General features: G+C 34.2%; 53 protein-coding genes (2 of these 53 running past the window's edge). 26 read left to right on the top strand and 27 right to left on the bottom strand.

Annotation, left to right across the window (positions count from 1 at the left end; all coding sequences use genetic code 11):
• Together FVB9532_RS06765 and FVB9532_RS06760 are read left to right on the top strand one after the other, a co-directional pair.
• Positions 1–882, top strand: partial view of a carbon starvation CstA family protein gene (locus tag FVB9532_RS06765; protein ID WP_150544446.1) — the 3' portion only. 534 nt of this gene lie to the left of the window's left edge; the window shows 882 of its 1,416 coding nt (coding positions 535–1,416); its start codon lies off the left edge, out of view; it ends in the stop codon at positions 880–882.
• A gap of 126 nt (positions 883–1,008) precedes the next feature.
• Positions 1,009–2,277, top strand: a complete 1,269-nt coding sequence (locus tag FVB9532_RS06760; RefSeq protein ID WP_150544445.1) for an acetyl-CoA hydrolase/transferase family protein — start codon at positions 1,009–1,011, stop codon at positions 2,275–2,277.
• Between the two features lie 270 nt (positions 2,278–2,547).
• Here FVB9532_RS06760 and FVB9532_RS06755 read toward each other — a convergent pair whose 3' ends face one another.
• The 6 genes from FVB9532_RS06755 to FVB9532_RS06730 all read right to left on the bottom strand — a co-directional run bounded on the left by FVB9532_RS06755 (position 2,548) and on the right by FVB9532_RS06730 (position 7,117).
• Complete coding sequence (locus FVB9532_RS06755; protein ID WP_150544444.1) at positions 2,548–3,273, bottom strand: Bax inhibitor-1/YccA family protein; 726 nt, start codon at positions 3,271–3,273, stop codon at positions 2,548–2,550.
• Positions 3,274–3,324: 51 nt separating this feature from the next.
• Positions 3,325–3,969: a spermidine synthase gene (locus tag FVB9532_RS06750; RefSeq protein WP_150544443.1), complete on the bottom strand. Its 645-nt coding sequence runs from the start codon at positions 3,967–3,969 to the stop codon at positions 3,325–3,327.
• A complete protein-coding gene (gene ygiD, locus FVB9532_RS06745; RefSeq protein WP_150544442.1) occupies positions 3,966–4,802 on the bottom strand; it encodes a 4,5-DOPA-extradiol-dioxygenase in 837 nt (278 codons plus the stop codon). Before ygiD ends, FVB9532_RS06750 begins: the two co-directional genes overlap by 4 nt.
• Positions 4,803–4,870: 68 nt before the next feature.
• Complete coding sequence (locus FVB9532_RS06740) at positions 4,871–6,256, bottom strand: alpha/beta hydrolase family protein (RefSeq protein WP_150544441.1); 1,386 nt, start codon at positions 6,254–6,256, stop codon at positions 4,871–4,873.
• 5 nt (positions 6,257–6,261) lie between these two features.
• On the bottom strand, positions 6,262–6,846 hold the full coding sequence (locus FVB9532_RS06735) for a hypothetical protein (RefSeq protein WP_150544440.1): 585 nt from the start codon (positions 6,844–6,846) through the stop codon (positions 6,262–6,264).
• A 7-nt stretch (positions 6,847–6,853) separates the two neighbouring features.
• Positions 6,854–7,117 (bottom strand): DUF2089 family protein, encoded by a 264-nt coding sequence (locus FVB9532_RS06730; RefSeq protein WP_150544439.1) that lies wholly within the window; start codon positions 7,115–7,117, stop codon positions 6,854–6,856.
• Between the two features lie 170 nt (positions 7,118–7,287).
• Here FVB9532_RS06730 and FVB9532_RS06725 point away from each other — a divergent pair, with 170 nt between their 5' ends.
• Both FVB9532_RS06725 and FVB9532_RS06720 read left to right on the top strand, forming a co-directional pair.
• Positions 7,288–7,581 carry a hypothetical protein gene (locus tag FVB9532_RS06725; protein ID WP_150544438.1) on the top strand — a complete coding sequence of 98 codons (294 nt, stop codon included), beginning with the start codon at positions 7,288–7,290 and terminating at the stop codon, positions 7,579–7,581.
• 6 nt (positions 7,582–7,587) lie between these two features.
• On the top strand, positions 7,588–7,971 hold the full coding sequence (locus FVB9532_RS06720; RefSeq protein WP_150544437.1) for a group III truncated hemoglobin: 384 nt from the start codon (positions 7,588–7,590) through the stop codon (positions 7,969–7,971).
• 116 nt (positions 7,972–8,087) lie between these two features.
• On the opposite strand, the gene hemN is transcribed toward FVB9532_RS06720, so the two are convergent.
• From hemN to FVB9532_RS06695, 5 genes are all read right to left on the bottom strand, one after another.
• Positions 8,088–9,449 (bottom strand): oxygen-independent coproporphyrinogen III oxidase, encoded by a 1,362-nt coding sequence (hemN, locus tag FVB9532_RS06715; RefSeq protein ID WP_150544436.1) that lies wholly within the window; start codon positions 9,447–9,449, stop codon positions 8,088–8,090.
• A gap of 11 nt (positions 9,450–9,460) precedes the next feature.
• Entirely contained in the window at positions 9,461–10,279 is an 819-nt protein-coding gene (locus tag FVB9532_RS06710) for a universal stress protein (RefSeq protein ID WP_150544435.1), read from the bottom strand.
• Positions 10,280–10,437: 158 nt separating this feature from the next.
• Complete coding sequence (locus FVB9532_RS06705; protein WP_150544434.1) at positions 10,438–11,523, bottom strand: serine hydrolase domain-containing protein; 1,086 nt, start codon at positions 11,521–11,523, stop codon at positions 10,438–10,440.
• A 140-nt stretch (positions 11,524–11,663) separates the two neighbouring features.
• Positions 11,664–12,716: a response regulator gene (locus tag FVB9532_RS06700; RefSeq protein ID WP_150544433.1), complete on the bottom strand. Its 1,053-nt coding sequence runs from the start codon at positions 12,714–12,716 to the stop codon at positions 11,664–11,666.
• An 11-nt stretch (positions 12,717–12,727) separates the two neighbouring features.
• Positions 12,728–13,960 (bottom strand): sensor histidine kinase, encoded by a 1,233-nt coding sequence (locus tag FVB9532_RS06695; protein WP_150544432.1) that lies wholly within the window; start codon positions 13,958–13,960, stop codon positions 12,728–12,730.
• 131 nt (positions 13,961–14,091) lie between these two features.
• Here FVB9532_RS06695 and trxA point away from each other — a divergent pair, with 131 nt between their 5' ends.
• From trxA to FVB9532_RS06670, 5 genes are all read left to right on the top strand, one after another.
• Positions 14,092–14,391, top strand: coding sequence for a thioredoxin (gene trxA, locus FVB9532_RS06690; protein ID WP_150544431.1), 300 nt, complete (start codon positions 14,092–14,094; stop codon positions 14,389–14,391).
• Positions 14,391–15,035 carry a deoxyribose-phosphate aldolase gene (gene deoC, locus FVB9532_RS06685; protein ID WP_150544430.1) on the top strand — a complete coding sequence of 215 codons (645 nt, stop codon included), beginning with the start codon at positions 14,391–14,393 and terminating at the stop codon, positions 15,033–15,035. The genes trxA and deoC overlap by 1 nt, the downstream gene beginning before the upstream one ends.
• A 35-nt stretch (positions 15,036–15,070) precedes the next feature.
• Positions 15,071–15,871: a TIGR00266 family protein gene (locus FVB9532_RS06680; protein ID WP_150544429.1), complete on the top strand. Its 801-nt coding sequence runs from the start codon at positions 15,071–15,073 to the stop codon at positions 15,869–15,871.
• 173 nt (positions 15,872–16,044) lie between these two features.
• The gene (locus FVB9532_RS06675; RefSeq protein ID WP_150544428.1) at positions 16,045–19,497 is read left to right on the top strand and encodes a pyruvate carboxylase; all 3,453 of its coding nucleotides are present in this window, start codon (positions 16,045–16,047) and stop codon (positions 19,495–19,497) included.
• A 151-nt stretch (positions 19,498–19,648) separates the two neighbouring features.
• The gene (locus FVB9532_RS06670) at positions 19,649–20,311 is read left to right on the top strand and encodes a uracil-DNA glycosylase family protein (RefSeq protein ID WP_150544427.1); all 663 of its coding nucleotides are present in this window, start codon (positions 19,649–19,651) and stop codon (positions 20,309–20,311) included.
• A gap of 53 nt (positions 20,312–20,364) precedes the next feature.
• Here the strand turns inward: FVB9532_RS06670 and FVB9532_RS06665 are convergent, their stop codons facing one another.
• From FVB9532_RS06665 to FVB9532_RS06655, 3 genes are all read right to left on the bottom strand, one after another.
• Complete coding sequence (locus FVB9532_RS06665; protein WP_150544498.1) at positions 20,365–21,213, bottom strand: OmpA/MotB family protein; 849 nt, start codon at positions 21,211–21,213, stop codon at positions 20,365–20,367.
• A gap of 89 nt (positions 21,214–21,302) precedes the next feature.
• A complete protein-coding gene (locus tag FVB9532_RS06660; RefSeq protein ID WP_150544426.1) occupies positions 21,303–22,295 on the bottom strand; it encodes a glycosyltransferase family 2 protein in 993 nt (330 codons plus the stop codon).
• Between the two features lie 9 nt (positions 22,296–22,304).
• Entirely contained in the window at positions 22,305–22,751 is a 447-nt protein-coding gene (locus tag FVB9532_RS06655) for a type I restriction enzyme HsdR N-terminal domain-containing protein (RefSeq protein ID WP_150544425.1), read from the bottom strand.
• 32 nt (positions 22,752–22,783) lie between these two features.
• Here FVB9532_RS06655 and holA point away from each other — a divergent pair, with 32 nt between their 5' ends.
• Positions 22,784–23,794 (top strand): DNA polymerase III subunit delta, encoded by a 1,011-nt coding sequence (holA, locus tag FVB9532_RS06650; RefSeq protein WP_150544424.1) that lies wholly within the window; start codon positions 22,784–22,786, stop codon positions 23,792–23,794.
• Positions 23,795–24,697, top strand: coding sequence for a 1,4-dihydroxy-2-naphthoate octaprenyltransferase (gene menA, locus FVB9532_RS06645; RefSeq protein ID WP_150544423.1), 903 nt, complete (start codon positions 23,795–23,797; stop codon positions 24,695–24,697).
• 55 nt (positions 24,698–24,752) lie between these two features.
• On the opposite strand, the gene FVB9532_RS06640 is transcribed toward menA, so the two are convergent.
• The 3 genes from FVB9532_RS06640 to FVB9532_RS06630 form a co-directional block, all read right to left on the bottom strand.
• Entirely contained in the window at positions 24,753–26,069 is a 1,317-nt protein-coding gene (locus FVB9532_RS06640; RefSeq protein WP_150544422.1) for an Omp28-related outer membrane protein, read from the bottom strand.
• Positions 26,070–26,144: 75 nt separating this feature from the next.
• Positions 26,145–26,867, bottom strand: coding sequence for a T9SS type A sorting domain-containing protein (locus tag FVB9532_RS06635; RefSeq protein WP_150544421.1), 723 nt, complete (start codon positions 26,865–26,867; stop codon positions 26,145–26,147).
• 36 nt (positions 26,868–26,903) lie between these two features.
• On the bottom strand, positions 26,904–28,733 hold the full coding sequence (locus FVB9532_RS06630) for a T9SS-dependent choice-of-anchor J family protein (protein WP_150544420.1): 1,830 nt from the start codon (positions 28,731–28,733) through the stop codon (positions 26,904–26,906).
• Positions 28,734–28,943: 210 nt separating this feature from the next.
• Between FVB9532_RS06630 and FVB9532_RS06625 the strand changes: the two genes are divergently transcribed.
• From FVB9532_RS06625 to FVB9532_RS06600, 6 genes are all read left to right on the top strand, one after another.
• Positions 28,944–29,426: a TlpA family protein disulfide reductase gene (locus FVB9532_RS06625; protein ID WP_150544419.1), complete on the top strand. Its 483-nt coding sequence runs from the start codon at positions 28,944–28,946 to the stop codon at positions 29,424–29,426.
• A 15-nt stretch (positions 29,427–29,441) separates the two neighbouring features.
• Positions 29,442–31,097, top strand: a complete 1,656-nt coding sequence (locus tag FVB9532_RS06620; RefSeq protein WP_150544418.1) for a DUF6029 family protein — start codon at positions 29,442–29,444, stop codon at positions 31,095–31,097.
• Positions 31,098–31,278: 181 nt separating this feature from the next.
• On the top strand, positions 31,279–31,959 hold the full coding sequence (locus FVB9532_RS06615) for a metal-dependent hydrolase (protein ID WP_150544417.1): 681 nt from the start codon (positions 31,279–31,281) through the stop codon (positions 31,957–31,959).
• Positions 31,959–32,999 carry an o-succinylbenzoate synthase gene (locus FVB9532_RS06610; protein ID WP_150544416.1) on the top strand — a complete coding sequence of 347 codons (1,041 nt, stop codon included), beginning with the start codon at positions 31,959–31,961 and terminating at the stop codon, positions 32,997–32,999. Before FVB9532_RS06615 ends, FVB9532_RS06610 begins: the two co-directional genes overlap by 1 nt.
• 1 nt (position 33,000) lies before the next feature.
• Positions 33,001–33,939 (top strand): CPBP family intramembrane glutamic endopeptidase, encoded by a 939-nt coding sequence (locus tag FVB9532_RS06605; protein WP_150544415.1) that lies wholly within the window; start codon positions 33,001–33,003, stop codon positions 33,937–33,939.
• A gap of 71 nt (positions 33,940–34,010) precedes the next feature.
• Complete coding sequence (locus FVB9532_RS06600) at positions 34,011–35,117, top strand: AMP-binding protein (RefSeq protein WP_150544414.1); 1,107 nt, start codon at positions 34,011–34,013, stop codon at positions 35,115–35,117.
• On the opposite strand, the gene FVB9532_RS06595 is transcribed toward FVB9532_RS06600, so the two are convergent.
• The 4 genes from FVB9532_RS06595 to FVB9532_RS06580 all read right to left on the bottom strand — a co-directional run bounded on the left by FVB9532_RS06595 (position 35,109) and on the right by FVB9532_RS06580 (position 39,479).
• Positions 35,109–35,378, bottom strand: a complete 270-nt coding sequence (locus FVB9532_RS06595; protein ID WP_150544413.1) for a hypothetical protein — start codon at positions 35,376–35,378, stop codon at positions 35,109–35,111. The genes FVB9532_RS06600 and FVB9532_RS06595 overlap by 9 nt on opposite strands.
• Positions 35,379–35,553: 175 nt before the next feature.
• A complete protein-coding gene (locus FVB9532_RS06590; protein WP_150544412.1) occupies positions 35,554–37,197 on the bottom strand; it encodes a M1 family metallopeptidase in 1,644 nt (547 codons plus the stop codon).
• Positions 37,198–37,338: 141 nt separating this feature from the next.
• Positions 37,339–38,637, bottom strand: a complete 1,299-nt coding sequence (locus tag FVB9532_RS06585) for a T9SS type A sorting domain-containing protein (protein ID WP_194716500.1) — start codon at positions 38,635–38,637, stop codon at positions 37,339–37,341.
• Between the two features lie 203 nt (positions 38,638–38,840).
• Complete coding sequence (locus FVB9532_RS06580; protein ID WP_150544410.1) at positions 38,841–39,479, bottom strand: hypothetical protein; 639 nt, start codon at positions 39,477–39,479, stop codon at positions 38,841–38,843.
• Between the two features lie 240 nt (positions 39,480–39,719).
• On the opposite strand from FVB9532_RS06580, the gene FVB9532_RS06575 reads away from it, so the two are divergent.
• Positions 39,720–41,732 carry an endo-beta-N-acetylglucosaminidase gene (locus tag FVB9532_RS06575; RefSeq protein ID WP_150544409.1) on the top strand — a complete coding sequence of 671 codons (2,013 nt, stop codon included), beginning with the start codon at positions 39,720–39,722 and terminating at the stop codon, positions 41,730–41,732.
• A gap of 76 nt (positions 41,733–41,808) precedes the next feature.
• Here FVB9532_RS06575 and FVB9532_RS06570 read toward each other — a convergent pair whose 3' ends face one another.
• Positions 41,809–43,452, bottom strand: a complete 1,644-nt coding sequence (locus FVB9532_RS06570; protein ID WP_150544408.1) for an acyl-CoA carboxylase subunit beta — start codon at positions 43,450–43,452, stop codon at positions 41,809–41,811.
• A 308-nt stretch (positions 43,453–43,760) separates the two neighbouring features.
• Between FVB9532_RS06570 and FVB9532_RS19435 the strand changes: the two genes are divergently transcribed.
• The 3 genes from FVB9532_RS19435 (at position 43,761) to ettA (ending at position 46,333) form a co-directional block, all read left to right on the top strand.
• Complete coding sequence (locus FVB9532_RS19435; RefSeq protein ID WP_194716499.1) at positions 43,761–43,937, top strand: CAL67264 family membrane protein; 177 nt, start codon at positions 43,761–43,763, stop codon at positions 43,935–43,937.
• Positions 43,938–44,027: 90 nt separating this feature from the next.
• The gene (locus FVB9532_RS06565) at positions 44,028–44,483 is read left to right on the top strand and encodes a DinB family protein (RefSeq protein WP_150544407.1); all 456 of its coding nucleotides are present in this window, start codon (positions 44,028–44,030) and stop codon (positions 44,481–44,483) included.
• Between the two features lie 158 nt (positions 44,484–44,641).
• A complete protein-coding gene (gene ettA, locus FVB9532_RS06560) occupies positions 44,642–46,333 on the top strand; it encodes an energy-dependent translational throttle protein EttA (protein ID WP_150544406.1) in 1,692 nt (563 codons plus the stop codon).
• Between the two features lie 52 nt (positions 46,334–46,385).
• Here ettA and FVB9532_RS06555 read toward each other — a convergent pair whose 3' ends face one another.
• On the bottom strand, positions 46,386–46,841 hold the full coding sequence (locus tag FVB9532_RS06555; RefSeq protein WP_150544405.1) for an SRPBCC family protein: 456 nt from the start codon (positions 46,839–46,841) through the stop codon (positions 46,386–46,388).
• A 186-nt stretch (positions 46,842–47,027) separates the two neighbouring features.
• Between FVB9532_RS06555 and FVB9532_RS06550 the strand changes: the two genes are divergently transcribed.
• The 5 genes from FVB9532_RS06550 (at position 47,028) to FVB9532_RS06530 (ending at position 54,757) form a co-directional block, all read left to right on the top strand.
• Complete coding sequence (locus tag FVB9532_RS06550) at positions 47,028–48,962, top strand: peptidylprolyl isomerase (protein ID WP_150544404.1); 1,935 nt, start codon at positions 47,028–47,030, stop codon at positions 48,960–48,962.
• Positions 48,955–49,815, top strand: coding sequence for a peptidyl-prolyl cis-trans isomerase (locus FVB9532_RS06545; RefSeq protein WP_150544403.1), 861 nt, complete (start codon positions 48,955–48,957; stop codon positions 49,813–49,815). Before FVB9532_RS06550 ends, FVB9532_RS06545 begins: the two co-directional genes overlap by 8 nt.
• On the top strand, positions 49,799–51,244 hold the full coding sequence (locus tag FVB9532_RS06540) for a peptidylprolyl isomerase (protein ID WP_228482262.1): 1,446 nt from the start codon (positions 49,799–49,801) through the stop codon (positions 51,242–51,244). The genes FVB9532_RS06545 and FVB9532_RS06540 overlap by 17 nt, the downstream gene beginning before the upstream one ends.
• Before the next feature lie 8 nt (positions 51,245–51,252).
• Positions 51,253–52,206 (top strand): AAA family ATPase, encoded by a 954-nt coding sequence (locus FVB9532_RS06535; protein WP_150544401.1) that lies wholly within the window; start codon positions 51,253–51,255, stop codon positions 52,204–52,206.
• A gap of 286 nt (positions 52,207–52,492) precedes the next feature.
• On the top strand, positions 52,493–54,757 hold the full coding sequence (locus FVB9532_RS06530) for an aconitate hydratase (protein ID WP_150544400.1): 2,265 nt from the start codon (positions 52,493–52,495) through the stop codon (positions 54,755–54,757).
• Between the two features lie 72 nt (positions 54,758–54,829).
• On the opposite strand, the gene FVB9532_RS06525 is transcribed toward FVB9532_RS06530, so the two are convergent.
• The 4 genes from FVB9532_RS06525 to FVB9532_RS06510 form a co-directional block, all read right to left on the bottom strand.
• Entirely contained in the window at positions 54,830–55,675 is an 846-nt protein-coding gene (locus FVB9532_RS06525) for a YjiK family protein (protein WP_150544399.1), read from the bottom strand.
• 12 nt (positions 55,676–55,687) lie between these two features.
• Complete coding sequence (locus tag FVB9532_RS06520; RefSeq protein ID WP_150544398.1) at positions 55,688–56,131, bottom strand: PepSY-like domain-containing protein; 444 nt, start codon at positions 56,129–56,131, stop codon at positions 55,688–55,690.
• Positions 56,132–56,194: 63 nt separating this feature from the next.
• Complete coding sequence (locus FVB9532_RS06515; RefSeq protein WP_150544397.1) at positions 56,195–57,478, bottom strand: sensor histidine kinase; 1,284 nt, start codon at positions 57,476–57,478, stop codon at positions 56,195–56,197.
• On the bottom strand, positions 57,475–57,671 hold the 3' end of the coding sequence (locus FVB9532_RS06510; RefSeq protein WP_150544396.1) for a response regulator transcription factor. It continues 481 nt past the right edge of the window; only the last 197 of its 678 coding nucleotides appear in the window; its start codon lies off the right edge, out of view; the stop codon is at positions 57,475–57,477. The genes FVB9532_RS06515 and FVB9532_RS06510 overlap by 4 nt, the downstream gene beginning before the upstream one ends.

The following is a 57,671-nucleotide window of genomic DNA, read 5'->3' as shown; positions in this document are numbered from 1 at the left end:
TTGCCAATAGATAAAATAATTGGTAAAATTTATCCTTTTTTAGGAGCATTACTTTTATTAAGTGCCTTAGGAATTGGGATAGGTATTCTTTTTAATGATCATACTATACCTGAACTGAGCTTTGAAAATGTACACCCTAAAGGTTTGCCTTATTATCCGGTCATTTTTTTAACCATTTCTTGCGGAGCTTTATCTGGGTTTCATGCCACACAATCTCCTATTATTTCTCGAACTTTAAATACCGAAAAAGATGGTCGTTATGTTTTTTACGGAATGATGATTGCCGAAGGTATTATAGCGATGGTTTGGGCAGCGGCAGCCATGACAATTATAGACCAGCAAGAATTATCACAACTTATAGCAGACGGAGGTCCTGGAGCCGTGGTAAGTAGAGTGGCAACCTTAATTTTGGGTTCTGTTGGCGGCACCATTGCCGTAATTGGGGTAATTGTTTTACCCATTACTTCCGGCGATACCTCGTTTCGAGCAGCCAGAATGATTATTGCTGAATACTTACATACACCTCAAAAAATACTGAAAAACCGTTTTTTTATTGCAATTCCGGTATTTGCAATTTCCTTTTTGCTGATAACGGTTATTGAGTTTAGTGCACTTTGGCGTTATTTCTCATGGGCAAACCAGGTTACCGCAGCTATAGCTCTTTGGATAGGGACAGTATATTTGTACCAAAAAAATAACTATTATTGGATGGCTCTAATACCTGCTACTTTTATTACTTCCGTAGTGATAACTTACATACTTTATGATACTGATTTGGGAATGGGAGTCGATTTAAAAATCAGTAAATGGATCGGGATTGGTTTTGCCCTATTGTGTGCTTTTGCTTTACATATGAAGTCTCCTTTTAAGCGAAAAGTATAAACCTTATATTTGGTTGCAACCACCAAATTTTTATAAAAAACCTTTTTTTTTGAAGTCTGTCAAATGTCATATTTTAAAGAATGGCGAAGGGTTAGATTTGCAGGAGAAATAAAAAAAAGAAGAGTTATGCTACCATTTATTTCAGCTGAAGAAGCTGTCGCAAATGTACAATCAGGAAATCGTGTGTTTTTTCAGGGAGCCGCAATGACCCCTAAAGTAATCATCAAAGCTTTGTGCGAGCGCTACCAAGAATTATCAGATATAGAATTGGTACAAATGCATACCGAAGGCGATGCATTGTACGCGCAAGATCCTTATAATAAAAGTTTTCACGTGAATAGCTGCTTTGTGGGCGGTAATGTACGACGAACCGTAAACTCTGAACACGGTGACTATATTCCTATATTTTTAAGTGAAATGCATCTGTTGTTTAAACGCGGTATTTTACCTTTAGATGTGGCATTTATACAAGTTTCACCACCAGATAAACACGGGTATTGTTCCTTAGGAACATCGATAGATGTGACCATCACCGCTATACAATGTGCAAAAAAAGTAATCGCACAAGTGAATCCACAAGTACCCAGAACGCATGGTGATGGAATTATTCATATGAGTAAAATTGATGCGGCGGTTGAGGTAAACGAACTTATTCACGAAGTATTTACGGTTGAACCTTCTGAAGTTGAAAAACAAATAGGTTATCACGTGGCACAATTGGTGGAAGATGGAGCCACTTTACAAATGGGAATTGGAGGAATACCGAATGTGGTATTAAATAATTTGTATAACCACAAAGGTTTAGGTATTCATACCGAAATGTTTTCTGACGGTGTTTTACCGCTTATTGAAAAGGGCATTATTACGGGAGAAAACAAAGCGGTGAAAAACGGTAAAATAGTAACCTGTTTTGCGATCGGTTCGCCTAAACTCTATGAATTTTTAGACGATAATCCATTGGTGCATTTTAAAGAAGCTGCCTATACCAATGATACGGCCATTATTCGACGAAATCCAAAAGTGACCGCTATTAATAGTGCGATAGAAATAGATTTAACGGGACAAGTTTGTGCCGATACGATTGGGAAAATGCAGTATTCCGGCGTGGGAGGTCAAATGGACTTTATTCGTGGAGCTTCCCTTTCAGAAGGCGGTAAAGCTATTATTGCGATGCCATCGGCCACTGCAAAAGGAATTTCTAAGATTGTACCGTTTTTAAAAGAAGGAGCCGGTGTAACAACCACGCGCGCCCACGTTCATTATATTGCTACCGAAAATGGTGTTGTGAATTTATATGGAAAAAGCTTAAAACGACGAGCTAAAGCCTTAATTTCAATAGCCCATGCAGATCATCAGGAAAGTTTAGAAAAAGCAATGTACGAACGCTTTAAATAAAATAAATTGTCACCTTGAGCGGAGTCGAAAGGTTTTTAAATTCAATGTTTTTTGGTCTGTATGGAGTTCTCGACTCCGCTCGAACTGACATTTATATTACAAAAAAATCCCTAGTGAAAACTAGGGATTTTTTATGAGTTTGGATTCCGTCATTCCGGACCTGCCCGTCCGGCAGGCGGGCTTGATCCGGAATCTCATTTGAGTGAGTTTTTAGCGGCTTAATGTGACCCTGAATCGAGTTCAGGGTGACGTAGAAAATTTATAAATAGCTTATCTTCTATTTCCTAAAATACGAAGTAAGAACAAGAAAAGATTGATAAAGTCTAAGTATAAGGTTAATGCACCAATGATGGATAGCTTTTGTCCGGTTTCAGAATTTTCATTCCCTTCCACCGCAATTCTTTTTAGCTTTTGTGTGTCCCAAGCAGTTAATCCTACAAAGATTAAAACTCCGGCGTAGGTCACAATCCAATACAACATTTCATTCTGAAAGAATAAATTGACTACGGAAGCGATCACTAACCCGATAAGCGCCATAAAACACAAGTTGCCTATTTTGGTTAAATCTTTTTTGGTAAAGTAACCGTAGGCGCTCATGGCGGCAAAAGTTCCTGCGGTGACAAAAAACGTAGAGGCAATGGATCCCGAGGTGTAGGCTAAAAATATAAATGATAAAGTTAATCCGTTAAAAGCAGAATAGGCAATAAACAGAGCAATAGCAGTACTTGCCGATAATTTTTTAATAGAAGATGTTAAGTAAGCTACCAAAGCAAATTCACCAATAATAAGTCCAAAAAATACAAATCTATTGGCAAAAACAGCATTGAGCAGTGAAGGTGTTGAAGCGGTAATAATCGCTACCAATCCGGTAATCATTAAAGCTAAAGTCATCCAACTATACACTTTTGTGATAAAGCCGGCCTGCGCTTTTTTAATTTCATCTTGGGTTAATGAAGGAGCTTCGTAAGTAGAAGCTTCCGAAAAATTAGAATTCATAAAATCAAGTTTTGTGTAAAAATAAATCTTTTTTGAAAAACGAAATAAATTTTATTCTATTTTCTTTCCTAACAACAGCGTATTGGTTCCTTTTACGTGAGTTGTCTTTTGAAAAGAAATCATTTGTTTAGTTGCTTGCTGAAGTTTTTCAATTTCTAGTTGATGATGCTCGCCAATCCCGGCATTAAAAATAACAGTGGCTTCCGGTTGAAGTAACTTAGCTAAATTTTCCCAAAATTGTATTTTGAAAAATTGTTCGGGAACCTTTACATCTATAAATAAATCAACAATTACGGTGTCGAATTTTTTATCGTGTTGCTGAACAAATTTTTCGGCATCTTCACAAATCACTTCTAAAGGTTGATACTGCTGAATCTTGAATTCTTGTTTTGCAATTTCAATGATTTTAGAATCCAACTCTACGGCAGTGATTTTTCCGTAGAAATTATATTTTTTTCTTAGTAATTGCAAAATACTTCCGCCACCTAAGCCCAGTACAAGTGTATGTCCGCCACGGTTCGCATTGGTTTTTTGTAAAGCTACATCTAAAATTTGATGTAAAGCGCCGTAAGAATAATTGGCGTTTTTGGTGTCTAAAATTTTCTTTCCGTTAAGCCAAGTCACTTCCAATTCTCCACTAAATTCAGAGTTTACTTTTTTGGTTAATGGCCAAAGATAACTGAGGGTTCTTTTCATGAAGCACTAATTTTTACTGAAGTCATACTCAATGAACCACCAATTACATAATCATTGAAAAGTTCAATTTCATCTTGTTCATCTTTTAGAGCCAAACTATAAATTAAAGGAAGGTAATGGTCGTAACTGGGCACAGCCATGGTAAAATCTTTTCCTAATTGCTGCACATTAATTAAATCTTGAAAGTTACCTTCCAGAATTCGTTCATTTACTTTTTCCCGAATACTAAACGCCCAATCGTAACCGTGGTCTAAATGATTAATATATTTAAAATCTACATAGCGAAGGTTGTGTACAATATTTCCACTTCCTATTATGAGAACGCCTTGGTGACGTAAGCTTGCCAAGCGTTTTGCTAAATCAAAATGAAAAGAAAGCGGTTGACTGTAATCGATGCTTAATTCGATTACAGGAATATTAGCTTCAGGGTAAATGTGACGCAAAACCGTCCAAGAACCATGGTCTAAACCCCAATGTTCGTCTAATTCAACTTCAAACGGACGTAAAATTTCCTGTGTTGTTTTTGCCAATTCAGGATTGCCGGGAGCAGGATATTGCACTTCAAAAAGTGGACGCGGGAAACCCCCAAAATCGTGAATTGTTCTTGGGTTGGGCATCGCGGTAACTTTGGTACCTTGGGTGAGCCAATGCGCTGAAATGCAAATAATAGCTTGTGGTGTGGGAATATCTTCTCCTAACTTTTTAAATTGTTGCACAAATTCGTTGTCTTCAATAGCATTCATCGGGCTGCCGTGCCCAATAAAAAAGGCCGGCATTTTTGGAGAACTTTTTAAATGCGAACTAAATTTTTCTAAATCTTTTAAATTATTCATAAGATACGCTCAAGCTATTTCAACAACAATTACTTGAAATAAGTCGGTGAATTATGAATAAAATTACACTAATTTTTCGTTTGGTTTAACACCCAATTGGTTATGTCTTCTAAAACTTGCGGGTCGATGGTTTGTTCAATTTCCTTATATTCTTGGACGCTTCCCGTTTCAGCTTTTTGAAATAAATGATTGAGCTTAGGATAAGCTTTCGTAGTCACTTTTTGACCTGCTATTTCTACACTTCTGTGGATAGCCGCTAAGTTTTCTTCTGCAGGAACCTGACTGTCTTTTTCACCATTGATGGCCAAGACTTCACAATTTACTTGTTCAAGATAAGTTGCAGGATTAAAACGAATAAAGGTTTTTAGCCATTTGGTATTATGTTGTTCTACCACTTGGTTGAGTTGCTCTTCAGAAATTAGATCTCCCCAATGTTTTTCAAAAACCTGTTTCGTTTGAATTTTTGTTTCTTCTTTACTTAATGTCGTGTCTAAAATAACATCATAAACTTCTTGAAAAACGTGCATGCGTTGTAGCGTCATGATTGGGTTAATGCCCATTATTTCTTCTTGCTTTTGACGCTGAAGATTTAAAAGCTTACTTCCTTGTAAACCCGGGCCGGCCATTAAAACAATAAAATCCAGTTGTGTTTTTTGGGTAAGAATGGGGGCAATGGCACCGCCTTCACTATGACCTATCGCGCCAATCTTTTTCTTGTTGATTTCTTTTCTAGTTTTTAAGTAATCGACAGCGGCTTTTGCATCATCTGTAAAATCGAAAGTGGTAGCTGTGGCGAAGTCTCCTTCAGAAGCTGCCGTGCCACGGTCGTCGTAACGCAATACGGCAATTCCGTTTCTAGTCAGATAATCGGCAATTACTTTAAAAGGTTGGTGCTCAAAAATTTCTTCATTTCGGTTTTGAGGTCCGCTCCCAGATATAAGAACCACCGCCGGAAATTTACCTTTTCCTTTAGGGATTGTAAGCGTTCCGGCCAAAGTGATAGTTGCTGTTGGATTGTAAAAACTAACTTCTTCGACTTGATAGGGATAAGGAGGTTTTGGAGTTTGCGGCCGATGGGCATTTGATGTTAAGGTTTCTTTTTCTTCTCCAGTAAGTTTTTCAAGATTCAACGGAATACTAAAACCGCGTTGTTGAAATGTTCCTTCTAAATGCTTCTTATCAATTAATACCGCTTCGTACGTAAGTTGTGCTGCCTGTTGAGTTAGCGTAAGTTGTTTGTTCGAAAATTCTACTTTATCGATAGGGATTCCATAAGCGTTTTGATGGGGACTATCCATGGTAGCTTGGTAATGATCTTCGGCTTTTTCAATATGAAAAATGGTAGGTAGTGTTGTTCCTTGAAACACAAGGTTTCCTTTCCAATCTCCTGCTAGGTTTTGAGAGAATCCTAAATGTAATACCATTAAAAGTAGGAGCGGTAATAATTTTTTCATAGTAATTAGTGAATTAGAGAAATGATATATTTTGAAAGTACTTCTGCAAAAAGAACAACAAGAATAAATAGAATAATAGGTAAAGCTCCTTTTGCGTTAGTGGCAATTTGATATCCTTTATAAAGTAAATAGAGGTAATAGATAAGGAGAAGAAGTGAAATGAATGCAAAGATTAAAATGATGAGTAAGTCTGTACCTTCTATAGAAAGTAGTTCAGGTTTTTCTGCAGAGAAATTTAAAAGTCGTTGAGATAAATCTCCCATATACCCATTAATGTTTGCAAAACTGATGAGGTAATACGGCAACCTTGCAATAAGCGAAGTGTTGAAAATATCTATTAATCGGGTTTTTGAATTTACGATCTTACCTGCAATCCATAAAACAAGGCTAAGACTAAAAATATTAATTAGGTTATCAAGTAACGGATCATAAATTTTTACGGAATCTATAAAATGAACATCTAAAACGCCATCAAACCTAGCTTTCAATAGATAGGCGATGAGTGAACCTAGCAGTGTTCCTAAAATTCCAACAAACAGTAATTTTTTTTCAGAATAGTTTTCAAAGGGTTGAAATAAAATCTTTTTCATCTTTAGTTTATTTTGAATTTAATTCTTCAATAATGTCGTCCAGTTTGTTTCTTACTGTAGGATAACTTTTACCAAGTTGGGTAGCCATTTTCTTTAAACTTCCTCCGGTAAGTACAAATTCAAGTATAAATTCTTGGTCTTCTATGGAAAGTTGCATTAAGGCCGGAAGCCCATAAGTACCGGAAATTTTGGTTTCACAATGTGCACAGGAAAGTTCACTTACTTCTAAGGTGTTTTGACAACTGGGACATTTTATAGGAAGTTGAGCCATTTTTAAAATAATTCAAATTAATTTTAAATAAAATTAAAGTAAAAATTAATAATATTAAAATATTTATAACTTTAATTGTGTTTTAAAGAATTTTTTAAAGCTGACCAATGTCATTTTTTAAGCTTCTCTTTACCCATACTTTTACACTATAATTTTTAAAACATAAGAAGATGTCAGTGTATCAAAAGTATTACGGTGAGTTTAAAGAAATGTATTATGGTAGTGCCGCTATTGGTATTATCGCATCTAGCTGTTTAGGTGCTATTGCAGCTATGTTTATCTTAATGACCGGTCACGGTGTTTGGCAAATGATTCAGCTTTTTGCGGTGGTGATGATTAGTATGGGATATAATACTGCGGTGCTTTCTTGTTTACCGGCAAAACAAGTATTTAATTCGTTGGTAGGAAGTATTTCTGTGAATTTATTATTTATTTTGTACCACGGATTAATGTTGTTGTTCTAATAATTTATGAAACATATAGAAAATAGAGCCGATGTGCAATTATTAGTACATCGGTTTTACGATAAAGTAAGAGCCAATCCTGAGATTGGCTCTTTTTTTAATGAAACCATTACTAATTGGGATCATCACTTAGAGAAATTAACCGATTTCTGGGAAAGCAATTTGTTTTTTGTAGGAAAGTATCGCGGTCGTCCAGGGAGAGCTCATATTATGGTTGATTATAATTTTAATCATCAAATTGAAGCCAAACATTTTGGGGTGTGGCTCAACCTTTGGGTAAATACTATTGATGAATATTTTGAAGGAGAGCTTGCCGAACGTGCTAAATTCAATGCTCGGAATATGGCTACTAACTTCCAGATGAAAATTTTTATGGCGAGACCCAAGTAGGTCTTTTTCTTCTTCCAAAAATAGCAACACCCTTCAGTTTCCGTAAAAACCTCAGGGTGTTGACCAACCTACTAACCTACTAATAAAACTTAACCTATTCCTATTTTAATTACTACTTAAACCGTCATCGAGAATAATCTAGTTTCCGGTTTATTTCGTTGTAAGCGTAAATCGAACGCCATACATATATTTCTTACAAATGGCCTTCCCTTTTCTGTGATTTGTAGTGATGCCGGGAGTACTTCGATTAATTGATCTTTTTCCATTTCTTCTAAGCGTTCCAGTATTTCAGGAAGCTCAAACAAATTATCTTTTATAGAAAGATTAGTTTGCAAATGGCACATCAAGTTTAAAATATGTTTTCTGATGATTAAATCCTCATCGTTTAATAAATGTCCTCTAAATACGGGTAATTCACCATTATTGACTAATTCTTGATATTCGTCAATACTCTTCGAGTTTTGCGCAAAACCATACCAACTATCACTAATGGAAGAGACTCCCAAACCAATCATTAGTTGGGTTTTAGAAGCGGTATAGCCCATAAAGTTTCTATGCAATTGTTTGGCTTCTAAAGATTGATACAAATCATCGGTTTTTAAAGCAAAATGATCCATCCCAATTTCTACATAACCTATTTCTTCCAGCAATTCTTTTCCTAATTGATATTGCTTACGTTTAATTTCTGCGGAAGGTAAATGCTCTTCGCTATAACCGCGTTGCCCGTTTCCTTTGATCCACGGAACGTGTGCGTAACTGTAAAACGCAATTCGATCGGGCATTAATTCTTGGGTTTTTAAAATCGTATTTTTAACCGCTTCGATACTCTGAAAAGGTAAACCAAAAATAATATCGTGACTAATGGATGTATAACCAATCTCACGAGCCATTTCTGTCGCTTGTTTTACTTTTTCAAAAGGTTGAATTCGATGGATGGCTTGCTGAACTTTTATATCATAATCTTGTACTCCATAACTTACCCTTCTAAAACCAACTTGATAAAGTGCTTCTAAATGTTCTTTGGTCGTGTTGTTGGGATGCCCTTCAAAACTAAACTGATAATTTTCAGCCAACTTAGCACTTTTCAAAATCCCTTTAATAAGTTCCTGCAAATTTTCCGGAGAGAAGAAAGTGGGCGTTCCACCCCCTAAATGTATTTCTTTGATACGTGGTCTTTCCGGTAGAAAATCTAAATACAACTGCCATTCTTTTAAAACAGAAGTAATGTAGGGTTCTTCGACCTCATGACGTTTGGTAATACGTTTGTTACAACCGCAAAAGGTACACATGCTTTCACAGTAAGGTAAGTGAATGTAAAGGCTAATTCCTTCAGAAGTATTACTTTCTTCAAACGATTCAAGTACCGATTTCTTCCAATTGTTACTAGAAAAAGTAGCTTCCTCCCAATACGGAACAGTTGGGTAACTGGTATACCTAGGACCTGGAATATTATATTTTTGAATGAGTGGTTGACACATATGCTCTTTTCTTATTCGTGTAAAACTAAAAACGGAACTTCTTTGTGATAGCTAATTTTTTTCGCTACAGGATGAAATAAAATATGCTGAAAAAAGTTCAGGTTCTTTGCCATCATCGTTATTACTTGGGTTTCATTTGAAGATACAAAGGATTCTACCGCTTCTTCCAAAGTATTGTTCCTAGTGTAATGAAAGCTATGTTCAATTTCTAATAACTGCTCTTTTAGGTAACTTTTGTTGCTCTCTTGACGTTCAGTAAGTTCTTCACTTTTTTTAGAAAGATAAAGCACTCGCAATGCAGAATCATTAAAATGGCATACTTGCTTTAGGGTATGGATGACCTTATTTTTATAAGAAATATTGAAATCTGTAGGAAAAGTAATATTCTTGGGTTCGCGATAAGTGGCATGCTCGGGAATCACTAACACCGGACATTTAACGCGGGTAATCACTTCGGTAGAATGACTTCCTACAGTAGCTTTTTTGTAACCGCTTGCTCCTTGAGTACCCATGACAATAAAATCGATATCACGTTCACTAACGTGTTGACGAATGGTTTCTACAAAGTGACCTTGTTCTAACGAAGTAAAAAACTGATGTTTTTTATTGAGCTTTTCTTCTCCCAAACGCCCTAGTAAAGTTTGAAATGCTTTAGCAGAACTTTTGGCTTTTACCTGAATGGTATGCAGGTTTTCTTCCTCTTCTTCCCATTCGGAAGCTTCTACGTGTAAAAAATAAAAATTTGTGTACACGTTCTTAAAGAACGATAAAGCATAGCTAATCGCGTTCCATGAGTTTTCAGAAAAATCAGTAGGCATTAAAATATTCATCTTCCTCGTACATTATATTTTAAAGCAAAAATAGAAGAGGAGTACTTGTTGAAAAATGACAAAAATCAGGTTTTCAATTTTTTATGAAAGAAAAGTGTGATCTGTACAAGCCTTCAACCAGCAAAGGGTATCGGTTTTAAAGGAAGAGGAGTATTTAATTAGTTGAGTTCAGAATCAACGATTCCGGCAATTTTGCTGATAATTTTATTGTGAATAGGTTTTTCTTTTAAGCCATTAGTGAACACAATAATGGTCATATCTTGATGAATAAATTTTCTGTAGCCTGTCACTAAACCTCCCGTAAAGCCGTATGAAATTTCGTTGTTAGAGGAATACTGTTCCCAACCATACAGAAACTCATCTTTTTTATTATTGAAGTAAAATGCTTGTTGGTAATTAAAAGGTGTCCACATTTTCTCTTTAGTTGTGGGACTGATCAATTGATTGTTGTCAAAATCTTTTGTCCACTCTACAAATTGATTTAGGGTGAGATTAATGCCTCCGGCAGCGTTAGTTCTATCTCCAAAATCTAAAGAAACCTTTTCCCATTGTTTCGTGTCCGGATTGAAATTATACTTAAAGCTTCTATTTTTTACAGGATCTATAAAGTTGGAAGAGAAAAGTAGTTGGTTATGCTGAAACTGATTTTCTTTTACAAACTCTTCGTAACTTTTATGAGTTACTTTCTCAATAATTTTTGAAAGAAACCAAAAATTAGTCTGGTTGTATTCCCAACGTTCCCCTTTTTCAAAACGAAGTTCTTTTTCAGTTAATTTTTTGAAGGTAATGCTGTCTGAAACTTTTCCACTTAAAACATCATAATCAGGAAGTCCTGAAGAATGGGAGAGTAAATGCTTAATCTTTATAGTTTGCCAACTTTTGGGAAGATGATCTAAATACAATGAAATTTTATCGTCCAACTGAAGTTTATTTTCTTCGATCAGTTGAAAAATAGCTGTGGAAGTAATTAGCTTAGAAATAGAATAGAGCGGAAAGATGGTGTTTTTATTCACCGGTTTTCCGCTCAGGTTTTCTTTACCCAGGTAATTCTCATAAATTAACTCCCCGTCTTTAATAACGGCAACAGCCAGACCAAGTGTGTTTTCAAGTTCACTATTTAAATAATTGGTAAGTTGCTTTTCTTTTTTTGAAGATAACTTTTTTTCCTGTGGTTTATGCTCGTTTTTGCAAGCTATGCTTAGGATTATCAATAAACTAAAGAAGAAAGCTTTTGGGGTAATCATGAAAAGTGGTTTAAACTATTTTTAAGGTGTATGCGATTACAATCACCACTCCTTATTCTACTTTTAAAGGAGGAGCGACTATATAAGTCTTTGCTTTTTTTTATAATAACAAAGCGGTCTAATTTCTTTATAAAAGAAAATTATTCCATCATCTCTAGCCCTTCAACATTCAGTATTTTAATATTTCTACCTTCAATTTCAATGAGGCCTTCCTTTTTAAAAGCAGAAAGTGTTCTAATTAAACTTTCAGTAGCAATTCCGGCAACACTGGCTAAATCACCCCGGGAAATTTTAATATTTTCTGAAGGTTTTTTGTCTAATACTTTTACAAATTGAAGGATGGTTTGAGCTGTTTTTCGCTTTACAGAACTATAAGCCATTTGTAATAATTGCTGCTTAATATCCGATAAATTATCGGTAAGAACATTCATTAAGTCTAAAGTCACTTTTTTATTACTTTCTAAGATGTGCTTCAAAGCTTGTTTTGAAATTCCGGCAAGTTCCGTTTTTTCTACTGCGGTAGCCGATTCTTGATAAGGTATTTGATCTTCAAAAGAGGTGAAGCCCAAAAAATCATCGGGTTTAAAAAGTGCGGTGATCAATTCTTTACCATTTTCATCCATTTGGTGGGTTTTTACCACACCTTTTAAAATTAGATAAATATAATTGGAGTGATCGCCTTCTGTATAAATGGTTTCCCCTTTTTTATACATACTAATCTCCCCCTCATCGTCAAAAAGGTTTTTTAGTTCGTTTAAATTTCGAACATCATCTTCTTTTTCAACTTCAACTTTAATAGGTTCGGTGACATTCTGCGCTAAAATTTTGGCCTTGGCCAATCTGCTTTCTACCGCACTTATTAATTCTTCTTCATCAAAAGGTTTGGTCAGGTAATCGTCGGCACCTAAATCCATTCCTCTTCTCACTTCTTTATGTTCAGTTTTAGCCGAAAGAAAAATAAATGGGATATGTTGTGTTTTTTGGTTTTTAGCTAAAGTTTCTAAGACACCATAGCCATCTATTTCAGGCATCATGATATCACAGACCACGATATCGGGTTTTTCTTGAAAAGCTTTTTCTATTCCTATTTTTCCGTTGGGGGCGGTAATTACGTTGTAGTTAGAAAGTTCTAAAAGTTCAGCGGTATTTTCGCGTAATGCGACATCATCTTCAATAAGAAGAATAGTTTTCATAGTAGGGGTGTTTATTGATTTGAGGTTAGTGGAAGTGTTACGGTAAATGTACTTCCTTCATTTTCTTTACTGGTAAAAATAATATTTCCGCCAAGGTTTTCCAAGTGGCTTTGTATAATATTGAGTCCAATCCCGGTTCCTTGGTTCAATAGCGCATTTTCTGCCCTAAAGTATCTTTTAAAAATATATTTTTGCTCTTTTTCAGGAATCCCAATTCCTTGATCTTTTACGATTATGCTAAGCATATTTTCTTGAGTAAAGGCTTCAATGGAAATAGTGGTGTTTTCTGGAGAATACTTAATAGCGTTATTGATGAGGTTAGTGAGAATAAGCTCAAGTATTTTCTCGTCGAAATCTAAAATAATCTCATCGATGTTTTTAGGATAACTAATTTTTTGTCCGTCTTTTAAGAGCATATTTGCATCGTAAATCACCTCGTTGGTAACTTTACTTAAGGGGAAAGAACTGAATTTGTAATTTACTTTTCCGGTTTCTAAGCGTTCTACCGAAAGAAAATCATCTAAAATATTATTGAGGTATTTTACTTTGTTTTTAATGGTTTTTAAGTGTTTTTCCCGCTTTTCCTGTTGTTCGGTTTGTGTATATTTACCAATAAGTGTGGTTGAAGTAAGGATCCCACTTAGCGGGGTTTTAAACTCGTGCGAAACCAAAGAAAGAAACTTGGTCTTGAGGTCGTTGAGTTCACGTTCTTTCCTAAGAGATTCTTTTATTTTATTTTCGGCTTCTTTGCGTTTAATAATTTCATCTTCCAGTTCTATGACCGTATTTTTAAGTTCCTCGGTCCTTCGTTCAATTTTTTGTTCAAGCTTTGTATTCAGGTCAAGAATTTGTTTTTCTTGGGTTTTACGAATGCTAATATCTATGACCATAGCCATCACATAATGATGCCCATCAAGGGTAAAAGGATTTAAACCGGCTTCTACCGGAAATTGACTACCATCTTTTCGTAAACCATATAAATCACGACCGTGTCCCATTTGTCGGTTTTCTGAACTTTCCATGAAACGATCTACGTTTTTATCGTGATTATGACGATATTTTTGAGGAATTAATAAATCTAATGGTTTTCCTTTTAGCTCACCTTCTTCATACCCAAACATCTTATTGGCAGAAGCATTTATGGCTACAACCACTTGACTTTTATTAACAACTATGATCCCTTCTGAAACAGATTCGAATAAAATACCGAAACTGCTTTTGTTGATTTCCTCAAATTTTTTCATACTTCAAAAATAGATGTTTTTAGGATAGATATAAAGGGATATTTTTAGGAATTAAACCATATTTTGTTGAAACCTTAAGAAGAAGATAAATCTAAAATATTATTTTTATAGGAAACTTTTAATCCAATAAAATGAAGAATAGCTTTCAAGATATCATTCATCAAAAAGTACCGGTTTTAGTAGATTTTTATGCAGATTGGTGCGGACCTTGCAAAATGCTAGCTCCAATTTTACAAGAAGTAAAAGCCGAATTAGGAGATGATTTGAAAATTGTAAAAATAGATGTTGATAAAAATCAGTCTTTAGCAGCTAAATTTCAGGTGAGGGGAGTGCCTACCATGATTTTATTTAAAGAAGGGAATCAAGTTTGGCGACAATCAGGGGTTTTGCAAAAACAAGAGTTAGTTTCGGTAATCAGCAATTATAAATAATGGAATTAAATAAATACATAGATCATACTTTATTAAAGTCGACAGCTGAGCCTGTAGATATTGAAAGGTTATGTGAAGAAGCCATAGAATATAATTTTTATGCAGTTTGTGTGAATGGTTGCTATGTGAAACTGGCAAACTCTTTATTGAAAAATTCTAACGTTAAAATAGCTTCGGTTGTCGGGTTTCCATTAGGGGCAATGAGTACTGAATCTAAAACTTCTGAAGCAGAAAATGCGGTGAATGATGGTGCCGATGAAATTGATATGGTAATTAATTTAGGGAAACTAAAAGCTAAGGAATATACTTATATAGAAAATGAAATTAGAAAAATTAAAGAAATTCTTGGCGATAAAATTTTAAAAGTAATTATCGAAGCGAGCGAATTAAAAAATGAAGAAAAAATAATCGCTTGTGAGTTAGCTGAAAAAGCCGGAGCCGATTTTGTAAAGACTTCCACAGGGTTTGCTAGCGGGGGAGCCAAAATAGAAGATGTGAAATTAATGAACAGTGCAATTAGCGATCGAATGAAAATAAAAGCATCCGGGGGAATTAGGGATCAAGAAACCGCTAAAAATTATATTGAACTTGGAGTAAGTAGAATAGGAACTTCTTCAGGGATAAGTATTGTAAAAATTAAATAAATTCAACTTAAATAAAAATTAACTTAACTAAAATTATGAATGCACACGAAATAGATTACGAGATTTTTGGTGAAGAAATGCAATATGTAGAAGTAGAATTAGACCCTGATGAAGGCGTTGTTGCTGAAGCCGGTGCTTTAATGATGATGGAAGACGGCATTAAAATGGACACCATCTTTGGAGATGGGTCTTCTAATGACAATACCTTTATGGGGAAAATATTTGGAGCCGGAAAACGTCTTATTACCGGAGAAAGTTTATTTATGACCGCTTTTTATAATACCGTCCCTGGGAAAAAACGGGTAAGTTTCGCTTCGCCTTATCCTGGCAAAATTATTCCGATAGATCTGACCCGTTTCCAAGGAAAGTTTATTTGTCAAAAAGATGCCTTTTTATGTGCTGCCAAAGGCGTTTCTATTGGGATTGAATTTTCCAAGCGCTTAGGTCGCGGCTTTTTCGGGGGAGAAGGCTTTATTATGCAAAAATTAGAAGGAGATGGAATGGCTTTCGTGCACGCTGGAGGAACAACTGCAGTAAAAGAATTAGCTCCCGGAGAACGCTTAAAAGTAGATACCGGTTGTATTATTGGTTTTGAAAATTCAATAGATTATAATATAGAGTTTGTAGGTGGAATAAGAAATACGTTATTTGGCGGGGAAGGACTTTACTTTGCCACGCTCACCGGACCTGGGAAAGTATATATTCAATCGCTACCCTTCAGTAGATTGGCCAGCCGGGTTTTTGCTGCAGCTCCACAAGGTGGCGGTAAACAAAAAGGCGAAGGAAGTATTTTAGGAGGTTTAGGTAATTTATTAGATGGTGATAATCGTTTCTAATGGATTCAGGGCTAGCGTGAAGTGATGAAATAATTATTGATTTTCAAATGTTATAAAAGTCCTAATCTTCTACAAAAGGTTTTAAAACTCCTAAAATTTAGCGATATTACCCAGTCTGGATCTTATATATAAGTTCAGGTTATTTATCAATTATAATAAACCAATCTTTTCAAATGAAAATAAATAAAGTTCTCGTTGCCAATCGTGGTGAAATAGCTATTAGAATCTTTCGTGCATGTACAGAAATAGGTATTCGTACCGTAGGTATTTATACTTTTGAAGACCGTTATTCGTTACATCGTTACAAAGCCGATGAAGCTTATCAAATTGGTGATGATAGCGAACCTTTAAAGCCTTACTTGGATATTGATAAAATTATCGAGATTGCTAAAGAAAATGATATCGATGCCATCCACCCCGGGTATGGTTTTCTTTCTGAGAATTCAAAATTTGCGCAAGCTTGTGAATATAATGGGATTATTTTTATAGGTCCTAAAGTTTCGGTTTTAAAATCTTTAGGAGACAAAGTCACCGCTAAAGAAGTTGCTGTAAAAAATAATGTTCCTATCATTCAAAGCAATAAAAAGGAACTTACCCATGTTGATATTGCGCTAGAGGAAGCTAAAGAAATTGGTTATCCGGTGATGTTAAAAGCTGCTTCCGGTGGAGGAGGTCGCGGAATGCGCGTAATTAGAACGGAAGATGAATTACGAAAAGCTTTCCCTGAGTCTAAGCGTGAAGCAGGAAATGCTTTTGGTGATGATACGGTTTTTATTGAAAAGTTCGTAGAGAACCCAAAACATATAGAAATTCAAATCATCGCTGATAACCATGGAAATATGGTACATCTTTTTGAAAGGGATTGTTCCGTTCAACGTCGTTATCAAAAAGTGATTGAAGTGGCTCCTTCTTATCATTTAAAAGAAGAGACCAAAAATAAATTGTATGAATACGCTTTGTCTATTTGTAAAGCAGTTGATTATAATAATGCGGGTACAGTAGAATTTTTAGTAGATGATGACGGAAGTATTTACTTTATTGAAGTAAATCCTCGTGTACAGGTAGAACATACAGTTACTGAAGTTGTCACCGGTATAGATGTAGTGAAGTCTCAAATCTTTATTGCCGGAGGTTACAAGCTTTCCGATGAACAAATTAAAATTGAAAGTCAAGAGAAGCTTTCTACGCAAGGTTATGCGGTACAATGCCGAATCACTACAGAAGACCCACAAAATGATTTTAAACCCGATTACGGAACCATCACGACTTATAGAAGTGCTTCCGGTTTTGGGATTCGCTTAGATGCTGGTAGTGTGTATCAAGGGGTGAGTATTTCACCGTTCTTCGATTCGATGTTAGTGAAAGTTACAGCAAACAGCAGAACTTTAGACGGAGCTTGCCGAAAAATGCGTCGTGCTTTAGCAGAATTTAGAGTGCGTGGTGTAAAAACCAATATGGCATTTTTAGATAATATTCTAAAAGACGAAACCTTTAGAAGCGGAAAGGTAACTGTTAATTACATTAAAAATACACCGAAACTTTTTGAAATAAAAGAGCCAAGAAACCGTGCTACCAAAATGGTAAATTTCTTGGGGAATGTGATCGTCAACGGAAATGAAGATGTGAAGTTTACCGATCCTAATAAAAAATTGGTCACCCCAAAAATTCCAAAATTCGAACATAAAGATGGATATCCAAAGGGAACTAAAGACCTGTTAACCGAAAAAGGTCCGGAAGAATTTGCTAAGTGGCTAAAGGCTGAAAAGAAAATTCACTTTACCGATACAACCTTGCGTGACGCACACCAAAGTTTGTTGGCAACCCGAATGCGAACTTTTGATATGATGAAAGTTGCTGAAGGTTTTGCGAAAAATCATCCGGAAGTATTTAGTATGGAAGTTTGGGGTGGTGCAACTTTCGATGTGTGTATGCGTTTCTTAAAAGAAAATCCTTGGGAACGCTTAAAATTACTAAGAAAAGCCATACCAAATATTTTATTTCAAATGTTGCTCCGTGGTTCAAATGGGGTGGGATATACGGCTTATCCCGATAATTTAATTGAAAAATTTGTAGCTGAAGCTTGGGAAAATGGAGTTGATATTTTTAGAATTTTCGATTCTCAAAACTGGATGCAATCCTTAGCACCAAGTATCGAACACGTCCGTAAAAATACACAAGGTATTGCGGAAGCTTCCATGTGTTACACTGGAGATATCCTTCAACCTAAAGACAATAAATATAATCTGGACTATTATGTACAGTTAGCGAAAGATTTAGAAAATGCAGGAGCACACATTTTAGCCATTAAAGATATGGCTGGTTTATTAAAACCTTATGCTGCTTCAGAATTAATTTCAGCCTTAAAAAGTGAAGTTTCACTTCCTATCCATTTACATACGCACGATACTTCTTCCATTCAGTCTGCTACTTATATCAAAGCTATAGAAGCCGGAGTTGATGTGATTGATGTAGCCTTGGCAGGAATGTCTGGGTTAACTTCTCAGCCCAACTTCAATTCTATGGTAGAGGCTATGAAGAATCACGAGCGAGAAAACAAAATGGATATGGATAAGCTAAATGCTTATTCTAACTATTGGACGAGCGTTCGAGAATACTATTACCCATTTGAGTCTGGTTTAAAAGCCGGAACGGGAGAAGTGTATCAACATGAAATTCCAGGTGGCCAATATTCTAATTTAGTGCCACAGGCAGAATCACTTGGTTTAAAAGACCGTTTCAATGAAATTACCGATATGTATGGTAAAGTCAATGAGCTGTTTGGTAATGTAATTAAAGTAACACCAAGTAGTAAAGTGGTGGGAGATATGGCTCAGTATTTAGTGAGTAATAATTTAACCATTGAAGATTTCTTTGAAAAAGGAGAAACCTTATCGTTTCCAGAATCGGTTAAGAATTTCTTTAAAGGAGATTTAGGTCAGCCGGTTGGCGGTTTCCCTAAAAAAGTTCAGGATATCATTTTAAGAGGAGAGAAGCCCTATACAGACCGACCTAATGCACATTTAGAGCCGGTAGAGTTTGAAAAAGAATTTGCGGAATTTAAAGAGAAGTTTAGCGAAGGAATGGATCGTGAATGGGATATGACTGATTTTCTTTCGTATAAATTATATCCAAAAGTTTTCACCGATCTTTATGATCACTACGTTAAATACGGTAAGGTAATGAATATACCTACCAAAAATTTCTTCTATGGGATGAAACCGGGAGAAGAGATTATTGTAGAATTAGATCGAGGGAAAACATTGTTGATTACGCTAATTTCAACGACCAAGCCGGATGCTGCCGGAATGGTGACCGTTTTCTTTAAAGTAAACGGACAAACACGAAACATTCAGGTTCAAGATAAATCGATTAAAGTTGAGAAGGTTGAACATGTAAAAGCCGATAAATCTGATCCTAAACAAGTAGCAGCGCCATTACAAGGCTCGCTATCTGAAATTATGGTGAAAGAAGGTGATAAAGTCTCTAAAAATCAACCACTATTCGTTATTGAAGCTATGAAAATGGGAACTACGATTACTTCTAATGGCGAAGGTGAAGTGAAAAAGATTCACTTAAAAGCCGGTGATATGGTGTTTAGTGACGATTTAGTAGTTGAGTTGGAGTAATCAATCTGTCATCTCGTGCGGATACGATAGCTTCAACGTAGTTAAACTGTTTCAGCGTGACGGTTAATGAAAATCTATCCTAATAAATTTACATACTTAAACCTTCCAGTTTTGGAAGGTTTTTTTATATTCAAAATAAAAATCAACCACTTTGTTTAAACATTTTCATCCCTATTCCCCTTATATTCCTGAAGGAACTAAAAAGCTAATCGTTGGTACATTGCCTCCACCACGTTTTACGATGCGAGAATTTAAAGAGGGTGATGTAGATTTTTGCTACGGAAGTCGTGATGGACAATTGTGGGTTATTCTTAATAGAATTTTTAACTTGAATCTAAAATTTAAAACGACAGAAGAAGCCATTCAACAACGAAAAGATTTTTTGAAGCATCATCAAATTGGGATTTGTGATATGGTAGAGTATGCGATGCGTGAGAAAATAGATGCTTCAGATTTGGGGATGAAAGATGTCAAACTTCGCAATATGATTCATATTCTAAAAGAAAATCCTTCTGTAGATACTCTATTGTTTACAGGAGGAAACAGTAAAAATGGACCTGAATATTTCTTTAGAAAGCATATTCGTGGAAAAAAAGAAATTCAGCTAGAAAGGATAAGTGATGAGGTTCCAAGAATTCATCAGTTTACTTTAGAAGGTAGGGTAATCACAACGGTATCTTTAACAGCACCATCGGGAGCGGCCAATAGAGCTGTAGGAAGTATGCAGTATTACAAGTATCTAAAGCAGAAAAATCCTGATATGAATACGCTAGATTTTCGGGTTTTACAATATGAACCTTACTTTAAAACATAAAAAAAGCTACTCAATTTGAGTAGCTTTTTCGATATCTATAAGTTCTATATTAATTATTTAGAAGCTTTTTTCATACCATCTTCAATCATTCCGAAGAATTGATCTAGTTTAGGAAGAACTACAATTCTTGTTCTTCGGTTGGCTGCTTTTCCTTCAGCAGAATCATTAGAAGCCACGGGAACGTATTCACCTCTACCAGCTGCTGTCATACGTTTAGGATCTACATCAAAATCATTTTGTAAAATTCTTACAATAGCAGTAGCTCTTTTGGTACTTAAATCCCAGTTATCTTGAATACATTCAGTTTTAATTGGGTCGGTATCGGTATGGCCTTCTACCATAAATTCAAAGTCTTTTTTGTCTTTTACAACTTTAGCAACTTTACCTAAAACTTCTCTTGCACGGTTAGAAACTTGGTAGCTTCCACTTCTAAATAGTAATTTATCAGAAATTGAAACGAATACAACACCTTTTTCAACGCTAACTTCAATATCTTCATCGTTGATATTTCCTAGAGCACCTTTTAAACTAGTAACTAAAGCTAAGGTGACAGAATCTTTTTTATTGATAGCGTCACGCATGGTTTTAATTTGAAGGTCTTTTTCTTTAATGCTTTCCAACGACCTTTCTAAGTTTTCAGCACCTTTTTTTGATAAGGTAGCTAAATCTCCTTGATTGGTTAAAAGAGCATTATTGGTTTTCTTTAAAGTTTCAACTTGGTCTTCTAAATAAGATACTTTTGTTTTCTTATCTTCTAAACAAGAATTCAGTTTTATGGTAGCTGTATTTAGCTGATCCTGAGTTTCTTTTTGTTTTTCTTCTAATTCTGCGTATTTCTTTTTAGAAACGCAAGAGGTGAGCATAAGAACTGATAAGACAGATAATAAAAAAACTCGATTCATCATAGTTATTTTAAAAATTATTTATTGATTCAAAATTATTAAAAATGCTTGGGGTTGGTTGGTCATTAACAATTATTTAGCTTAGGAGGCTATAAATCGGTATATTTTCTTCTTTTTAAAATGAAATATTGCCATACGATAGATGTCAACGAGGCATATTTTTGATTATTATAATTGCCCTTCCTTTTTTTAAGCATTTTTGGTAAATTAAGATAAAAGCTTTTGTGAGCTTTTAAAATTGCTATGAAATGCTTTGGTTTTCTTTCGGCAAGAAATTTAATACCAGCAATGGCATCTAATACCATTCTAATAAAAACAAATAGGAAAGCTTTCGTGCCAGGAAGGTTTTTTACTAAGTTAAATAAACTGTTCCTGAAGTTTAAAAAAGTTTTTTGTGGATGCATCGCATGTAAAGTTCCTCCGCCTAAATGATAGATTTTACTTTCCGGGATTACCCAAATCTCATAGCCTAACCTTGAGGCTCGCCAACAAAGGTCTATTTCTTCTTGATGTGCAAAATAATCTTCATCTAGCATTCCGGTTTCAAAAAAAATGGGCTTTCTAATTGCTAAACAAGCTCCGCTGGCCCAACTAATTTTTATAGGATTATCATATTGTTCTTGATCTTCTTCCAATTCATTGAAAAGCCTTCCTCTGCAATAAGGATAGCCTAAACTATCTAAAAAACCTCCGCTAGCACCGGCATAATCAAAATGGTTTTTATGTTGATAGCTTAATATTTTAGGTTGAACAATAGCTGTTTCTGCTGAATTTTTAAATTTTGATAGAATAGGGGCTAACCAGTTTTCTGTTACTTCAACATCATTATTCAACAGAATGAAAATATCTTCTTTTAGTTGCTGAAGGGCTTGGTTGTATCCTTTAGAATAACCGCCGTTTTCTTGAAGTTGAATAATTTTTAGTTGTGGAAAATTTTCTTCCACATAAGCTATAGAATCATCTTGAGAAGCATTATCGGCCACATAAACCTGAGCTCCTTGAGAATATTTAACTACCGAAGGTAAAAAAGTTTTCAGTAACTTTTTACCGTTCCAATTTAAGATGACGACTGCGATTTCCACGGCTGCAAATTAAATAGAATAAGTTGATAAATCCCGCAGGAAATGATATTTTTCCGCTTCGTAATCTAAGTTGCAAAAATAATGGTTCAATCCGTTGGTAACCATTAATTGTTCTGCTTTTAGCGACAGGTTATAGCGTGCAATCTGATCGAAAGCGTTTTGGGTAATTTTTATCGAAGGAGCTTTACATTCAACTATTAAATTAATACTTCCATCAGGATTGTAGGCCACAATATCGTAACGTCTTGTTAATCCATTTACTTTGAGTTGCTTTTCTGCATTTAAAAGCTGTTTAGGGTATTTTTTTTGTTGAATTAAAAATTGAATAGTGTGTTGCCTAACCCATTCTTCTGGGGTGAGAATGATGAATTTTTTTCGGATTTCATCGAAAATAGCCATTTTATTTTCGCTATTTTTGAAGCGAAATTGATAGGACGGAAAGTTAAGTTTTATCATTTATAAATTACTACTTACGGCATTAAGCTTTTATGGAGCAAGTAAAGAAAATTGTAGGAGATATAAAAAATGGCGAGGTTAAACCTATCTATTTTTTAATGGGTGAGGAGCCTTATTACATAGATAGTCTGGCTGGTTATTTTGAAGATCATTTGCTTACAGAAGAAGAAAAAGGCTTTAATCAGTCAGTTTTGTACGGAAGGGATGTGAGTATAGAAGATATTGTAGCTTCTGCAAAACGTTTCCCGATGATGGCTAAATATCAATTGCTTATTGTAAAAGAAGCGCAAGATTTATCCCGAACTATCGAGAAATTGGCAAGTTATGCAGAGCATCCTCAACCTTCCACCATATTGGTAGTTTGTTACAAATACAAAAAAATAGATAAGCGTAAAAAGCTATATAAAGCTATTAAAGCAAACGGAAGTGAGATTTTTGAAAGCAAAAAACTTTATGATAATCAAGTGCCGGAATGGATTAGCAAAGTACTGCGAGGAAAAAAATATACCATTACCCCAAAGGCTTCTTTGTTGTTAGTTGAGTTTTTAGGAACTGATTTAGCTAAAATTAACAATGAGTTGGAAAAACTTCAGTTAATATTACCGGAAGGCTCGCAAATTACCCCAGAACTTATTGAAGAAAATATAGGGATAAGTAAAGACTTCAATAATTTTGAGTTGCAAAAAGCACTGGGAGAAAAAGATTTTAAAAAAGCTTTCAGGATTATTGATTACTTTTCTCAAAACCCGAAGGAGCATCCTGTATTGCAAACTACGGCTATTCTTTACAGTTACTTTACCAAAATTTTAAAATACCACAGTTTAAGTAATTTAGATAAGGGAAATGTAGCAAAAACTTTAGGCGTGAATCCGTTTTTTGTAAAAGATTATTCGGTAGCAGCAAGAAATTACAAGATGAAAGAAGTGAGTGGTATTATAGCAAAACTTCGGGAGTTAGATGCTAAAGGGAAAGGAGTAGGGGCGAATTCAGCGTTGACTTCAGATTTGTTTAAAGAATTATTGATAAAAGCTTCTGGACATTAGATGAGTACAAAATTTAAAACATGGGTAAGCGCTGCTAGATTAAGAACATTGCCACTTTCAGTAGCAGGAATTATTACCGGTACTGCTTTAGCCATTTTATACGGTTTTTTTGCTTGGGATATTTTTATATTGGCCATTTGTACCACTTTGGGTTTACAAATACTCTCTAATTTTGCCAATGATTATGGTGATGGTATAAAAGGAACCGATAATGAGGAACGAATAGGGCCTATGCGTGCGCTACAAAGTGGAATCATTACGGATAAGGAAATGAAAAAAGCGATGGTTATTACTTCTGTAATTACGATGGGTTTCGCTTTGAGTTTAATTTATACTGCTTTTGGTAAAGAGGATTTTTTATTTTCCGTGGTGTTTTTTATTTTGGGCTTAGCCTCGATTGGAGCGGCTATAAAATACACCGTTGGAAAGTCTGCTTATGGTTACCGTGGATTGGGTGATGTTTTCGTTTTCTTGTTTTTCGGATTACTAAGTGTGGTGGGAAGTTTTTTTCTATATCATCACTATATAAGTTTTTCCGTGTTTCTTCCGGCGATTTCTGTAGGATTACTGAGTACAGCAGTACTTAATTTAAACAATATGCGTGATCGGCTTAGTGATGCAAAATCAGGAAAGAATACACTAGTTGTGAAAATGGGAGGTGAAAAGGCTAAAAAATATCATTCTGCGTTGATTTTAATTGCTTTTTTTACTGCTGTAGAATTTATATTTTATACAGAGAAATATATATTAGCGATTAGCTTAATAGCTTTTATTCCTTTGTTTGTTCATTTACAAATAGTAGCTAGAAATAAAGTTCCACAGCAATTAGATCCTGAGCTTAAAAAAGTAGCTTTAAGTACTTTTTTATTTTCCATCTTGTTTTTGGTTGGGGCTGTTATATAAAAAAAGCCGCGATAAAATCACGGCTTTTTCTGCTAGTATTTTTTGTTTTGATTAATTATTCATCAAAATCTATACTTTCTCCTGCTTTTACTGCTTGTGCATTGATAGCAGTATTGTTTTCATCTACTAAAAATACAGCAACTCCAAAATTATTAGGATCAAATGTATTTCCGTTTTCATAATGTGCGTAACCGGATAAATCAATACTTCCAAAATTTTTACTTGAAACAGTATAGGAAGATACAGTAGGGATTTCATCACCTAAGATGTTGTTTGTTAAAGAAGTCTCCAGTACGTGATTATGTACGAAGTCTTCTATATGTTCTCCTTGCTGATACCATTTGCTCCCTTCAATATCATTGTAATAATTGGTTTGTGGAAAAACAAGATTGTCTTGATATAGGTAAACCGCTAACCTATAGTTACTTGGTAAATTCTCTTCAGATAAAATCTGAACTTCAACATTTAAGTTATTTCCGTTTAGTTTTGTATTTATTGCCAAGCCAACAGAGATTTCTATGCCTGCTTGTGAAGTTATGTTTTGTACCGCATTAGGTATTTGGCTATCTTGTATTACATTAATATTTTCTGTTCTGTTCGCTCTAAGTTTGGGTAAGCTTGCACCTACATTAAATGCATCTATAAGTGCATCTGCTTGAGAGGATTCCATTACATCATTTTTATGGATAGCTAAAACAACAACATCGTCTGTTACCTCTTTTACTTCATCTACAACTAATAGAACTCTTGGGCACCAACCGCACCAATCTCCTGTATAATCTTCTAATACTACTTTGTTTTTGAGTGAGAAAATTTTGAAATTAGCGGTGTTCGAATTGCTTCCTTGGTATAGAGCTTTTACATTGTACATTCCAGTTTGATTATTTTGAAATTCACTTCCTGAAATAGGAGTGTTATTCACAATAAATGTACTTTCTAAAGTAATATCACTTCCATTTACGCTATAAGACTTAAAGTTAATCGTTTGTCCTTTTAGAACTTTAGGGGAATCTACAATAACATAGTTTGAACCTACAATTTCAATTTCTAAGGAATTGCTTTGGATGTCATTTATATTTGCGCTAATAGTGTAAGTTCCTGTTTCTTCAAAAATGAATTCGTTTCCAAGAATACTTTCTCCATCAATGTAAAAAGTAGCGGCATCACTAACATCACTATTATTTGAATCATTAATTAGATGAAAAGTAACCGTTTCTTCATTTCCGAAAATACGCTTGTCTTCTTCATTAGTTGTTAAAGTAACAAAACTTATTTCATTGGTATCAATATCTGTACTGTAATCATAATCGGAACTACAAGAGCTAAAGATTAAACCAATAAATACAATAAGATAAATAAATTTTTTTTTCATAGCTGTTATAAAAAATAAATGTCTATTTCAATATAAGTTAAAATATTGAAATAGACATTTTTGAATGTTATATTATTACTTTTTAACGAACTTTTTGGTAGCCGTATAGTTAGACTCTCCTTTTAATTTAATTAAATAAATTCCAGAAGAAAAAGTTGAAACATCTATACTTGATAAGGATTCTTTCAATTGTAATGTTTGAACTAACTTACCTTGTAAATTAAATATTTCTGCAGTCGCATTTTCTTTCAAGTTTATATTGATAATACTTGATGCTACTGTAGGGTATATTTTTGTTGAACTTAAAGAATTTTTATCTGTAGACAAATTTGGATCATAAACATAATTAATGTTAGTAGGCTCTCCAGTTTCGTTACCTAGACCATCTACTTGATAAATTTTAAATCTATAAGTTATAACATTATTGGAATCATCACGATTCCAAAAATATGTTCCTGGACCAGAAGTGGTAGAGTTTGCTTCTACAGTAAATGTACCGTTTTCAGGAACTTCTGTACCCTCAGAAATACTGAATAGACATTCACCCATACAGAATTGAACATTTGTACCGTCAGATGCTATCATTTCAGTGATTTTAGCTTTTACCTCTATTTGATTTGAAAATTCATTTTTTATATAAAAATGTAATTTGGCAGGATTTTCATCTGTAGTTTGAAAACTAAATTGTGTTCCGTCTTCAATAAGATTTCCCTCCTCATCTAAAATAGTCATTTGTGCCTGAAGGCTTCCTACAAATAACAATGATACGATTGTTGTAAGTTTAAAAAAATGTTTCATTGTGTATTATATAATTTCTTTAAGATTTTTTATTTATTATTCAATAATAATTTTTTGATTTAATAATTTATTATTTGAATTAATTTCTACTAGATAAACCCCAGAAGATAAATTACTTGTGTTGATTCTGTTTGTGCCAGATGATAATTTAACATTTTTAATAACTAATCTTCCTGATAAATCATAAATTTTGGCTTCACCTGATTGTAGCAAATCAATATTTATGTATCCATTTTTAGATGGGTTTGGGAATATAGTTATATTATTTTCTTTAGTAAAATTATCTGAAGATAAAGTGGTTGAAGCTGTAATAGCTTGCATTATTTTTTTATTGCTTGGATTTTGTATAAAAGCAATAACTTCTAAATCACTGTATTCCTCAATATATGTATTACTTAAATCGGCAGTAAAGGTATCTTGGAAAGAGCTGTTTGCTGTAAAATTAACTAACTCTCCATTAGGGTTGGTGATCATTTTCATCATTACTGATGGAAATTCTGTTTCTCCATTCCCTCCATTTGATGTAGGAACAGCATTACCAGTAGTTTCTTTTTCTATTACTGCAGCATAGATATTATATTCACCATTTACATATGGTAAAATGTCTAAGTTTAAAGTTACCATATTATTTTCTATGGTAGCATTTGATGTAGTGAATTCAAAGAAAGCATCACTTGCCATTTCTGCATCAAGTTCATCATTTAAACGTTCTGTTATTCCTGCATATGTTCCTGATAGTGTAAATTCTTTGCCGTCAAGGAATAAAGATGGGATACCATTAATTTCGTAATAATTATGTTTAACTGCTGCTTCAGGTTGGTAATATGGATCGCCACTACCTGGGTAATTCATATGATAAGCAATATATACATAATCATCTTGTCTTTCTTCGTTAAAGGCAGTAAAGGAATTGTTGTTAAATTGTGCGCAAGGGCCACAAGTTGCACTGGTAAAACGTTCAAAGATAGGTGTTTTTGTAGTTGAGCCTGTAGCAACCTCTATTGATTTAGTTAGTGAGCTATTTTCGTTTTCTTCTATAGGTGTGCCATTTACTTCAGAAACCCATAAACTTAATTGATGGTTACCAGAAGTGGCGTTCCATTGATTAGGGTGTGTGAAATTATAAGATTCGTTCAAGCCAACATTAAGACCATCAATAACATCGGTATAGGTTGTGCCGCTATCTACTTGCCAGTTAATCTCTAATGATGTAATGTCTTGAGCACCTGTATTTTTTATAGTTCCTTTGATTTCTTGATCTCCACTAGCTATTGTTTCATCGGTATTAATGGATAATAGTTGAGCATTATCATTTTCTAATTCTTCTAAAATAATATTATCAAGTACTAAATAATATTCATCTTCACAGTCATAGTGTCTGAAAGTTATATATACAGTTTCTCCAATATGGTCAGAAAGGTCGATTACTCTTTCAACTAATGTTCCTCCTGTCTCTACTGTTTCTGTATATACAGGAGTTGAATTAACTATATCAGAAACAGAATTTGAATTCGTTACATAAATACTATACTTCTCAGCTGGATAACTCGGTTGAGTAATATAAGTGAATTTTAAGAAAGTATTGTTTAAAGAACTAGATAATTCGATTGATGGTGAAATTGCTAAATTATCTGGTGTTAAAGCACCTACATTATCAATATATGACCAAGAAACTAAAGATCCTGTGCCAAGAATAGGACTTAAGCCAGATGCATTGGCAACATCCCAATTATACCCGTCATCATCATTATCTACAAACGTCCAGCCATCTGATCCGGATTCAAAATCTTCTGAAAAAATTTGTGCTTTTGCTCCAAATATAACAAGAAGAAAAGCGATACTTAATAGTAGTATTTTTTTATTCATTTTATAAAAGTTTTAGTTTAGGGTTTTGTGATTTTGGCAAATATATGACTTAATATAAATTAAATTAACTTAATTTTCATAAAATTTACAAGAAAATGTTTGGTGTTTTGCTTATAAAGGTAGGAAAATCCAAGTAAGTGTTGGTGTTTAGATAAAATGTTATAATATTGTAAAAATTTTAAATTTCATTAACAAATTTTAATTTCACCAATGAGAAAATTAGTATTCATATTCAGTATTTTTTGTGCTATTTCGACTGTAGAAGCGCAAGAGAATATTCCTTCTGTAGATATAGAAACTATTAATGGAAAAGAAATAAATACACACGATATTTCTGAAGATAAATTAGTGGTAATATCCCTGTGGGCTACATGGTGTGTACCTTGTTTAAAAGAATTAGATGCAATTAATGACGTCTATGTAGATTGGCAAGATGAAACGGGAATAGAACTCTATGCTATTTCTGTAGATGATGCTAGAACAGTAAAAAGAGTACGTCCTCTTGTAAGTGGTAAAGGTTGGGATTATAATGTTCTGCTAGATACAAATAATGATTTTAAGCGCCTAGTTGGTGCAGCCTCTGTACCTTTAACTTTATTAGTGAAAGACAATAAAATTTTATATAGGCATTCAGGTTATTCTCCTGGAGCAGAGGAAGAATTGTACGATATGATTAAGCAATTCTCTAATTAAAAATAGATAATTTTAATGAAATCATTAAGAACTTTAATTTCACTAGCTTTTATTAGTTTAGGTGTACAAGCTTTTGCACAAGATTTAGGTAATTTTTATGGAGGTTTTGAGTCTAATTCTCAATGGTTACAAGATGATCAAGATTTAGGTTTTACTGCTCCAAAAGATCAATTTAGATCGAATAATTACTTTTTACTCAATTATGAACAGGGGAAGTTTAAAGCCGGACTTCAATATGAATCATACCTGCCTAGACCTATGCTGGGTTACGATCCCGTTTTGGAAGGTAATCAAATCGCTAATTACTATGTTAATTTTACCGATAAATCTTTAGATATTACAGCAGGATATTTTTACGAACAATTTGGGAGTGGACTTATATTAAGAGCTTGGGAAAACCGACAATTAGGTATAAATACGGCTTTAAAGGGAGTTCGTGTTAAATATGATTTTACAGATTTTTGGAATGTAACCGGTGTTTATGGAGAGCAGCGTGTTGGTTTTGAAACTTCTGATGGAGTTATACAAGGTGTTGATACCAGTCTAGATTTAGGTCAACTTCTAAGTGTAAAAGATCTTTTCGTTGATTTAGGGGGAAGTTATGTTTCCCGTTATCAAGATAATAATGGTATAGCAAAAATCCCTACTACTGTTAACGCTTACGCAGGAAGAGTAGACTTGTTTTATAAAAACTTCTACGCTAATTTTGAAGGGGTTTATAAAGAACCTGATGTTTTAGCTAATGAAGGACAAATTACCAATAATGCAAATCTATATAAGGGTAACGCACTTTTATTAACCTTAGGTTATGCTAAAAGCGGATTGGGAATAAGTTCAACCTTAAGAAGATTAGAAAATTTTAGCTTTTTTGCTGATAGGTTAGCAGAAGGGAATCAGTTTAACCGCCAAAGAATAAACTATGTTCCCGCACTAACAAAACAACATGATTATCTGCTTTCTAACATCTATGTTTATAATCCGCAACCTCGATTATTAATGTTAGATACTCAGCAAGCAGGAGAAATGGGAGGGCAACTCGATATTTATTATACCATCAAAAAGGAAACTGCGCTTGGTGGAAAATATGGAACCAAACTTTCAGCAAATTTTGCTTATTGGGGAGGTCTAGATGCAGAGTTTGATGTGGATACAGATAGTTATTCTTCAAAATTTATAGGCTCTGGAGGTCCTCGATATTTTAGAGAGGCAACCTTGGAGATTAAGAAAAGATGGAATAAAGAATTAAGTGGAATCTATTATTATACCAATACAAGAATAGATAAAGGTATTACAGATGGTAGTCCATTAGGTGTAAAAGATATTAAAGCTAATATCGCTGTAGCTGAACATACTTATAGGTTAGGTAATGGTAAATCTGTACGATTGGAACTTCAGCATTTATGGACAGAACAAGACCGTAAAAACTGGGCAGCATCGGTATTGGAATATAATTTTTCTTCTAGTTTCGGACTTTATGCAGCAGATTCTTGGAATTATGGAGGTGAGGGTGAAATCCATTACTATAATGTAGGGGGAAGCTATACGCAAGGGAGAACCCGTGTAGCGTTAAATTATGGACGACAAAGAGGAGGATTGATTTGTGTTGGTGGAGTTTGCCGATTTGTTCCTGAAAATACAGGTTTAACGCTAAACTTAACGACTTCATTTTAAAAAAAATAACTAGCCTCCTTTCTTATAAGGGGGTTAGCTTTTACCATTAAAGAAATATAATTTTTAAGTAATTTCTTGATTACTTTTGCATATAAATTAATATGTTATTTATATGTGAAGATGTTTAGAAAAGGTTCTAATTTTATTAATTTTCAGAAAATAAACTAAAAACTGAATAATTATGAAAGTTACCTTTTACGGGCAAAATTCATTAGCTATAGAAGTAGCAGGAAAACATATCATTGTTGATCCATTTATTACAGGAAGTGATCTTGCCAAAGACAAAGTCGATATTAAAGATTTAAAAGCAGACTATATTTTCTTAACCCACGCCCATCAAGATCATATTTTAGATACTGAAGCGATTGCTAAAAACACCGGAGCAAAAATTGTAAGTAATGCAGAAATAGCTGCTCACTACGAGGAGAAAGGTTTTGAGGTGCATCCCATGAATCACGGTGGAAGTTGGAAGTTTGATTTTGGGAAAGTAAAATATGTGGTAGCACACCATAGTAGTTCTTTCCCTGATGGAAGTTATGGAGGCCAACCGGGAGGTTTTGTTTTAGAAACTGAAGAAGGGAATCTTTACATTGCCGGTGATACTGCACTAACCATGGATATGAAGCTTATCCCAATGCGCACTCAATTAGATTTAGCTGTTTTGCCTATAGGTGATAACTTTACAATGGATGTAGATGATGCTATTGTAGCCAGTGATTTTATTAAATGTGATAAAATTTTAGGTTGTCATTATGATACTTTTGGTTTTATTGAAATAGATCATAAATTAGCCAAAGATAAATTTAAAATGAAGAATAAAGAACTTCATTTATTAGCAATAGGAGAGAGCATAGAAGTTTAATGAAAGCAACTTATAAAAAGTATATCTTAAATTTTAAACGCCCCAGCGGAACATCGCGGGGCGTTCTTACAACCAAAGAAACCTGGTTTTTAATTATAAAAGAGAAAGATAAATATGGAATAGGTGAATGCGGGATTCTACGAACGCTTAGTATTGACGACCGACCCGATTATGAAGAAAAATTAAAATGGGTTTGTGAAAACATTCATCTACCAAAAGAAGAATTGTTAGAACAGCTTATGGAGTTTCCTTCTATTCAATTTGGATTAGAAATGGCTTTACAATCTTTTGAAGCAGAAAATCCATTTGAATTATTCCCTTCCGCATTTACAGAAGGAAAAGCTAGTATTCCCATTAATGGATTAATTTGGATGGGAGAAGAAGCATTTATGCTAGAACAAATTCAACAGAAATTAGAACAAGGCTTTTCTTGTATTAAACTAAAAATTGGAGCAATAGATTTTGAAAAAGAAATAGCCTTACTAAAATCTATCCGAAAAAAATACTCAGCAGAAGAAATAGAATTAAGAGTAGATGCTAATGGAGCTTTTGCACCTGAAGAAGCTTTAGACAAACTTCAGCGTTTAAGTGAATTAGATTTGCATAGTATTGAGCAACCTATTAAGCAAGGTCAATATCAAGAAATGACGAAACTTTGTAAAGAAACACCACTTCCCATTGCCTTAGATGAAGAATTAATTGGTGTATTTTCTGTAACTAAAAAAGAAAAACTAATACAAACTATACAGCCTCAATACATCATTTTAAAACCAAGTTTAATCGGTGGGTTTAAAGGTACTCAAGATTGGATAGATTTAGCTGAAAAATACGATGTTGGTTGGTGGATTACCAGCGCCTTAGAAAGTAATGTGGGGTTAAATGCTATTGCACAATTTACTTACACTAAGCAAACCCAAATGCCACAAGGGTTGGGAACAGGGAGTCTGTATACCAATAATATTCAAAGTCCGTTGGCGGTAAAAGGAGAAAAATTAACTTATCAATCTCAAGAAACTTGGGATTTAAACTCAATTTTATAGCATGTTTATAGCGCAAGCTTTTAAGTATTATCACGATTTTTGGCGATACCTGATAGGTTCTTTAATAGTTATTATCGCTTCATTTATTGGTCAAATTCCTTTTATGATTGCTGTGTTTGCAGAATTAGGATTAAAGAAACTTCAATCAGGAGGAGTTTCTGAGAAACAAATGATGACCACCCTAGAGCCGAATTTGAATTTATTCTTGTTATTGCTGTCCTTTGTTTTTGCTATGGCTGGAATCGTTCTTGTTATAAAATTTCTGCACAAACAGCCTTTTAAAAAATTAACCACGAGTAGAAAAAAAGTAGATTGGAAACGAATTTTGTTTTCATTTACTTTAATGGCAATTTTCGTGGTTGCCAGTACTTATTACGATTATTATACAAATCCTGAAAGTTATGTGATTAACTTTAAGCCTGTGCCTTTTGCTATTCTTTGTGTGATCGCCGTAATTATGGTTCCCATACAAACCAGTGTCGAAGAATATATTTTTAGGGGCTACCTTATGCAAGGATTTGGAACTTTGGCTAAAAATAGATGGTTTCCGTTATTACTAACTTCACTGATATTTGGTGGGCTTCATTTTTTTAATCCTGAAGTGACTAAGCTAGGGAACATTGTAATGATCTATTATATAGGGACAGGATTGTTTCTTGGAATAATTACTTTAATGGATGAAGGTATGGAGCTTGCCCTTGGTTTTCATGCGGCTAATAATTTAATCGCAGCGCTTTTGGTGACTGCAGATTGGACTGTTTTCCAAACCGAATCTATTTTAAAAGATATTTCTGAGCCTTCTACAGGTTTACAAGTGGTTTTACCGGTATTTATAATTTTTCCTATTTTCCTCATCATTTTTGCGAAGGTATATAAATGGAAAAACTGGAAAGATAAATTAACGGGTGAAATAAAAGAACCACAACCGATAAGTGAGTGATTTTACATACATTTAAAATTAACTTGTTATTTTAGTAATGCTAATTTATAGTTGAAATACCATATTTGGTTATGACTGAATTTACCACAGATTTTGCTCCGCGTCTTCACGAAAACTTTCAATTTAATAAAAACAAATTGAATGAAACGGGACTTGTTCAGCTAGCCACTTTGTATATTAATGAAGGAGAACCTTACGAAGAGCAAATCGGGGAGTTTATCCTTGAATGGTTGGATGATGAAAAAGATTATGTAGAAGTAAAAACGTCCGGATCTACAGGAACTCCAAAAATTATCCAGATTAAAAAAGAATATATGGTGAATAGCGCCAAAGCTACTGCCAAATTCTTTAAGCTACCAGAAGAAACTACTGCTTTGTTATGTTTGCCGGCTACTTATATTGCTGGTAAAATGATGTTAGTGAGAGCTATGGTTTTGGGGTGGCATTTGGAAAGTGTTCCTCCAAAATCCAATCCTTTAGATCAAGTATATAAGCGTTTTGATTTTTGCGCGATGACCCCCTTTCAACTTGATAATTCATTAGCAAGACTTCATTTAATCCAAAAATTAATTGTTGGTGGTGGGGCGGTTTCCGTTCATTTAAAAAGATTGGTGCAAGGTATTCCAACCAAGATTTACGAAACCTATGGAATGACAGAAACGGTCACTCATATCGCAGCCAGAAGGATTAATTCAAAAAAGAGTAGAAAAAAAGCACTTCCTTTTAAAGTTTTAAATAATATAAGTGTTTCTCAAGACGATAGGAACTGTTTGGTGATTAAAGCACCGATGGTTTCAGAAGAAATAATTGTGACCAACGATGTGGTAGAACTCGTTACGTATAAAAAATTTTTCTGGAAGGGACGAATTGACCATGTAATTAATAGTGGAGGAGTTAAAATTCATCCAGAACAAGTTGAAAACAAGTTGCAAACCATTATTCTTCAGCGGTTTTTTGTTACTTCATTACCGGATGATGCCTTGGGGGATAGACTTATTTTATTTATAGAAGCAGAATTTAATGAAGAGGTTTTACAACATTTAACAGAGGAGATAAAAAATTCCAAAAAACTGGAAAAGTTCGAAAAGCCGAAGAAAATCTATTTTGTGGAAAAATTTGAAGAAACCCATACCGGAAAAGTTGACCGTATACGCACTTTAAAAGCGAGGTTAACTTAGCTGCTCTATAATTTTTTCTTTTAAAATTTCAGCATCGCTGGTTCCTACAAAAAAGGTTTTCTTTCCATCCTTCGATTTTATTCTAATCGCTTTGCCGGGTTTAGTATTGTAAAGTGTCCCTTTTGGAGTAAGCCTTAATCCAATTCCGTAGAGCAGGGAAGGTTTCAAAACCTCAATAGATTCAGGGTCTATCTCTTTTATTTTCATTTTTTGTACTAAAAATTTCAATCCGAACGAAGCAGAAATTTCGTCTTCATTCATGTTTATCGTTAGCCTTCCAAAAACAAGACAAACACTTATAAATACAATACTCAATATTACATATAGGCTAATGGAAACTTTACCTATTCTATCAAGTTTAATAAAATAAATAGACCATTGAATAGCTAGTATAATTATTGAAATTATATATAAAATATAAGCGTGTTGTGTTTTTTTATAATACATCTTGCAGGTTGCTAGTGATATAAAACTTTCTGAAATTAATTTTTAAATTATCTGTATTCAATTTATCATCTAGTTTCTGCCAAGAATTAGTCGGCTCAATTCTTATTTCTTTATTATTAGCCAGTAATTCTACAGGCATATTGAAATTTTCTACATCCGTTTTCCATCGGTAAAAGAGGTTACCGTTTTCATTCTTAAATTCAAGATGGGGAAGTTGGGTGTATCTTAAGTATTGATTAAAAAAAGACTCTAATTCTAACCCTGTTTCCTTCTCAAAAAATGCAATCACCGCTTCCGTATCGGTTTGTGAATGTTTAAATTCTGAAGTAAACTTATTTAGGATATTCCACCATTTTTCATCATCATTAATCATAAAGCGAAGGGTGTTTATCATATTCGCTCCTTTAAAATACATATCGCCAGAACCTTCAGCATTAACTCCGTAATCACCAATAATAGGAGTTTGATTACCAACCATCGTTTTTCTAAGGCCGTTGAGGTAGGTGAGCGATTTCTCTAATCCCCATCGGCATTCAATATAAATCGCTTCGGTATAAGAAGTGAACGATTCGTGAATCCACATATCGGCAATGTCTTTTGCTGTGATGCTGTTGCCAAACCATTCGTGACCCGATTCGTGGATAATAATATAATCCCAGTTTAAACCTACGCCGGTAGCAGATAAATCCCTTCCCATATAACCGTAATTAAAACCATTTCCGTAAGCTACAGCGCTTTGATGCTCCATTCCTAAAAATGGAGTTTCTACTAGTTTGTAAGAATCTTCAGGAAAAGGATAAGGTCCAATTTTTTCGTAAAAGCAATCCATCATTGGGATGACTTCTTGAAAAGATTTTTTGGCTTTTTCTAAATTGTAGGAAAGCACATAATATTCTAAATCTAGGTCTTTATATTGATCTGAAAAATGAACGTAATCGCCTATATCTAAAATGATATTGTAATTATTAATAGGATTGACGACCTTCCAGTTCCACTGAATATAGTCATTATCAATTTTTTCTTTTCCAATTAACCTTCCGTTAGAAACCCCTACTAGGCCTTGGGGAGTGGTAATATGTATTTCGGCTTCTTCCGGTTCATCACTTAGGTGATCTTTGTTGGGATACCAAAGACTAGCACCAGTTCCTTGAACGGCTACACTTACCCAGTCTTTTCCGTTCTGGTCTTTTGTGAAAATAAAGCCTCCGTCCCAAGGTGGATTATTCGCTATAATGGGGTATCCCGAGTAATAAAAATAGAGTGTTCTTTCTCTTTTGCGGTTAATAGGTTTTTCAAATTCAATAAAAACAGCATTATATTCTCTTCTGTATTTTAATTTTTTTCCTCTTAAAGTAATCGAGTCTATTTGCATATTTTCAAAAAGATCGAGTTGCATAACCGGTAGTCTTTTCAAAGCTTTAAAAGTGATTTTGTTAACTCCGGAAATATGTTTTTCAGCTGGATTTACTTTGACAAACAAATCATATTTAAGTACATCATAATTACTTCTTTCAGGTCTTAATGAACCTCGTAGCGTATCTGCTCTAGTATATTTTCCCTGTTTGTTAGAGAGCATCTGTGCCGAAGAAAGAATAGTGATAAAAAAAGTTGCTAATAGAAAAAAATATCTCATTAAAGTTGTGGTTTGCTTTATCGGCAAGATAGTAAATTTTGATTTTTCTTAAACTTTTTAGAATAGCTATATGATAAAAAACCAAGAACAATACGTTCTTGGTTTTATAATAAATTGTAATCGATTACATTGTTAGGTAAATTATTTTACTAGTAATTTGGTAGACTTTTGTCCTTTAGAATTTTTAAGGGTGGCTATCCATAACCCACTTCTGAAATTAAAATCTATTTCTTGTTGAGTAGTAAAAGATTTTATTGACCTGCCGGTTAAGTCGTAGATATTTACCTCTGTTTTGTCTTGAACATCGGTAATGTAAATTCTATCTCCTGCCGCTTTAATATTGGTGCTAATTGCGTTGTTGTATTTTTCTATACCTAGAGTAGAAGTAGTTCCTACGTCACCGGTTACTTCAATTTTATATAAGTTACAAGAATTGCTTCCGAAAATATAAAGGTTGGTTGGTCCACCTGTATAACTAGCCGATAACTTAATAGGATCTGTATTATCTGCACTTAGCTCGCCAACAATGGCACTTCCGTCAGTGATATACAAAGTACGGGTTCCGGAACCTCCTGTTCTAAACCAAATATCTATTGTTGCATCACCATTAACAGCAAAATATACGAACCTTTGTTCAGGCATAAATTCATCATTGGTAGGGTCGATACTACCGCCTCCATTAAGTTTAAATCTGTTCTCACCAACATAACCATCTTCCCAAGTTTTAGGACTCGATTCTATTACAGCGAAGTTTGAGATTTCATCGCCAGGATATAACCCAAGATTATCCCTTACAATATTTTCAGACTCACCATCGGGATCTTCCGGCCAATTAGTGGTGTCGTTTCCAAAATCCCAAACCACGTCTGGATCATTTGTACTATCTAGTGTAGTCGTAGTGCCTATATTGCCGGTTACTTCAATTTTGTATAAGTTACAAGAATTGCTTCCGAAAATATAAAGGTTAGTTGGACCTCCTGTATAACTAGCCGATAACTTAATAGGATCTGTATTATCTGCACTTAGCTCGCCAACAATAGCGCTTCCGTCGGTGATATACAAGGTACGCGTTCCAGAACCTCCTGTTCTAAACCAAATATCTATAGTTACATCACCATCAACTGCAAAATATACGAACCTTTGTTCAGGCATAAATTCATCATTGGTGGGATCAATACTACCGCCTCCATTAAGTTTAAACCTGTTCTCACCAACATAACCATCTTCCCAAGTTTTAGGACTCGATTCTATAACACCTAAATTGGTAATCTCATCACCTGGATATAAACCTAGATTGTCTCTAACAACATTTTCAGATTCGCCACTGGGATCTTCCGGCCAATTGGTGGTGTCATTTCCAAAATCCCAAACCTTGTCTTGAGCATTTGTGTTTACAGCTATAAAAAAAAGTAAAGAAGTAAATAATAGTAATTTTTTCATCATATAAAATTTTAGTTATCATAAAATATTAATGTAATCGATTGCATAAATATAATGCATTTGTATTAATATTTAAGCTAAAATTTTAATGAATTAATAAATTAAAGGGGTTTAATTGATAAATTTTAAATAGTATAATTGGAAAATAACTAAAAACAAATCTTTACATAAAAATATTGAACATTAAAATGAGGATAACGCTACTATTTAGATAGGTGTTCCTTTAGTCGTGATTGAACATTTAAAGGACTTTTTTTCAATTCAGGAGAGAGTTGTTGTAAGATACTGTCTAACCTTCTTAATTGTGCTTCATTCTCTCTATTATTATAAACAAAAATTTCTGCGGGTACAAAAACAAAAGGTGAAGTTTGGTGTTCTTTAATTTTTTTAAAGAGGTATTCATTAATTGCTTCTTTATTTTTCTTGTCGTCTTTATACAGCTCTTTTAATGTAGAAGAGTACTCTTGACTGTTAAGGTATAAGGGAGAATTTTTTACTTTACTTACTTTAGGATACTTTTTTATTTCGATGTCAACAATCACTTTTTCACCATCTAACCAAATGGGTAAACGAGGTATATGCTGTTTGCTGTAAAAGTTAACAAAATAAAGATTATTGATGTTATCGTTTAAGTTAAACCTTAAAGTGTCACTTTTATAATTATAGTTGGAAGGGAAAATTTCTTTGTCACTATTTACAGGTTTAAGAGAAATACTATCCAGTTCTTGTGATGAATTAATAACAAGGTTGATATCTTCTAAGGGAAGGTTTTCTTGTTTAGAATCTTTTTTACAACTATAAAAACAAAGTATTATTAGTATAAATAGGTAGGAATTTTTCATGGATTAATTTTTATCAAATATATTAAAAGAATTTTTTAAAAATTAAGGTTGGTTTTATTCAGAAGGAAGCTTTTATAATAGTTCATATTTACTTTAAGTAAGTTTTCTGCTGAGGCTTGGTTTTAAAAGAAATTTTATATTGCGTTAACTGTTTATTTTCTAAATACTTAATAAAAATTTTTGAAGACAATATGTTTCGCATTATCTTTCCGTCTAAATCGTTTAAATAAACTCCAAATCGTGAAAAATAAAATTACCTTTTTAGCAATGATTATCTTTATTAATGCTTATTCTCAAATTATTAATGAAGCTCCTTATATTTTAACTATAGATCAATTAAAGAATTGGACAGCCACAGGTGAATATGCAAGTCCAGATTTAATTATTGAAGAATCCCTTGCAGATAGGTTTGTAAATACACAAACTCAAATGAATTCTGCGTTGAACAATGACATGAAAATAGCTTATTTACCGGATGGGATGAATAACTTTGGTAATTATTTTGGAGAACAATCCCAATTTAATTTATACAATTTTACCAATTGGGCCTACATCGATAAATTAATTTGGTTTGGAGGAACTGCCGATCAAACCGTACAGTTACCTTCTTCTCCATGGGGGAATGCAGCTCACCGTAATGGAGTGAAAGTTTTTGGAGATATTTACTTTTCTTTAAACCAATTTGGAGGAAGTAATGAAACTGTACTCAGCTTTTTGGAACAGGACAACAACAATAATTTTATAGTGATTCCAAAGCTTGTCGAAATCATGGAATACTATCATTTTGATGGTTGGTTTATTAATATGGAGACCAATACGAACCCAACAACAGGTGCCTTAATGTATGAGTTTATTAAAGAGCTTACACAACAAGTCGAATCACAAGGTAAAGAAGTGATGTGGTATGATTCGATGGTTTTAAATGGAAATATTGAATATCAAAATTATTTAAGTAGTGAGAATGTTGTTTTCTTTCAAAACAATGAAGATAATAGTCCAATTACAGGAATAAATGGTTATGAGCAACGAGTAAGTTCAAATTTATTTATTAACTTTTTTTGGTATGCCTATGCTAACCCTTCTGCATTAACAGAATTGTCTAGGGATAATGCTCTATTTACCGGACGTTCTCCTTATGAAATTTTTACGGGTGTAGATTTGGTGCCGGGCAGAAATCAAACCCCTTTTGAGACCGGAGGGAACACATGGATGTCACAACTACATGATTCAAACTCACCTTTTACTTCTTTAGGATTATTTGCCACCAATATCTTTTACGATCAAAGTCAATACAGCAACTTTAAAAATAATCCAAATGACTATGAAAATTTCTATAGTGCAGAACGTCATTTCTTTGCAGGAGCAGACCAAAACGCGGCTCTTGAAGATGTAAGTGGTTTTAAAGGAGTGTCTAATTGGATGCCGGCAGCATCAGTGATTACGAGCCTTTTTCAAACTAATTTTAATACCGGCCATGGGCTAGGAAAATTTAGTCAAGGAAATCAAATAAGTACAGAACCTTGGCATCATATAAATGAGCAAGATATTTTACCAACTTGGCAGTTCGCTTTTTCTAATGAAAACTTATCAGCAAAATGGGATTTTGAAATGGCTTATGAAGGTGGGAATTCTCTAAAAATAGAAGGCGATATCTTTGCCAATTCTCCCGTGAATATGTCACTCTATAAAACCAATATAGAAATAAGTAACGATACTTCAATTGCAATAACTTATTACCAAAATAACGATGAAGCAGAAAATGTAAGCTTAGTTTTAACTTTTGAAGGAGGAACTTCAAATGAAGAAATACTTCCATTAGATGCAGATGGGGAGACAGGATGGATAACCAATGCTTACGCTTTATCAGACTTTCAAGGAGCCACCTTAGTTAAAATAGGCTTGCAATTTTCTTCAACTACTACGCAAAATAATTATACGATTAATTTTGGGAGCTTAAGCTTATCCAATAGTCTCTCTATACAGCCTATATCCCATAAAAATAATTCATCATTAAGTGTCTTAAATTCAAGTTCTGGTGAGTTGAAATTAAATTTCGAAAATTTTCCTTTAGGTAATACCCAGCTATATGTATATGATTTTCAAGGAAGATTAATAGAAAGTGAAACCATAAAAGTCAATGCTGTTTCAATAACTAAAAAACTTCATTTAGAAGCTTCGCTACAAGGTAATTATATCTTACAAGTGATCAATGCTAAAGGTGAAAAAGTATCTAAAAAAATTCAAATTAAATAAACGTCTAACCGCACAAATAAAAAAAGTGAGGTTTTTTGAACCTCACTTTTTTTATTTTTTATTTCAATTTTGAAAATTAAGTTTGGATCACTCCTAAATTAAAATCTTTGGTAATTGGCGCATGGTTAGCTGCTTCAATACCGGTAGAAATCCATTTTCGCGTATCTAACGGATTGATTACCGCGTCTGTCCAAATTCTTGAAGCTGCATAATACGGACTTATTTGCTTATCGTAATCTGCTTTAATTTTATCGTAGAGTTCTTTTTCTTTCTTTTCTGTAATTTCTTCACCTTTTTTCTTTAAAGAAGCAGTTTCTATCTGTAGTAAAACTTTGGCTGCAGAATTTCCGCTCATCACCGCTAGTTCAGCACTTGGCCAAGCAACAATTAAACGAGGATCGTAAGCTTTCCCACACATCGCATAATTTCCGGCACCATAAGAATTCCCTATCACTACCGTAAACTTAGGAACTACCGAATTACTCACGGCATTCACCATTTTAGCACCATCTTTAATAATACCACCGTGTTCACTTTTGCTGCCTACCATAAATCCGGTGACATCTTGTAAGAACACTAAAGGGATTTTCTTTTGGTTACAATTCGCTATAAATCGCGTCGCTTTATCTGCCGAATCAGAATAAATTACACCCCCAAACTGCATTTCGGTAGGTTTGGTTTTCGCGGCAGTTGTTTTTACAATCTTTCGCTGATTGGCAACAATCCCAACAGCCCAACCATCTATTCTGGCGTATCCCGTAATAATCGTTTGCCCATATCCGGCTTTATATTCTTCAAATTCAGAATTATCAATCAATCGGTTAATAATTTCCATCATATCATATTGATCGCTTCGTTTCGCCGGTAGATGACCAAAAATTTCTTCAGGATCTAATTTTGGTTTTGCTGCTTTTTTTCGATTAAAACCAGCCGTCTCTGCATCACCAATTTTATCCATGATATTTTTAATTTTGGTAAGCGCATCTTTATCGTCTTTTGCTTTATAATCGGTGACACCACTTACTTCACAATGCGTGGTTGCTCCTCCCAAAGATTCATTATCAATACTTTCTCCAATAGCCGCTTTTACCAAATAACTTCCCGCCAAGAAAATACTTCCGGTTTTTTCAACAATCAGAGCTTCATCACTCATAATCGGTAAATATGCACCACCGGCCACGCAACTTCCCATTACCGCAGCAATTTGTGTTATGCCCATACTGCTCATCACCGCATTGTTTCTAAAAATTCTTCCAAAATGCTCTTTGTCAGGAAAAATTTCGTCTTGCATCGGTAGGTAAACACCGGCGCTATCTACCAAATAGATAATCGGTAATTTGTTTTCAATCGAAATTTCTTGCGCTCGTAAGTTTTTCTTTCCGGTAATCGGGAACCAAGCTCCCGCTTTTACTGTGGCGTCATTGGCTACCACAATCACCTGTTTGCCCGAAACTTTTCCTATTTTAACGACGACCCCTCCACTTGGGCAACCGCCATGTTCTTTATACATTCCATCGCCGGCAAAAGCACCAATTTCAATGGCGTCATCAGGATTGTCAAGTAAAAAGTTGATTCGTTCCCTAGCCGTCATTTTTCCTTTAGCGTGGTGTTTCTCAATACGCTTTTCACCACCGCCTAGTTTTACCTTAGCAAGCTTGCTGCGTAAATCTGAAACCAATAATTTATTATGATCTTCGTTTTTATTGAATTTGATATCCATTCAGTTATATTTTTTGGGCGTGACCCTATCGGGCCGGGCTTTCGCTACTCGCTTTTTTATTTTAATAAAAATAAAAAGAGCTTAAACATACCGCTCAATCCCTCACGCTTTTCTATTTTTGAGAACGAAAATACAAAAAGCTTATCATTTTTATAACTAAATTATAAAGCAAAAAGTAGGATATTTATAAAAAAATGATAGAAAAGCTTAGTTTCAATTTTGATTTCTTAATAAATATTAAAACTATTAATAATATTATAAATTTGTAGTTAGCTTGAATATACCCCTAAATAAATAGAAATATGAGTATGAACAAAAATACAGTCTTGGCTTGGGCCACATTTATTATGATAATTGTAGGTTTAGGCTTAATTGCTCTAGCAGCATTTAAATATAGAGAAGTAGCCGGTTATGGTTTTGGTGCAGTAGGTGTAGGTTTTTTCGCTATTGCTTGGGTTTTTAATGCATTAAAAGGAAGAGTGTAAGCGAAGCTTAAATGTTGAAATGAAATTGAATTTAAAACCCTAAATTAAACTGAAATAGAGTAGGGTTTTTGCATAAATAAAAAATAGTTGATGAAAGAACAACTGATAAAACATTTGCAAGGTGGGGAAGCTTTTACTCCCATCGATCAAATTTTAGAAGAAATTACGTTTGAGAAATTGGGAGAAAGACCTTATGGATTGCCTTATTCTTTTTACGAGTTATTTTATCATATTGTTTTTGCCCAGCAGGATATCTTCGAATATATTTCAAACAATAATTATAAAGCTCCTAAGTGGCCCGATGGTTATTGGCCTAAAGAACAAGCTCCCAATAATGAGCAAGCTTGGGAAGATTTAAAGAACAAATTTTTTAAAGATAGGGAAGAGCTTATCAAGCTTATTCAACAATCGGAAACAGATTTAAATCAGACTATTAAAAATAGTGATAAGCATAGCTTATTTCGGGAACTCCTGCTTATTGTAGAGCATAATGCCTATCATACCGGACAATTATTAATAATACTTCGATTGTTGAATTTACATTGATAGCGAAAATAGAAATTCGATAGTTTTAAATTCTTATTTTTGCGTTAGCGATAGCAGCGGCATCCTTTTTTTGCTTTAATAAGTGGCAAAAAAAGAAAGAGCGAATAGCGCGGTGCGCAGCAAACGCCCAAAATAACTTTAAACAATTAATAGAAAATATGTCAGACGATAAGAAAGTAATTTTCTCGATGTCGGGAGTTACAAAAACGTATAAAAACGCCAATACTCCTGTATTAAAAAATATATATTTAAGCTTCTTCTATGGGGCGAAAATCGGTATTCTCGGGCTTAACGGTTCAGGTAAATCTACCTTGTTAAGAATTATTGCCGGAGAAGAGAAAAACTATCAAGGAGATGTAGTTTTCTCTCAAGGATATTCTATAGGATATTTAGAGCAAGAACCTAAGCTTGATGAGGAAAAAACAGTTTTAGAAGTTGTAAAAGAAGGTGTTGCCGAAACGGTAGCGATTTTAGATGAATACAACTCGATTAATGATCAGTTTGGCTTACCGGAAGTATATGAAGATGCCGATAAGATGCAAAAGTTAATGGATCGTCAGGCGCAGTTACAAGATGAAATAGATGCTTCTAATGCTTGGGAAATAGATACCAAACTTGAAATTGCAATGGATGCGTTAAGAACTCCGGATGCCGATAAGAAAATTTCGGTACTTTCAGGAGGAGAAAAACGTCGGGTAGCACTTTGTAGATTATTGTTGCAAGAGCCCGATATTTTATTACTTGATGAGCCAACCAACCACTTAGATGCTGAATCGGTACATTGGTTAGAACACCATTTACAGCAATATAAAGGAACGGTAATTGCTGTAACGCACGACCGTTATTTCTTAGATAATGTAGCCGGTTGGATTTTAGAGTTGGATAGAGGGGAAGGAATCCCATGGAAAGGAAATTATTCTTCTTGGTTAGACCAAAAATCTAAACGAATGGCACAAGAGCAAAAAGCGGCTTCTAAACGCCAAAAAACTTTAGAGCGAGAGTTGGAGTGGGTGAAAATGGCGCCAAAAGGAAGACAGGCTAAACAAAAAGCACGTTTAAATAATTACGATAAGTTAGCAAGCCAAGATCAAAAACAAATGGATGAAAAACTGGAAATTTTCATTCCGAATGGTCCGCGTTTGGGAACTAATGTAATTGAAGCGAATGGCGTAAGCAAAGCTTTTGGAGATAAATTGCTTTATGAAGATTTAAACTTTAAACTTCCACAAGCGGGAATTGTTGGTATTATTGGTCCGAATGGTGCCGGTAAAACCACTATTTTTAAAATGATTATGGGGGAAGAACAACCTGATAAAGGTACGTTTGAAGTGGGAGAGACGACGAAGATTGCTTATGTAGATCAAAGTCACTCGAATATTGACCCAGAGAAAACTATCTGGCAAAACTTTAGTGATGAGCAAGAATTGATTATGATGGGCGGTCGAGAAGTAAACTCGAGAGCATATTTAAGTAGATTTAACTTTAGCGGCAGCGAACAAAATAAAAAAGTAGATATGCTTTCAGGTGGAGAGCGTAACCGACTTCATTTGGCAATGACTTTAAAAGAGGAAGGAAATGTATTGTTACTTGATGAGCCAACTAACGATTTAGATGTCAATACGCTTCGAGCTTTAGAGGAAGGTTTAGAAAACTTTGCCGGTTGTGCCGTAGTGATTTCTCACGACCGTTGGTTCTTAGATCGAATTTGTACCCATATACTTGCTTTTGAAGGAGATTCTCAAGTATATTTCTTTGAAGGCAGTTTCTCAGATTATGAAGAAAACAAAAAGAAACGTTTAGGGGGTGATATCATGCCAAAACGAATCAAGTATAAAAAACTTACAAGATAGTTTTTCTTAAAAGTGAGCATTAAAAAATCCTGATCAATTTGATTGGGATTTTTTATTGATTCGAAACACTTATTCCTTCTTCTACAAAAGCCTTAAAGTCATTCATATACTTTAAAGATTGCTTTTTAAAAGCACCTGGCATTAAAAACCCCATAATTTTCATAGTAAAACCACTAAATTGAAATTCACATTCAGAAATCCATCGGGTTTGTTGTGGCTTTGATTCTTGAAAATAGTTTTTCTGAATATTATGCACGCCTTTGGTATCGTAAGTTGCATGAAATTCAGTAGGAAGCTTTTTCTTGATAATGGTCTCTATCAAGGTCATCTCCCGCTTGCCTATTTTGTATTCAAGTTTCATTTTTGAGCCTTCCTCTCCAAGAATGCCAGAAATAGGCTCAGCTTTTACAAGACCACTTTGCCAATGTTTCAGGTTTTCTATGCTACCAATTTTATTAATTACTTCTTCTCTGGACTTTTCGATGACTACTTCAACAGTATATTTCATGACTGAATTAGTTTTAGAGTATTAAAGTTACTAAAAATGAAAATATAATCCTGTTTCTTTAGTGCCTAATGGGGTAATTACCTACTTCAACAGCATTATATACTTAATCTTTCAATATAGCGTTAATTAATTGCTTGTAAAACCTTTATTATTTTTTATTTTTGATCACTTTTAAGAAGAAACCAAATGAGAAAAATTTCATTTCTTTTACTTTGCTTATTTGCAGTTGTTTCCCTGTCTGCTCAGCAATCACGAGATGTATTACTTACGATAGATGGAAAACCAGTTTATGCCGATGAGTTTGAACGTGTGTTTTCTAAAAATTTATCCATTATTGAAGAAGAGCAGCAACAAGATGTAGATGAATATCTAGACCTATTTATAGATTATAAATTGAAAGTCATCGAGGCGGAAGATTTACAATTAGATACACTTCCTACTTTTACTGGTGAGTATAATATCTATAAAAAACAATTAGCTAGAAAATATATCAACCAGAGTGAAGTCTCCGAAAAATTGGTTGAAGAAGCTTATAAAAGAATGCAGCAGGAGGTGAATGCAAGTCATATTCTTTTCAACTTAAAGCCTGATGCTTCCCCAGAAGACACCTTGGAAGTTTACAATAAGGCTTTAGAAGTACGAAAAGAGATTTTAAATTCAGATAAAAACTTTGCACAATTAGCCAGAAAATATTCAGACGATCCTTCAGCGAGACAGAATGGTGGTGATTTAGGTTGGTTTGGGGTTTTCAATATGGTTTACCCTTTTGAAACCGGAGCTTATGAAACAGAAATTGGGGACATTTCCATGCCGGTAAGAAGTAAATTTGGTTATCATTTAATCAAAGTAAACGATAAGCGTGAAAATGAGGGCGAAGTTACCATTGCCCACATTATGATTGAAGATAAAAACAATGAGGAGGAAGCGAAAGAACGAATAGAAGATTTATATAAAAAACTCCAAGAAGGTGCGGCTTTTGAAGATTTAGCTAAACAATTTAGTGATGATAAAAATACGGCTGTAAACGGAGGGGAATTAAACACCTTTAAAAGAGGAAGGTTAAATTCTGAAAAGTTTGAAAATGCGGCCTTTTCTTTAACTGAGAAAGGAGAAATCACAAAACCCTTCAAGACTAAGTACGGTTGGCATATTGTAAAGCTTTTAGATAAGGATGACGTGGGAAGTTTTGAGGAAGAAAAGTTTAACTTAGAAAGAAACATCAAGAAAGATTCAAGAGCGCAGTTAATTGCTTCAGAGGTGCTTGATCATATTCAATCTTTGTACACTCTTAAAGAGGATTCTCCGGGATTATCCTATTTCAAAAATAATATTAAAGAAAATATTACCGCCGGACCATGGGAAGCTTCAGCATTAAAAAATATTCCGCAGCGAAACTTAATCAGTATAGAAGATGAAGGGCAGACTTATCAAGATTTTGCCAAGTACATAGCTAAACGACAAAAGCGTCCTGGAAATTTTAAAACTACCAATGAAGCTTTAGATGCTTGGTATGCAGATTTTAAAGAATCGTTTATAAGAGAATACCACCGTGAGCACTTAGCTGAAGTAGATGAAGAATATGCTCATGTAATTGAAGAATACAGAAATGGTTTGTTGTTATTCGATTTGATGGAAAAGAAAGTATGGAATGCGGCTAAGGAAGATTCTGTAGCTTTAAAAAAATACTACCAAGCTCATAAAGGAAACTATGTTTCTCCAACCACTTACGAAGCAATTATTGCATCTGCAGATGATAAATCGGAAATTAAAAAAGTAAGAAAAGAACTGCAAAACGGGGAGTCGTTAGAAGATTTAAAAGAAGACTTTGAAGAGGTGTTTTTTAGTGAAGGAACTTTTACAGAAGGTGAGACCTCTTTACCGAAAAAATTTAAAGGAAAAAAAGGCGTTAGCAAAGTTTATCAAAACAACGGTATGTTTATTGTTGTGAAGGTGAACCAAATTTCAGCTTCTAAAGAAAGAAGTTTTGAAGATGCTAAAGGACAGGTGATTTCAGAATATCAAGAAGAACTGGAAGATGAATGGATGGATTCCTTACGTGAAAAACATAAAGTAGAAGTAAATAAACCAGTATTGGCAAAGCTGAAGAAAGAATTTGAATAGATTTTTTGGCTACATAGGGTTAAGTATATTGCTGTTAAGTGCAGTAAGTTGTAATTTTTTAGAACAACCTCAAACCGAGGAAGCAATTGCTAGGGTTAATCAGAACTATTTATATAAAAAGGATCTGAAAGGGATATTGCCTGAAGATTTATCTGCTGGCGATAGTGCTATTTTTGTCAATAATTATATCAACAATTGGGCGACAGAACAAATTTTATTAGACCAAGCCAAGTTAAATTTACCCAATAGCCAACAGGAAGAATTTGAAAGTTTAGTAAAGGATTATAAACGTGAATTATTTACGGAAGCTTACAAAGATTTAATTCTTCAGAAGGAAATGGATACCTTGATTTCTGAAGAAGACATAGAAACTTTTTTTGAAAATAACCGGGCTAACTTTAAGTTGAACGAAGATTTAGTTAAGTTCCGGTACATCTATTTGAATAAAAAATTTCCCAAACTCAATAAAATAAAACAAGAGCTTGAACGCTTTAGTAAAGAAGATCAAAAAGCTTTAAGCAAAGAAACCTTAAAGTTTAAAGCTTATTCCTTAAACGATTCGGTTTGGGTAAGCAGTAAAGATTTTTATAATGAAATAGCGTTTTTAAGAGAAAAAGAAAATAAAGATTTTTTAAAAGAAAATAATTTTCTGCAACAAGAAGATTCTTTAGGAGTATATTTGGTTAAAATTGAAGAAGTATTATTAAGAAATGAAAATGCACCTTTAGAGTACGCCAAGCCAACCGTAAAGCAAATTCTTTTAAATAGAAGAAAATTAGAATTGTCGAAAGATTTTGAAAAAGAGATAACGAAAGATGCAATTAAACATAACAAATTTGAAATTTACAACTAAATTATACCTAGCAGCCTTAGTATTTATATCGTATGGTAGCGTTTACGCACAACCACCGGCAGAAAAAGATTCAACCCTAGTGATTACCGATAAAGATAATTTGGTAAAACCTGCATTAAAAAAAGATTCCATTAATTCTAACCAAAGAAGAAAAGCCGATGGGATTGCTGCTGTAATTGGGGACTACCTAATTTTAGATAGTGATATCACCAAAATGCGTGAAGATGCAGAACAACAAGGATTATCTTCAGCCGAAATCACAAATTGCCAATTGGCGGGGCGTTTAATGGAAAATAAACTGTACGCGCATCAAGCATTACAAGATACTACCATAGTCGTTTCAGATGCAGAAGTTACTGCTATGACCGATCAGCAAATTTCGCGAATGGTCAGCCAGATAGGAAGTATGGAAAAGCTATTGGATTTTTACAGAAAAGAAGATGAGCAGGCTTTACGCGATGAACTTTTTAGTATCAATAAAGAGCGTCGATTAGCCAACCAAATGCAAGAAAAAATTATAAGTAAAGTTGAAATTACTCCAGAAGAGGTTCGGAAGTTTTTCAATGATATTCCAGAAGATGAACGCCCACAGTTTGGTGATGAAGTTGAAATTGCTCAAATAGTCATTAAACCTGAGGTCCCTAAAGAAGAAGAAGATAAAGTAGTAGAACGCCTTAATGAAATGCGTGAAGATATCGTAGAAAACGGAGCAAGTTTTGCGACAAAAGCTGTGCTTTATTCTGAAGATGCAACCAGTTCCCGTGGAGGTCAAATGACGATAACCCGAGAAGATCCCCTAGATAAAGATTTTAAGCAAGTAGCTTTTAGTTTACGAGAAGGAGAAGTAAGCAAACCTTTTAAATCCCAGTTTGGTTATCACATCATTCAATTAGATAAATTAAGAGGGCAAAAACTAGATATCCGTCATATCATTATCATTCCGAAAGTAACTGAGAAAACTGTTGCTGATGCGAAAGACAAAATAGAAAAAATTAGAAAAGAAATTGTAGACGGAGAAATCACTTTTGATGATGCTGCAAGAAAATATTCAGATGAGAAAGAAACAAGAGGAGATGGCGGACAGTTAATTAATCCTAAAACTGGAGATACTCATTTTGAATTAACCGATGTCGATCCGTTAATTTATGATAAAGTAAATAATTTAAAAGAAGATGAAGTTTCACTCGTGTTGATGGATCAAAATAGAACCGGGCAAAAGTTCTTTAAAATTATTACTTTAACGCATCGTTATTCCGAGCATATTGCAGATTACTCTAAAGATTATACCAAAATCAAAGAGTTGGCACTTCGGGAAAAACAGTTTAAAGCTATTGAAAAGTGGCAAAACGAAAAAATTAAAGAAACCTATGTTAAAATTAACGGTGATTACAAAAACTGTGAGTTTAATAGTAATTGGGTAAAAAACTAAAGCTAATTATGTCAGACGTTAAAGCGGTAGAGCAACTAGTAGAAAAATATACTGGCCTCAAACAAGAAATAGCAAAAAAGATTATTGGCCAAGACAAAGTAGTCAATGAGATTTTATTATCTATTTTTGCTGGCGGTCATGCCTTATTAATTGGAGTTCCCGGTTTAGCAAAAACCCTCATGGTTAATACGATTTCTCAAGCATTGGGATTGGATTTTAAACGTATTCAATTTACACCAGATTTAATGCCTAGTGATATTTTGGGTTCTGAAATTTTAGACGAAAAAAGAAATTTTAAATTCATCAAAGGCCCTGTTTTTTCTAACATCATCCTAGCAGACGAAATTAACCGTACACCTCCTAAAACTCAAGCAGCTTTGTTAGAAGCAATGCAAGAAAAATCGGTTACCGTTGCAGGGCATAATTACCAATTGGCAAAACCCTATTTTGTTTTGGCTACCCAAAACCCAATTGAACAAGAAGGTACTTATCCATTACCAGAAGCTCAATTAGACCGTTTTATGTTTTCCATCTTTTTACAATATCCTACTTTTCAGGAGGAAATAGATGTAGTAAAAAGTACCACAGCAGATAAGGATGTTACGATCAATCCATTATTTACTGCAGAAGAAATTGTAAGTTTTCAAAAGCTCATCAGGAAAGTTCCAGTAGCCGATAATGTTATAGAATACGCGGTAAAATTGGTAGCTAAAACCCGACCAAATGGAGAATATGCTCCAGAAATTATAAAAGAGTTTGTCGATTGGGGAGCCGGTCCAAGAGCTTCGCAAAACTTGATTCTAGCAGCAAAAGCTAATGCTGCCACCAAAGGGAAATTTTCACCCGATATAGAAGATGTTCAAGCTGTTGCTGAAGGTATTTTAAGGCATCGTATTATTAAAAACTACAAAGCTGAAGCAGAAGGTTTAACCGAAGAGAAAATCATTGCAGAACTTCTCTAATCTTATTTAGACTCAAATCAAATTATATTAATTTCCTATAACGTTATAGAGATTAGTTTTTGAAATAAAGAAAATTCATTACTCTATTTTGATAATATCTTAATTTTAACCCTGAAGATTGTCGATTCATTAAAATATTCAACTCATTTCTTATTTTTTCTGAATATAATTAATGAATTTTCATTTTAACTGATTTTTTTTAGGTGATTGATGCCCAAAGGTGATTATTTTCAAAATTCATTAAAAATCTGTATTTTCGCAGACGTTCAAAAAATTAACAAGACCTATGGCATACGATATTGATATGATCAAAAAGGTTTATGCTCAAATGGCAGAACGTGTGGAAAAAGCACGTGAAGTTGTGGGTAAACCTTTAACGCTTTCAGAAAAAATTCTTTATTCCCACCTTTGGGATGTTGAAGCTGAAAAAGCTTACGCGCGTGGTAAAGACTACGTGAACTTCTCTCCAGATAGAATTGCTTGTCAAGATGCTACCGCACAGATGGCATTACTTCAATTTATGCAAGCCGGAAAACCAAAAGTAGAAGTACCAACCACTGTACATTGTGATCACCTGATCCAAGCGAAACAAGGTGCTGCAAAAGATTTAAAAAGAGCTAACGAAACCAGTAACGAGGTGTTCGATTTTTTAGGTTCTGTATCTAATAAATATGGTATTGGTTTCTGGAAACCTGGAGCAGGAATTATTCACCAAGTAGTATTGGAGAATTACGCATTTCCAGGAGGAATGATGATTGGTACCGATTCTCACACTGTGAATGCTGGTGGATTAGGAATGGTTGCAGTAGGTGTTGGAGGAGCAGATGCTGTAGATGTAATGGCAGGAATGCCTTGGGAACTTAAATTCCCTAAATTAATAGGTGTAAAATTAACCGGTAGTCTTAATGGTTGGACGGCTGCAAAAGATGTAATCTTAAAAGTAGCCGGTATTTTAACCGTAAAAGGGGGAACCGGGGCAATTATAGAATATTTTGGCGAAGGAGCAAGATCAATGTCTTGTACCGGTAAAGGAACCATCTGTAATATGGGAGCAGAAGTAGGTGCAACCACTTCTACTTTTGGTTACGATGATTCTATGGAGCGTTTCTTAAGAGCTACAGATCGTAATGATGTGGCAGATGCTGCTAATGAAGTACGTGAGCACTTAACAGGAGACGACGAAGTTTACGCTAACCCAGAGCAATATTTTGATGAGGTGATAGAAATTAACCTTTCCGAATTACGTCCACACTTAAATGGACCGTTTACGCCAGATTTAGCGACGCCAATTTCAGAAATGAGTAAAAAAGCGAAAGAAAACGATTGGCCAATCAACGTAGATTGGGGATTAATCGGTTCTTGTACTAACTCTTCTTACGAAGATTTAACAAGAGCAGCTTCTATCGCACAACAAGCTTTAGATAAAAAATTAAAACCAAAATCAGATTTTGGTATTAACCCAGGATCTGAGCAAATTCGATTCACGGCAGAGCGTGACGGTTTATTGAAGATTTTTGAAGATCTTGATGCTACCGTATTTACCAATGCTTGTGGTCCTTGTATCGGTCAATGGGATCGTAGTGACCGCAAAGGTGATGAGAAAAATACAATTGTACACTCCTTTAACCGTAACTTCTCGAAGCGTGCCGATGGTAACCCAAATACACATGCATTTGTAGGTTCACCAGAAATGGTAGCGGCTATCGCTATCTCCGGTCGTTTAGATTTTGATCCTACCCGTGATAAATTAGTAAACGAGGATGGAGAAGAAGTAATGTTAGACGAGCCTAAAGGAATAGAATTACCAACGAATGGTTTTGAAGTAGAAGATGCAGGTTATGTGGCTCCTTTTGAAGATGGTAGTGGAGTTACTATAAAGGTAGCTGAAGATAGTGAGCGTTTAGAATTGCTTACTCCTTTTGAACCTTGGGATGGTAAAAACTTATTAGGAGCTAAATTATTAATTAAAGCTCACGGTAAATGTACTACCGACCATATTTCTATGGCTGGACCTTGGTTACGTTACAGAGGTCACTTAGATAATATCTCTAACAACTGTTTAATTGGAGCGGTAAACGCTTTCAATATGAAAACAAACTTTGTGAAAAGTCAGTTAACAGGAGAATATGGAGGAGTACCGGACACACAACGTGAGTACAAAGAAAAAGGAATTCCAACAGTAGTGGTAGGAGATCATAACTATGGTGAGGGATCTTCTCGTGAGCACGCAGCGATGGAACCAAGACACTTAGGTGTTAAGGTAGTAATCGTAAAATCTTTTGCTCGTATTCACGAAACTAACTTGAAAAAACAAGGAATGTTAGGGCTTACTTTTGCTAATGAAAATGATTACGATCTAATTCAAGAAGATGATACCTTCAACTTTATTGATTTAGAAGATTTTGCAGAAGGAAAACCTCTTACAGTTGAGATAGTTCACGCTGATGGAACTAAAGATGTGATTAAAACCAATCACACTTACAATTCAAACCAAATTGAATGGTACAAAGAAGGATCTGCTCTTAACTTAATTAAAAAGTTAAACGCATAATCTATTCTTTTTAGATAAATAAAAACTCCTGCTGAAAAGCAGGAGTTTTTTGTTTGTAGTTGAAAATAAAGCTTAGTGAAATTCAACTTCTAAAATGTTAGGTTTCCCTTTTTTACCTTCATTTGAAATAAAGATTCTATTATCGGGACTTATGGTAATTCCTTCCGGTTGGTTAAACTCCTCTTCGTTTAAGTGATAGAGCTTTTTAAGGTTTCCCTCTTTATCTGAAATTAGAAATTTAGGTTGAGCCCCATCTAAGTAATAGATTTCTTCTGCATCATTGGTAAAGGTTAGCGCAGAAGGTCGCATAAGTTTATGGGTTTTCTTTACCGCTAAGTTTTTAAAAATTTCATCATTTAAATGTATTTTATATTCCGGTAAAAATTGGAACTTCTTTGTTGCTAGGTCAAGGGCATAGATTCCTTTAAAGGCTTTCTCCTCGTGTTTTTCATCTTTTACCGCAAGTAATAATCGGTTATGCACTTTATCTAAGGTTAAACCTTCTACATTTCTCGAATCATCATTAAAAGTAGCATACTCAGTAACCTTTGGAGCAGTAAGGTAATTTTCTACACCAAAAATAATCCCATCGCTTCTTAATACATAAGCATCTTGCTGAAAGCTTACAATATCTTCATAATCACCTTTATTAGCAAAATCTATAGTATCTTCTAGTTGAGAGGTTTTTAAATTGTAAATAAAGATACTCCCTTCTTCATCTTGAATACAGGCAACTTTATTATTTCCTATCCAAGAAATACCGGAGACTTCTTCTAAAACTTTGGGAAGTTCCCAACGATTAAGAATGGTATATTCATAGTTTTTCTTGGGTTGTTCCCATTTTTTATTGCTAAAGGCGAATACCGTTAATCCGATAAGTAGAAAGAGTCCTAGAATAATTTTTAATTCAGTTTTCATAGTTGTTGTTTTTTAATCCCAGATAGGGATGGTATTTATTAAATTTCCGTTTTCGTTAAAAAGTTTTTTTAATTCAGTGAACGACTGTTCTATCTCTAGTTGGTAATATTTTTTCCCTTTGATATGTATTTGTTCAATTTTATCTATTTGGTGCAATTCAAAATTTTCATTTAAAATTTGCTGTAGATGCTTGGGGAGTTTTGAATAGTGGAAATCTTTTTTATACTTTAAAAGTTCTCCTTTTTTATTGAAAAGTGCTTTGTACTCTATAGAGGCCAGTTCAAATTCTGCTTCAAAATTTTTACCTGCCACTTCCCATTCCAATCCTATCGTATTTTGAAAGTTAGATTGAAAGGTGCTTGCTACTACCGACGGTACAGTGGTAAAAGAATGGTCATCTTCTTCTTTGCAAGCTATTAGAAGAAGGTATATGCTTAAGAAGTAGAATAATTTCATCGTTTCTGTTTTTAAACCTGGTGCTAAATTCAGAAACGATTCTGGAAAGAATTTGGAAAGTAATTAGGTGGCTTGTGAATTTTTAGTAAAATCTACTATGAATAGGTGGTAACGATCATAAGTGTAAGTAAGCGCTAACCCATATTTATCTGCTATTGCTTTTGCAATGGAGAGTCCTAATCCTGTTGAATTTTTACGGGTATTAACTTTATAAAATCTGGAAAATAATTTTTGATGGTCTAGTTTTCCGGTTTCAGATTCATTTTCAATACTCACTTTTTGCTCGTTAATCTTAATTCTGATAATCGAATTTAGGGAAGCATGAACTATTGCATTTTTGATGAGATTGGTGAATAAAATAACCGCCAAATCTTTATTCATGAATTTTTGAATAGCATCTTGCGAAGAAATACTGATTTCTATATTTCTATGCTTCGCAAAATCTGAAAAATCATAGACAATTTGATTTATAATTTCAGGGATATTTAAATTTTCTTCTTCTACAAATTGTTTATTATCAATTTTAGAGAGTAAGAGCAGTGCTTGATTAAGCCTGGTCATTCTTTCTAAATTCTCTAATACCGAAGCTAATAATGCGATATTCTTAGGAGAAAGCTCCTCTTTTTCAGCAAGTAATTCTAATTTATTAATGCTAATGGCAAGAGGGGTTTGCAATTCGTGAGAAGCATTTTCTATAAATTGTTTTTGAGCTTTAAAACTATCAATAGATTTTTGAAGCAATTTTTCTACCTGAAGGTTCAGTAATTGAAATTCTTCAATGTTAGTCTTTTCGAAATCAATACTTTGTTCTTTCTCAATATTGAAGTTTTTGAGTTTGTTTAATAACGAATAAAACGGCCTCCATAACCTTTTTAAAACCCAATTGTTCAATAAAAGGACTCCAACAACCAATCCAATATAAAGCCATAAAATAGAATAGAGGAGGTCTTCAATTAAGTCATCTTCCTCTACCATGGAAGTAATTACTTTTAATTTGTAGTAATGATCACCTTGTCTAAATGCAGTTTCTAAAAGTCTAACCGGCTCATAATCTTTTTCGTTTAACATATACATTAATGTATCCCGATAAGAATCTTTTACATTCCTGATTTCTGAATAGGTGGTAGGATGAATGGTGTAATAGCCATCTTCAAAACTGGTTTTATGGAGGATAGTTGGATCTTTTTTGGCTCTATTGATGACAAGTATTTTTTGATTTTCAAGCCCATCGTCTAGACTATCATAAATCTCGTCCAACATCTGAAAATAGAAAATCACGGTAAATATTAAAAGGGCAAATAATAAAATCGCCGCAAAATATTTGGTGGTATAATTTAGTAGTTTCATAAACTTACTAACTTGTAGCCAATACCATAAATAGCTTTCACCTCTACTTGCGCTTGGTGATCTTTTAATTTTTTTCTCAGGTTTTTAATTTGAGAATAAATAAAATCAAAACTATCAGTTTGATCAATATGATCGCCCCAAACGTGTTCAGCTAAGGCAGTTTTGTTAACCAAGCGGTTTTTGTTAGAAGCAA

Origin of the sequence: Mesonia oceanica (assembly GCF_902499555.1) — a bacterium.
Taxonomy (GTDB): domain Bacteria; phylum Bacteroidota; class Bacteroidia; order Flavobacteriales; family Flavobacteriaceae; genus Mesonia; species Mesonia oceanica.
The sequence above is the reverse complement of the archived record's forward strand: the minus strand, read 5'-3'. Positions and strand labels throughout refer to the sequence as shown.

What these genes read in the sequence shown, in the direction of transcription:
- FVB9532_RS06760 (WP_150544445.1), top strand. Translation starts at nt 1,009, where the DNA reads ATGCTACCATTTATTTCAGCTGAAGAAGCTGTCGCAAATGTACAATCA.
- FVB9532_RS06755 (WP_150544444.1), bottom strand. Translation starts at nt 3,273, where the DNA reads ATGAATTCTAATTTTTCGGAAGCTTCTACTTACGAAGCTCCTTCATTA.
- FVB9532_RS06750 (WP_150544443.1), bottom strand. Translation starts at nt 3,969, where the DNA reads ATGAAAAGAACCCTCAGTTATCTTTGGCCATTAACCAAAAAAGTAAAC.
- ygiD (WP_150544442.1), bottom strand. Translation starts at nt 4,802, where the DNA reads ATGAATAATTTAAAAGATTTAGAAAAATTTAGTTCGCATTTAAAAAGT.
- FVB9532_RS06740 (WP_150544441.1), bottom strand. Translation starts at nt 6,256, where the DNA reads ATGAAAAAATTATTACCGCTCCTACTTTTAATGGTATTACATTTAGGA.
- FVB9532_RS06735 (WP_150544440.1), bottom strand. Translation starts at nt 6,846, where the DNA reads ATGAAAAAGATTTTATTTCAACCCTTTGAAAACTATTCTGAAAAAAAA.
- FVB9532_RS06730 (WP_150544439.1), bottom strand. Translation starts at nt 7,117, where the DNA reads ATGGCTCAACTTCCTATAAAATGTCCCAGTTGTCAAAACACCTTAGAA.
- FVB9532_RS06725 (WP_150544438.1), top strand. Translation starts at nt 7,288, where the DNA reads ATGTCAGTGTATCAAAAGTATTACGGTGAGTTTAAAGAAATGTATTAT.
- FVB9532_RS06720 (WP_150544437.1), top strand. Translation starts at nt 7,588, where the DNA reads ATGAAACATATAGAAAATAGAGCCGATGTGCAATTATTAGTACATCGG.
- hemN (WP_150544436.1), bottom strand. Translation starts at nt 9,449, where the DNA reads ATGTGTCAACCACTCATTCAAAAATATAATATTCCAGGTCCTAGGTAT.
- FVB9532_RS06710 (WP_150544435.1), bottom strand. Translation starts at nt 10,279, where the DNA reads ATGAATATTTTAATGCCTACTGATTTTTCTGAAAACTCATGGAACGCG.
- FVB9532_RS06705 (WP_150544434.1), bottom strand. Translation starts at nt 11,523, where the DNA reads ATGATTACCCCAAAAGCTTTCTTCTTTAGTTTATTGATAATCCTAAGC.
- FVB9532_RS06700 (WP_150544433.1), bottom strand. Translation starts at nt 12,716, where the DNA reads ATGAAAACTATTCTTCTTATTGAAGATGATGTCGCATTACGCGAAAAT.
- FVB9532_RS06695 (WP_150544432.1), bottom strand. Translation starts at nt 13,960, where the DNA reads ATGAAAAAATTTGAGGAAATCAACAAAAGCAGTTTCGGTATTTTATTC.
- trxA (WP_150544431.1), top strand. Translation starts at nt 14,092, where the DNA reads ATGAAGAATAGCTTTCAAGATATCATTCATCAAAAAGTACCGGTTTTA.
- deoC (WP_150544430.1), top strand. Translation starts at nt 14,391, where the DNA reads ATGGAATTAAATAAATACATAGATCATACTTTATTAAAGTCGACAGCT.
- FVB9532_RS06680 (WP_150544429.1), top strand. Translation starts at nt 15,071, where the DNA reads ATGAATGCACACGAAATAGATTACGAGATTTTTGGTGAAGAAATGCAA.
- FVB9532_RS06675 (WP_150544428.1), top strand. Translation starts at nt 16,045, where the DNA reads ATGAAAATAAATAAAGTTCTCGTTGCCAATCGTGGTGAAATAGCTATT.
- FVB9532_RS06665 (WP_150544498.1), bottom strand. Translation starts at nt 21,213, where the DNA reads ATGAATCGAGTTTTTTTATTATCTGTCTTATCAGTTCTTATGCTCACC.
- FVB9532_RS06655 (WP_150544425.1), bottom strand. Translation starts at nt 22,751, where the DNA reads ATGATAAAACTTAACTTTCCGTCCTATCAATTTCGCTTCAAAAATAGC.
- holA (WP_150544424.1), top strand. Translation starts at nt 22,784, where the DNA reads ATGGAGCAAGTAAAGAAAATTGTAGGAGATATAAAAAATGGCGAGGTT.
- menA (WP_150544423.1), top strand. Translation starts at nt 23,795, where the DNA reads ATGAGTACAAAATTTAAAACATGGGTAAGCGCTGCTAGATTAAGAACA.
- FVB9532_RS06640 (WP_150544422.1), bottom strand. Translation starts at nt 26,069, where the DNA reads ATGAAAAAAAAATTTATTTATCTTATTGTATTTATTGGTTTAATCTTT.
- FVB9532_RS06635 (WP_150544421.1), bottom strand. Translation starts at nt 26,867, where the DNA reads ATGAAACATTTTTTTAAACTTACAACAATCGTATCATTGTTATTTGTA.
- FVB9532_RS06630 (WP_150544420.1), bottom strand. Translation starts at nt 28,733, where the DNA reads ATGAATAAAAAAATACTACTATTAAGTATCGCTTTTCTTCTTGTTATA.
- FVB9532_RS06625 (WP_150544419.1), top strand. Translation starts at nt 28,944, where the DNA reads ATGAGAAAATTAGTATTCATATTCAGTATTTTTTGTGCTATTTCGACT.
- FVB9532_RS06620 (WP_150544418.1), top strand. Translation starts at nt 29,442, where the DNA reads ATGAAATCATTAAGAACTTTAATTTCACTAGCTTTTATTAGTTTAGGT.
- FVB9532_RS06615 (WP_150544417.1), top strand. Translation starts at nt 31,279, where the DNA reads ATGAAAGTTACCTTTTACGGGCAAAATTCATTAGCTATAGAAGTAGCA.
- FVB9532_RS06610 (WP_150544416.1), top strand. Translation starts at nt 31,959, where the DNA reads ATGAAAGCAACTTATAAAAAGTATATCTTAAATTTTAAACGCCCCAGC.
- FVB9532_RS06605 (WP_150544415.1), top strand. Translation starts at nt 33,001, where the DNA reads ATGTTTATAGCGCAAGCTTTTAAGTATTATCACGATTTTTGGCGATAC.
- FVB9532_RS06600 (WP_150544414.1), top strand. Translation starts at nt 34,011, where the DNA reads ATGACTGAATTTACCACAGATTTTGCTCCGCGTCTTCACGAAAACTTT.
- FVB9532_RS06595 (WP_150544413.1), bottom strand. Translation starts at nt 35,378, where the DNA reads ATGAATGAAGACGAAATTTCTGCTTCGTTCGGATTGAAATTTTTAGTA.
- FVB9532_RS06590 (WP_150544412.1), bottom strand. Translation starts at nt 37,197, where the DNA reads ATGAGATATTTTTTTCTATTAGCAACTTTTTTTATCACTATTCTTTCT.
- FVB9532_RS06585 (WP_194716500.1), bottom strand. Translation starts at nt 38,637, where the DNA reads ATGAAAAAATTACTATTATTTACTTCTTTACTTTTTTTTATAGCTGTA.
- FVB9532_RS06580 (WP_150544410.1), bottom strand. Translation starts at nt 39,479, where the DNA reads ATGAAAAATTCCTACCTATTTATACTAATAATACTTTGTTTTTATAGT.
- FVB9532_RS06570 (WP_150544408.1), bottom strand. Translation starts at nt 43,452, where the DNA reads ATGGATATCAAATTCAATAAAAACGAAGATCATAATAAATTATTGGTT.
- FVB9532_RS19435 (WP_194716499.1), top strand. Translation starts at nt 43,761, where the DNA reads ATGAACAAAAATACAGTCTTGGCTTGGGCCACATTTATTATGATAATT.
- FVB9532_RS06565 (WP_150544407.1), top strand. Translation starts at nt 44,028, where the DNA reads ATGAAAGAACAACTGATAAAACATTTGCAAGGTGGGGAAGCTTTTACT.
- ettA (WP_150544406.1), top strand. Translation starts at nt 44,642, where the DNA reads ATGTCAGACGATAAGAAAGTAATTTTCTCGATGTCGGGAGTTACAAAA.
- FVB9532_RS06555 (WP_150544405.1), bottom strand. Translation starts at nt 46,841, where the DNA reads ATGAAATATACTGTTGAAGTAGTCATCGAAAAGTCCAGAGAAGAAGTA.
- FVB9532_RS06550 (WP_150544404.1), top strand. Translation starts at nt 47,028, where the DNA reads ATGAGAAAAATTTCATTTCTTTTACTTTGCTTATTTGCAGTTGTTTCC.
- FVB9532_RS06535 (WP_150544401.1), top strand. Translation starts at nt 51,253, where the DNA reads ATGTCAGACGTTAAAGCGGTAGAGCAACTAGTAGAAAAATATACTGGC.
- FVB9532_RS06530 (WP_150544400.1), top strand. Translation starts at nt 52,493, where the DNA reads ATGGCATACGATATTGATATGATCAAAAAGGTTTATGCTCAAATGGCA.
- FVB9532_RS06525 (WP_150544399.1), bottom strand. Translation starts at nt 55,675, where the DNA reads ATGAAAACTGAATTAAAAATTATTCTAGGACTCTTTCTACTTATCGGA.
- FVB9532_RS06520 (WP_150544398.1), bottom strand. Translation starts at nt 56,131, where the DNA reads ATGAAATTATTCTACTTCTTAAGCATATACCTTCTTCTAATAGCTTGC.
- FVB9532_RS06515 (WP_150544397.1), bottom strand. Translation starts at nt 57,478, where the DNA reads ATGAAACTACTAAATTATACCACCAAATATTTTGCGGCGATTTTATTA.